37 protein-coding genes (1 of these 37 only partly in view) are annotated in these 44,753 nt (G+C 59.2%); 15 read left to right on the forward strand and 22 right to left on the reverse strand.

Features of this window, described 5'->3' with window-relative positions; translation table 11 throughout:
- The 4 genes in view from trpB to ACSV9I_RS14910 are tightly spaced (at most 40 nt apart) and all read left to right on the forward strand, a layout consistent with a single transcriptional unit that may run on beyond the window.
- A protein-coding gene (gene trpB, locus ACSV9I_RS14895; protein ID WP_054159232.1) for a tryptophan synthase subunit beta crosses the window boundary here: on the forward strand, nucleotides 1-956 show its 3' portion. 265 nt of this gene lie to the left of the window's left edge; 956 of the gene's 1,221 nt are visible here — the last part of the coding sequence; its start codon lies beyond the left edge, outside the window; its stop codon occupies nucleotides 954-956.
- A 2-nt stretch (nucleotides 957-958) separates the two neighbouring features.
- Nucleotides 959-1,798 (forward strand): tryptophan synthase subunit alpha, encoded by an 840-nt coding sequence (gene trpA / locus ACSV9I_RS14900; RefSeq protein ID WP_054159233.1) that lies wholly within the window; start codon nucleotides 959-961, stop codon nucleotides 1,796-1,798.
- A 38-nt stretch (nucleotides 1,799-1,836) separates the two neighbouring features.
- Nucleotides 1,837-2,739: an acetyl-CoA carboxylase, carboxyltransferase subunit beta gene (gene accD / locus ACSV9I_RS14905; RefSeq protein WP_054159234.1), complete on the forward strand. Its 903-nt coding sequence runs from the start codon at nucleotides 1,837-1,839 to the stop codon at nucleotides 2,737-2,739.
- Nucleotides 2,740-2,779: 40 nt separating this feature from the next.
- Nucleotides 2,780-4,120, forward strand: a complete 1,341-nt coding sequence (locus ACSV9I_RS14910) for a bifunctional folylpolyglutamate synthase/dihydrofolate synthase (RefSeq protein ID WP_438329622.1) — start codon at nucleotides 2,780-2,782, stop codon at nucleotides 4,118-4,120.
- A 49-nt stretch (nucleotides 4,121-4,169) separates the two neighbouring features.
- Here the strand turns inward: ACSV9I_RS14910 and trxA are convergent, their stop codons facing one another.
- From trxA to ACSV9I_RS14970, 12 genes are all read right to left on the reverse strand, one after another.
- Nucleotides 4,170-4,490: a thioredoxin gene (trxA, locus tag ACSV9I_RS14915; protein ID WP_054159235.1), complete on the reverse strand. Its 321-nt coding sequence runs from the start codon at nucleotides 4,488-4,490 to the stop codon at nucleotides 4,170-4,172.
- Between the two features lie 70 nt (nucleotides 4,491-4,560).
- The gene (gene addA / locus ACSV9I_RS14920; RefSeq protein WP_438329623.1) at nucleotides 4,561-8,124 is read right to left on the reverse strand and encodes a double-strand break repair helicase AddA; all 3,564 of its coding nucleotides are present in this window, start codon (nucleotides 8,122-8,124) and stop codon (nucleotides 4,561-4,563) included.
- Entirely contained in the window at nucleotides 8,114-11,305 is a 3,192-nt protein-coding gene (gene addB, locus ACSV9I_RS14925; RefSeq protein WP_438329624.1) for a double-strand break repair protein AddB, read from the reverse strand. The genes addA and addB overlap by 11 nt, the downstream gene beginning before the upstream one ends.
- Entirely contained in the window at nucleotides 11,302-12,036 is a 735-nt protein-coding gene (locus ACSV9I_RS14930; protein WP_438329626.1) for a nucleotidyltransferase family protein, read from the reverse strand. Before ACSV9I_RS14930 ends, addB begins: the two co-directional genes overlap by 4 nt.
- 5 nt (nucleotides 12,037-12,041) lie before the next feature.
- The gene (tsaE, locus tag ACSV9I_RS14935; RefSeq protein WP_438329627.1) at nucleotides 12,042-13,574 is read right to left on the reverse strand and encodes a tRNA (adenosine(37)-N6)-threonylcarbamoyltransferase complex ATPase subunit type 1 TsaE; all 1,533 of its coding nucleotides are present in this window, start codon (nucleotides 13,572-13,574) and stop codon (nucleotides 12,042-12,044) included.
- Nucleotides 13,571-16,123 carry an ATP-binding protein gene (locus ACSV9I_RS14940; RefSeq protein ID WP_438329675.1) on the reverse strand — a complete coding sequence of 851 codons (2,553 nt, stop codon included), beginning with the start codon at nucleotides 16,121-16,123 and terminating at the stop codon, nucleotides 13,571-13,573. Before ACSV9I_RS14940 ends, tsaE begins: the two co-directional genes overlap by 4 nt.
- Nucleotides 16,124-16,361: 238 nt before the next feature.
- A complete protein-coding gene (ahcY, locus tag ACSV9I_RS14945; protein WP_438329628.1) occupies nucleotides 16,362-17,759 on the reverse strand; it encodes an adenosylhomocysteinase in 1,398 nt (465 codons plus the stop codon).
- Nucleotides 17,760-17,908: 149 nt separating this feature from the next.
- Nucleotides 17,909-18,187 (reverse strand): HPr family phosphocarrier protein, encoded by a 279-nt coding sequence (locus tag ACSV9I_RS14950; protein WP_438329630.1) that lies wholly within the window; start codon nucleotides 18,185-18,187, stop codon nucleotides 17,909-17,911.
- A gap of 1 nt (nucleotide 18,188) precedes the next feature.
- Entirely contained in the window at nucleotides 18,189-18,590 is a 402-nt protein-coding gene (locus tag ACSV9I_RS14955; RefSeq protein WP_054159243.1) for a PTS sugar transporter subunit IIA, read from the reverse strand.
- Nucleotides 18,591-18,706: 116 nt separating this feature from the next.
- Nucleotides 18,707-19,165, reverse strand: a complete 459-nt coding sequence (locus ACSV9I_RS14960) for an HPr kinase/phosphorylase (RefSeq protein WP_438329631.1) — start codon at nucleotides 19,163-19,165, stop codon at nucleotides 18,707-18,709.
- A 2-nt stretch (nucleotides 19,166-19,167) separates the two neighbouring features.
- Entirely contained in the window at nucleotides 19,168-20,952 is a 1,785-nt protein-coding gene (locus tag ACSV9I_RS14965) for a sensor histidine kinase (RefSeq protein WP_054159244.1), read from the reverse strand.
- A gap of 69 nt (nucleotides 20,953-21,021) precedes the next feature.
- Nucleotides 21,022-21,747, reverse strand: a complete 726-nt coding sequence (locus ACSV9I_RS14970; protein WP_197278360.1) for a response regulator transcription factor — start codon at nucleotides 21,745-21,747, stop codon at nucleotides 21,022-21,024.
- A 344-nt stretch (nucleotides 21,748-22,091) separates the two neighbouring features.
- Here ACSV9I_RS14970 and ACSV9I_RS14975 point away from each other — a divergent pair, with 344 nt between their 5' ends.
- The 3 genes from ACSV9I_RS14975 (at nucleotide 22,092) to ACSV9I_RS14985 (ending at nucleotide 24,886) form a co-directional block, all read left to right on the forward strand.
- On the forward strand, nucleotides 22,092-23,702 hold the full coding sequence (locus tag ACSV9I_RS14975) for a phosphoenolpyruvate carboxykinase (RefSeq protein WP_438329633.1): 1,611 nt from the start codon (nucleotides 22,092-22,094) through the stop codon (nucleotides 23,700-23,702).
- 117 nt (nucleotides 23,703-23,819) lie between these two features.
- Nucleotides 23,820-24,254: an alternative ribosome rescue aminoacyl-tRNA hydrolase ArfB gene (gene arfB, locus ACSV9I_RS14980; RefSeq protein WP_054159247.1), complete on the forward strand. Its 435-nt coding sequence runs from the start codon at nucleotides 23,820-23,822 to the stop codon at nucleotides 24,252-24,254.
- A gap of 2 nt (nucleotides 24,255-24,256) precedes the next feature.
- Nucleotides 24,257-24,886: an alpha-ketoglutarate-dependent dioxygenase AlkB family protein gene (locus tag ACSV9I_RS14985; RefSeq protein ID WP_438329634.1), complete on the forward strand. Its 630-nt coding sequence runs from the start codon at nucleotides 24,257-24,259 to the stop codon at nucleotides 24,884-24,886.
- Between the two features lie 15 nt (nucleotides 24,887-24,901).
- Here ACSV9I_RS14985 and coaA read toward each other — a convergent pair whose 3' ends face one another.
- The 6 genes from coaA to hisB all read right to left on the reverse strand — a co-directional run bounded on the left by coaA (nucleotide 24,902) and on the right by hisB (nucleotide 29,108).
- Nucleotides 24,902-25,897, reverse strand: coding sequence for a type I pantothenate kinase (gene coaA, locus ACSV9I_RS14990; protein ID WP_054159249.1), 996 nt, complete (start codon nucleotides 25,895-25,897; stop codon nucleotides 24,902-24,904).
- Entirely contained in the window at nucleotides 25,894-26,217 is a 324-nt protein-coding gene (locus tag ACSV9I_RS14995; RefSeq protein ID WP_054159250.1) for a phosphoribosyl-ATP diphosphatase, read from the reverse strand. The genes coaA and ACSV9I_RS14995 overlap by 4 nt, the downstream gene beginning before the upstream one ends.
- Before the next feature lie 16 nt (nucleotides 26,218-26,233).
- Nucleotides 26,234-27,010: an imidazole glycerol phosphate synthase subunit HisF gene (gene hisF, locus ACSV9I_RS15000; RefSeq protein ID WP_054159251.1), complete on the reverse strand. Its 777-nt coding sequence runs from the start codon at nucleotides 27,008-27,010 to the stop codon at nucleotides 26,234-26,236.
- A gap of 10 nt (nucleotides 27,011-27,020) precedes the next feature.
- On the reverse strand, nucleotides 27,021-27,755 hold the full coding sequence (gene hisA, locus ACSV9I_RS15005; protein ID WP_438329635.1) for a 1-(5-phosphoribosyl)-5-[(5-phosphoribosylamino)methylideneamino]imidazole-4-carboxamide isomerase: 735 nt from the start codon (nucleotides 27,753-27,755) through the stop codon (nucleotides 27,021-27,023).
- A gap of 21 nt (nucleotides 27,756-27,776) precedes the next feature.
- A complete protein-coding gene (hisH, locus tag ACSV9I_RS15010) occupies nucleotides 27,777-28,427 on the reverse strand; it encodes an imidazole glycerol phosphate synthase subunit HisH (RefSeq protein ID WP_438329637.1) in 651 nt (216 codons plus the stop codon).
- Between the two features lie 84 nt (nucleotides 28,428-28,511).
- Nucleotides 28,512-29,108 (reverse strand): imidazoleglycerol-phosphate dehydratase HisB, encoded by a 597-nt coding sequence (gene hisB / locus ACSV9I_RS15015; RefSeq protein WP_054159254.1) that lies wholly within the window; start codon nucleotides 29,106-29,108, stop codon nucleotides 28,512-28,514.
- A gap of 202 nt (nucleotides 29,109-29,310) precedes the next feature.
- Here hisB and hslV point away from each other — a divergent pair, with 202 nt between their 5' ends.
- The 6 genes from hslV (at nucleotide 29,311) to ACSV9I_RS15045 (ending at nucleotide 38,141) form a co-directional block, all read left to right on the forward strand.
- Nucleotides 29,311-29,838, forward strand: coding sequence for an ATP-dependent protease subunit HslV (hslV, locus tag ACSV9I_RS15020; RefSeq protein ID WP_054159255.1), 528 nt, complete (start codon nucleotides 29,311-29,313; stop codon nucleotides 29,836-29,838).
- A 70-nt stretch (nucleotides 29,839-29,908) separates the two neighbouring features.
- Entirely contained in the window at nucleotides 29,909-31,216 is a 1,308-nt protein-coding gene (hslU, locus tag ACSV9I_RS15025; protein ID WP_054159256.1) for an ATP-dependent protease ATPase subunit HslU, read from the forward strand.
- Between the two features lie 83 nt (nucleotides 31,217-31,299).
- Nucleotides 31,300-32,328 (forward strand): DUF1402 family protein, encoded by a 1,029-nt coding sequence (locus ACSV9I_RS15030; protein ID WP_438329677.1) that lies wholly within the window; start codon nucleotides 31,300-31,302, stop codon nucleotides 32,326-32,328.
- A gap of 38 nt (nucleotides 32,329-32,366) precedes the next feature.
- Nucleotides 32,367-33,770 carry a cytochrome P450 gene (locus ACSV9I_RS15035; RefSeq protein ID WP_438329640.1) on the forward strand — a complete coding sequence of 468 codons (1,404 nt, stop codon included), beginning with the start codon at nucleotides 32,367-32,369 and terminating at the stop codon, nucleotides 33,768-33,770.
- Nucleotides 33,771-33,863: 93 nt separating this feature from the next.
- Nucleotides 33,864-35,870, forward strand: coding sequence for a hydantoinase/oxoprolinase N-terminal domain-containing protein (locus ACSV9I_RS15040; RefSeq protein ID WP_438329642.1), 2,007 nt, complete (start codon nucleotides 33,864-33,866; stop codon nucleotides 35,868-35,870).
- 99 nt (nucleotides 35,871-35,969) lie between these two features.
- Nucleotides 35,970-38,141, forward strand: a complete 2,172-nt coding sequence (locus ACSV9I_RS15045; protein ID WP_438329644.1) for a malate synthase G — start codon at nucleotides 35,970-35,972, stop codon at nucleotides 38,139-38,141.
- Between the two features lie 77 nt (nucleotides 38,142-38,218).
- Here the strand turns inward: ACSV9I_RS15045 and ACSV9I_RS15050 are convergent, their stop codons facing one another.
- Nucleotides 38,219-38,884 carry a L,D-transpeptidase gene (locus tag ACSV9I_RS15050; protein WP_438329646.1) on the reverse strand — a complete coding sequence of 222 codons (666 nt, stop codon included), beginning with the start codon at nucleotides 38,882-38,884 and terminating at the stop codon, nucleotides 38,219-38,221.
- Nucleotides 38,885-38,921: 37 nt separating this feature from the next.
- Here ACSV9I_RS15050 and ACSV9I_RS15055 point away from each other — a divergent pair, with 37 nt between their 5' ends.
- Nucleotides 38,922-39,065, forward strand: a complete 144-nt coding sequence (locus ACSV9I_RS15055; protein WP_156318606.1) for a hypothetical protein — start codon at nucleotides 38,922-38,924, stop codon at nucleotides 39,063-39,065.
- On the forward strand, nucleotides 39,062-39,538 hold the full coding sequence (locus ACSV9I_RS15060) for an MmcB family DNA repair protein (protein ID WP_438329647.1): 477 nt from the start codon (nucleotides 39,062-39,064) through the stop codon (nucleotides 39,536-39,538). Before ACSV9I_RS15055 ends, ACSV9I_RS15060 begins: the two co-directional genes overlap by 4 nt.
- Nucleotides 39,539-39,540: 2 nt before the next feature.
- Here the strand turns inward: ACSV9I_RS15060 and ACSV9I_RS15065 are convergent, their stop codons facing one another.
- The 3 genes from ACSV9I_RS15065 to hrpB all read right to left on the reverse strand — a co-directional run bounded on the left by ACSV9I_RS15065 (nucleotide 39,541) and on the right by hrpB (nucleotide 43,990).
- Nucleotides 39,541-40,119, reverse strand: a complete 579-nt coding sequence (locus tag ACSV9I_RS15065) for an ActR/PrrA/RegA family redox response regulator transcription factor (RefSeq protein WP_054159263.1) — start codon at nucleotides 40,117-40,119, stop codon at nucleotides 39,541-39,543.
- Nucleotides 40,120-40,191: 72 nt separating this feature from the next.
- A complete protein-coding gene (locus tag ACSV9I_RS15070) occupies nucleotides 40,192-41,493 on the reverse strand; it encodes an ActS/PrrB/RegB family redox-sensitive histidine kinase (protein WP_438329648.1) in 1,302 nt (433 codons plus the stop codon).
- 19 nt (nucleotides 41,494-41,512) lie between these two features.
- Nucleotides 41,513-43,990 (reverse strand): ATP-dependent helicase HrpB, encoded by a 2,478-nt coding sequence (gene hrpB / locus ACSV9I_RS15075; protein ID WP_438329679.1) that lies wholly within the window; start codon nucleotides 43,988-43,990, stop codon nucleotides 41,513-41,515.
- Nucleotides 43,991-44,753 lie beyond the last annotated feature (763 nt).

Genomic DNA, 44,753 nt, shown 5'->3' on the forward strand with positions numbered 1-44,753 from the left:
GCGACGAGCTCAATCACACCGGTTCGCACAAGATCAACAATTGCCTCGGTCAGATTTTGCTGGCCAAGCGTATGGGCAAGACCCGCATCATCGCGGAAACCGGCGCCGGCCAGCACGGCGTGGCATCTGCCACCGTGGCAGCGCGCTTTGGTATTCCTTGCGTCGTCTACATGGGCGCAACGGATGTGGAGCGTCAGGCTCCAAACGTTTTCCGCATGAAGCTTCTGGGCGCCGAAGTGAAGCCGGTGACCGCTGGTCACGGCACATTGAAGGACGCAATGAACGAGGCCCTGCGCGACTGGGTCACCAATGTCGATGACACCTATTACATGATTGGCACGGCGGCCGGCCCGCACCCCTATCCGGAAATGGTCCGCGACTTCCAGTCGGTTATCGGTCGCGAGACCCGCGAACAGATGCTGGCCGCAGAAGGTCGTCTTCCCGACATGCTGATCGCCGCCGTCGGCGGTGGCTCGAATGCTATCGGCCTCTTCCATCCCTTCCTCGATGACGACAGCGTCCGCATCGTGGGCGTCGAAGCGGGCGGCAAGGGCCTTGAGGGTGAAGAGCACTGCGCATCATTGACGGCTGGTTCGCCGGGCGTGCTGCATGGCAACCGCACCTATCTGCTTCAGGATTCGGACGGCCAGATCAAGGAAGGCCATTCCATCTCTGCGGGTCTCGACTATCCGGGTATTGGTCCCGAGCATTCCTGGCTGAAGGACATGGGCCGGGTCGAATATGTGCCGATCAAGGACGACGAGGCGCTCGCCGCCTTCCAGCTTCTAACCCGCACCGAAGGCATCATTCCCGCTCTTGAGCCGAGCCATGCTCTTGCGGAAGTCATCAAGCGTGCGCCGACAATGCGCAAGGACCAGATCATCGTGATGAATCTCTGCGGCCGCGGCGACAAGGATATCTTCACCGTCGGCAAAATTCTTGGAATGGGGCTCTGATCATGACAGCGCGCATGGACAAACGTTTTGCCGACTTGAAGGCTGAAGGCCGCCCGGCACTCGTTACCTATTTCATGGGTGGCGATCCGGATTATGCGACCTCTCTTGAGATCATGAAGGCGCTCCCGGCCGCGGGATCTGACGTGATCGAGCTGGGCATGCCCTTTTCCGATCCCATGGCTGATGGCCCTGCAATTCAGCTCGCCGGCCAGCGTGCCTTGAAGGCAGGCCAGACCTTGGCAAAGACGCTCGATCTGGCTCGCGAATTCCGTAAGGCAGATCAGGATACGCCAATCGTCCTTATGGGATATTACAATCCGATCTACATCTATGGCGTCGAGCGCTTCCTCGATGATGCCCTGGCCGCTGGGATCGATGGCCTGATCGTTGTCGATCTGCCGCCGGAAATGGATGATGAGTTGTGCATCCCGGCCCGCAGCCGCGACATCAATTTCGTCCGTCTGGCCACACCGACCACAGACGACAAGCGCTTGCCGAAGGTGCTCGAGAATACCTCCGGCTTCGTCTATTATGTTTCGATGAACGGGATTACAGGTTCGTCCTTGCCGGATCCGTCGCGTGTGGCCGGTGCCGTTCAGCGGATCAAGGCACATACAAATCTTCCGATCTGCGTTGGCTTTGGCGTGAAAACCGCCGAGCACGCCCGACTGATCGGCGCGAATGCTGACGGCGTTGTCGTCGGAACGGCAATCGTCAATCAGGTTGCCACAAATCTCACTGCTGATGGGAAGGCCAATGCAGACACGGTCCAGGCCGTTGTCACGCTGGTCCGCGGTTTGTCGAGCGGCGTTCGCAGCGCACGCCTTGCCGCCGCCGAATAAAATTCCCAAATAGGCTGAAAAAGTCAGGAGTACACCGCGTGAACTGGATCACCAACTATGTGCGCCCGCGCATCAATTCCATGCTGGGGCGTCGCGAAGTTCCGGAGAACCTCTGGATCAAGTGCCCTGAAACGGGTGAAATGGTCTTCCACAAGGACCTGGAAGAAAACAAATGGGTCATTCCCGCCTCCGGCTATCACATGAAGATGCCGGCTCGTGACCGCCTTGTCGATCTGTTCGACAACGGCCAGTTTGAATCCTTGCCGCAGCCCAAGGTGGCGCAAGATCCGCTGAAGTTCCGCGATTCAAAGAAATACACCGATCGTCTTCGCGACAGCCGTCTGAAGACCGAGCAGGAAGACACCATTCTGGCTGCCGTAGGATCGGTCCAGGGACTGAAGCTTGTCGCTGTGGTGCACGAGTTCAACTTCATGGGCGGATCGCTGGGCATCGCTGCCGGTGAGGCCATCGTGAAGGCGTTCGAACGCGCCATCAAGGAAAAATGCCCGCTGGTCATGTTCCCTGCCTCAGGTGGCGCGCGCATGCAGGAGGGCATCCTGTCTTTGATGCAGTTGCCGCGCACTACGGTTGCCGTCGACATGCTGAAAGAAGCGGGCCTTCCCTATATCGTCGTCCTGACCAACCCGACGACCGGTGGCGTAACCGCGTCCTATGCTATGCTGGGCGACCTACATATTGCCGAACCGGGCGCTGAAATCTGCTTCGCCGGCAAGCGCGTCATCGAACAGACCATTCGCGAAAAGCTGCCCGAGGGTTTCCAGACGTCGGAATACCTCCTCGAGCATGGCATGGTCGACATGGTGGTGAAGCGTCACGATATCCCCGACACGCTCGCGCGCGTCCTGAAGATCATGACGAAACGTCCGGCGGACACGCTCGCTGTGGCCGCGCCGGCCGCTGCCGTTGCGGTTTCAGCCTGATCGCTCCCGCACGCAGATCCTATTTCCGGTACCTATGACGATGACAGCCCCAATGGCGAGCCTGGCCGAGGCCGAGATCGAGAAGCTCCTGGGGCTGCATCCTAAGGGGTATGACCTGTCACTGGATCGGATCCGGCGGCTTCTGGCCGTTCTTGGCAATCCGCATCTGCGGTTGCCACCGGTTATCCATGTTGCCGGCACGAACGGCAAGGGTTCAGCGACAGCCTTTTGTCGTGCACTTCTCGAGGCTCAAGGCCTTGCCGTGCATGTGCACACCTCTCCCCATCTTGTCCGCTGGCACGAGCGCTATCGAATCGGGGTAAAGGGTGGGCAGGGCCAGATCGTCGAGGATGCCTTGTTTGCCGACGCCTTGCGTCGTGTTGCCGAAGCAAATGCCGGCCAGTCGATCACCGTCTTCGAGATTCTGACGGCGGTGACGTTCATTCTCTTTTCCGAACAGCCGGCTGATGTCGTTATTCTCGAGGTTGGTCTCGGTGGCCGGTTTGATGCCACCAATGTCATCGAGAATCCGGCCGTCTGCGTCATCCAGCCGATCTCACTCGATCACCAGGCTTATCTCGGGGATCGCGTGGAACTGATTGCTGCCGAAAAGGGTGGCATCATCAAGCGCAAGGCGCCGGTGGTCATTGGCCATCAGGAGTTTGATGGCGCCCGCGATGTTCTGATCTCAACAGCTGAGCGCCTGTCCTGTCCGACGGCCGTCTACGGACAGGATTTTCTGGCCTATGAAGAATTCGGCAGAATGGTCTACCAGGATGAGTTCGGGCTGATGGATCTCCCGTTGCCGCGTTTGCCCGGTCGCCATCAGATCGGCAATGCAGCGACGGCTATTCGTGCCGTGAAGGCGGCGGGCTTCCCCGTTACCGATCAGACAGCGACCCAGGCGATGCAAACCGTGGTCTGGCCCGGTCGTCTGCAGCGGCTGTCTGAAGGAGAAATCGTCGCAAAGGCTCCGGTCGGCAGTGAGATCTGGCTCGACGGCGGTCATAATCCGGGCGCTGGCGAAGTGCTTGCCGAGGCGATGGCGGCGATGGAAGAACGTCAACCGCGTCCTCTCTATCTCATCGCCGGGATGATCAACACCAAGGATCCAATCGGCTTCTTCCGTGCCTTCGTAGATATTGTGCAGGCTGTTTATACGGTGCCGATCGAAGGATCGGATGTCGGGCTAGACCCCGTCGCGCTTGCACAATCGGCCGCAGAAGCGGGCTTGAAGGCACGGCCAGCGAGCTCTGTCGTCGAGGCATTGTCAGCAATTGCCGCCGCGACGACAGACGGAAGACCCCCGAGGATCCTGATCGGTGGATCGCTTTATCTCGCAGGCAATGTTCTTGCCGAAAACGGCACCATCCCGACATGAAAAAGCCCGGCGAAAGCCGGGCTTCTCAATTCAGGATCAAAAGCTTTGATCAGGCAGCGCCGGCAATCCAGCTCGACAGAGCGGTCTTCGGTGCTGCACCCACCTTGATGTCGGCGACTTCACCACCCTTGAAGACGGCGAGCGTCGGGATTGAGCGGACGCCGAACTGAGCGGCCAGTTCAGGGTTTTCATCGATGTTGAGCTTGACGATCTTCACCTTGCCGGCGAGTTCGTTCGAGATTTCCTCAAGGCTCGGGGCGATCATCTTGCACGGACCGCACCACTCGGCCCAAAAATCCACAACGACAGGCTCGGATGCGTTGAGAACCTCGGCCTGGAAGTTGGAGTTATCGACTTTTACGGTAGCCATAGGGCTCTCCTTTGAATTGAACTTGGCACTTATGTGATGCCGGGCGGCATTCATTTCAATATGCCGTATCTCACGACACCGCGATCTCGGCAAGGGAACGGCTGAGCACCGCGTCATCAAGGCGGAGAAGGGTGCCCGTTTCGGTATAGACAAGCCAGCATTCGATCCTCTTTTGAGGATAGAGCGGTTTGAGAATGTCCCGGTAGATGGCGAGCTGCACGCGGTGGGAAAGGGGCGCCATATCCGCGCTGTCGGGTGGTTGCCGATTGGTCTTGTAGTCCGCGATGATAACGCGATCCGCCAGCACGGCCATTCGGTCAATCCGGCCCGACACAGCGCGAGGTTCACCGTTCAGGTCAATTGTGCCCATGACAGATACTTCGGGCTCGCTTGGGGCTGAAAAGAGTGGCGCAAGCGCGCTGTCTTCGAGCACTTTCATCACGGTCTCGACAAGACGAAACCTCTCTGCTGATGGCCAGTAACGTGCTGCGCGCTCAGCGTAGCGTTGCGCAGCCTCAAGGCGACCTTCGATCGCAACGCTGGGCAGGTTTTGCAGCATGCGGTGAACCAGCCGTCCTCTTTGCAGTGCAATGCCCGCCTTCTCTGTCTGGGTGAAAAGGGGGGAGCTGGTCAGAGGTTCGGGCGTGTCGTCGATAACAAGGCTGCCTGCGGTTGACGGACTGAGCGGCCTGGGAAGACGTGGCGGCGGCGGCAGCGGACGCCAGAGTGACGCAGGCAGGCTGCTCTCGACATCCTGCTCCGCGGTCTTCTCCTCAAGTGGTAAGTCCTTCTCGGTTTCATGAAGTGTCCACCGAAGGCCTGTCCAATTGCCGTCTGGGCCTTTAAACTCCACCGAGGTCGCACGGGACTCATCTGCTGCAAGTGCCTCGAAAATCATCCGATGCCAGATGTCGCCGGGATCCTGTACTCCTCGATACCCTGCAATGACGAGCTGATCGGCGGCTCTGGTCATCCCGACATAGAGCAGTCGGCGATATTCTTCCTCGGCCTGGCCGCGACGCCGGTCAGTATCAGCCTGAACGATGGAATTACCGAGAGATTTGGATGGCACCCATACGGGTGTGCCCGCATAGGCGCTGTCTTCCAGCAGCCGCAGCTTTGACAGGTGATTGGCGTTGAAGGGCTTGGAGCCACCATCAACAAGAAAGACAATCGGCGCTTCCAGACCCTTGGACGCGTGGACGGTCATGATCCGGACTTCGTTGCGCTCCTTGTCCTGCTCGCGCTTGACCTCCGGTGCTTCGATTTCCAGGGTCGATACGAAGGACTGGAAGCCGGGAAGGCCGCTTGTCTCGAAGGCGAGAGCGAAACCCAGGAACTCGTCGAGAATATCGCTGACTTCGGACCCAAGCCTCCCCAGATAGGCTTTTCGTCCGCCGTGCAGGCCCAGTACCCGCGCATAGAAATCATGCACGGAGTGCGTTCGGGATTGCTCGCGGAAGTGATCAAGCTTCTGAACCGAGGTTTTGAAGGGCGATCCCTCTTCCTCGGCCAGCGCCTTCATCCTGTCCCATAGCGACTGACCCTCTGGTCGCTCCGAGGCCAGCGCCATCAACTCGTCTTCACTGTGATTGAAGAGAGGGCTTTTTAACAGGGCAGCGAGAGAGAGGTCGTCGGACACCAGGAGAAGAAAGCGCCCAAGCGCCAGCATGTCCTGGACAGCGATATGGCTGGTCAGTTTCAGTCGGTCAGCGCCGGCAACCGGCACATTGTAGGGTCGCTTGAGGGCGCGGGTCAGCGCATTGACGAAACTGTCACGTTTACGGACGAGGACGAGGATATCACCCGGCCGAACAGTCCGTTTTCGCCCCTTCTCGATGATCGTCTCCCGGCCGACCATCTCAGAAATCCGGTGTGCGATACGGCGAGCAAGAATGGCCGAAGGCGCACTTTCGGGTATCGCATCGAACGGTGCAGTCCAGTCCTCGCTTTTCTCCTGCTTTTCCGCAGCAATCATGCTCCAGACATCGACGATACCCGGATGACCGACACGGCTGGATTGATGATCGATGGCCTCGCCTTCGGCGCTTAGACCCCGCCTGTTCTGCGGTAGCGCGAAGACGGCATCGACCGCGCCGAGCACCGCCCGCGTCGAACGAAAAGAAAGCGGCAGCCGGACGGTATTGAATTCCTGGCCACCATCGTGAACGGCCCGTTCGGTTTGGCGGGCTTCCTGCGAGAACTGCTCGGGTCGGGCGCCTTGGAAGGAATAGATCGACTGCTTCTCGTCACCCACGGCAAAGAAGGTGCGCAACACCGGCCGAGCTCCAAGACCGCTGAAGAAGTCCTGGCGTAGAGACCGGATCACCGACCACTGAACTGGACTGGTGTCCTGGGCTTCATCGACGAGGATGTGGTCTATGCCTTGGTCCAGCTTGTAGTGGACCCATGGCCCGACATCACCTCTCCCGAGAAGATCCGAGGTGCGGACAATTAGATCTTCGAAATCGAGCTGCGATCGGCGCTTCTTCAGCTCTTCATAGTCCCGGTCGAGCCGCGTCGCGAGCGTCAAGGCAGCCGAGGTTGCCTGATACATGCGAAAGATCCGCAATCTATCCCGCATGAGAAGCAAATGGTCACGAGCGAGGGTGATCGCATCCTTTAACTGCGGCGCCAGCTTGGCCATCCCAGCCGAGATCAGTGACGAATCGGCCTTGGGCGTTTCTGTTGCCGTCAGGAAGGCGCGGTCCGTCAATTGCGCCCGCATACGCGGATCGCGTTCCAGGAAGGCGCTTTCGAGTGCTTCTGCGGTCGCGCGAACCTTTTCGCCGCCTTTCTCGAGCGCCAATTCGAGATAATGAGGCAGGACGTCCGCTGATAGCCCGTTCAAAGGCCAGTAATCCTCGGCTCTTGAGATCTCCGTTTCCAAAGGCCCGATACCGAGCGCCTTGCGAAGCGAAGCATCCATACCGCCGCTGGCCGCCGCCTTACTCTCGAATTGTCGGAGCGCATGACGGTTCGAGACCACATCCGACAGCAGGCCTTCCAGCCCTGTTTCGTCGGCCGTGCTCAGGACTTGTGAGAAAGCGTCAGCAAGACGGACATCCCCCTCGCTGGAGGTTGCCGTCAGCAGCGTGCGGCGGGCTTCGGCGAGGAGACTTGTTGCTGCCCTGTCGTCGAGAACGCTGAAGTGCCCCGCCACATTGGCTTCCAGCGGAAACTGGTGGAGCAGGGCTTCGCAAAAGGCGTGGATGGTCTGGATCTTCAGACCGCCCGGCGTCTCCAAAGCCTTGGCAAACAATTGCCGGGCCTTCGCCAGCGTCGCCCGATCCGGCTCCCTTTGCTCGATCGCAGCCAGACGCTTTGCAAGCTCTGCATCGTCCAGAGTGGCCCATTCCGCCAGCCGCTCAAACACGCGGTTCGACATCTCCGATGCCGCTGCTTTTGTATAGGTCAGGCAGAGGATAGACGAAGCGCGGGCGCCCGCAAGAAGCAGGCGGATGACCCGTTGAGTGAGCACATGGGTCTTGCCGGAGCCGGCATTGGCGGACACCCAGGCAGACTGGCCGGGATGCGAGGCGCGCGCCTGCTGCAAAGTTGTCCAGTTGAGCCACTGCGCCGGATCGCCGTCTGCGGGCAGGCTGTCATGATCGCGATAGGTGTCAGTCGTCACCGGCGGCCTCCTCGGTTTCGGCCGTTGACCATTCCGCAACGCGTGCAAGGTGATCGTATTCGCCGCCGTAATTGTTCTGTTCGGCCGGGATCAACCGCGAGACATAGCCGCGCTCACCGCTCTGCAGGGCTTCAACAAACCGGCCGAGCTCATCCACCGCCTGCTGGGCGAGTTCGATCGCTGACTTCTTGTTGTCACCGCGGGTCGCCAGTTCATTGTTGACCTGATCGACGGAAAACCGATCTGCGGGACGCAGTCGGACATAGAGAAGGTTGTCAGGGATTGCTGCACCGACAGGTTTGAAGGCACCCTTGATCAATGCTGCCGCCTCGAGGGCGAGCTGTGGATCGAGCAGGCTCCGGGCCTGCGGAGCACTTGGACTGATGCCGGTCTTGTAATCGATGATATCGACACGGCCTGCAGCCTTGAGATCGATCCGGTCAGCAATCCCGCTGATCGTGATACCTACGGGTTCCAGCACCACGCTGCCCCGCAATTCCGTCAGGGAGCGGCGGATCTCCGGCTTGCGTTCCCGTTCCCAGGTCAGAAAGGCCTGGGCGACCTCATGAAACCGCTGCCGCCAGACAATATCGATGTGAAGCGGCAGCTTTTCGCGATCGAATTCCTCATTCGTCAGAGCCTTGAAAATCTCGCTGGCATCAAGGCGCGACGCATCATGTCCCTCGCGGACGAACCGTTCGACGATGCGGTGGTAGAGTGTGCCGCGCTCGGCAGCACCTGGATCCTGGTTGAATGGATCCACGGCATCAAGCTTGAGAATGCGCCGCGCATAAATCGCATATGGATCGCGTCGAAAGCGTCCCACTTCGGAAAAGCTGAAGGACCGTGGCTGAAGCTCGGCCCGTGGTCGCGGGGCAGGGCGCTGCGCCGCCGGCTGACTTTCGCCTTCATCGATGAGATCAGCATAGCGGCGATAGATATTGCCCCTGTGCCGCATGGCATTCTCAAGTGCATGCCCGCCAAGGGCCAGCAGTCTCTGAAGCCAGCGCGAAGCGACCGTTGGTGCAGATCCCTCGCGAAGCGAACGGGAAAAGATGAGTTTTTGCGTGCCGCAGGCCATCTGGAAGTCGTGTGCGACCTGGCCGACCTGGCGTTCAGGCGGTTCGAGCCCGATTTCGGTTTTCATGATTCGAGAGAGAAAGGGGTTGTTCTTGGTCTGGCCCGGCCAGCTTCCCTCGTTCATGCCGCCGATGACCATCATGTCGACATTTTGCAGCCGGGCTTCCAGCGTGCCGAAGATGAAGACCCGCGGATGTCGCATCGCCTGCGGCTTGACTGCCTGACCGGCCATCAGCGCGACGAGGATATCGGCCCATTCAGGTCCGTCGGCTTCAATCTGGCCTTCAGCTTCGAGCACCTGACCAAGCAGGCCGGCCAACACGTCGCCTGCCTGGCTGCCCCAGAGCCCCTGCAGGCTGCCATTCTCATCGATGGTGACCGCCTCCAGCACACGACCTGTCCGCTCTGCCCATTCCCGCAGTGTGAACCGGGTGGAGATCGGCCGCCCCGATGGGCTGCGGACAAGGGCGGACACGAGCGGTTCGACCGCTGCCGCGACCTTGTGTGCCAATGCGCGCGCGGCTTCCAGTGCTTCTGGAGAGGAACTCCGTCGCCATTGGGGTTGATGCCGATCAGCGAGATGCGCAACTAGTCCGTCTTCGAACAAAGTTTCCATCTCTGCGAGATCGAGCGGTTTGTTGCCGCCGCGCAAGGCGATCACTTCAAGCGTGTCGGCCGCCAGCTGCGCTGTCTGCGCATCGAAACCGAACCGCGCCAGCGGATGCTTGATCAGGGAGACTATGGAGACTGGATCCCCCGGGCGCAGACAGGCCTCTACGACCACTTGCGCCAACATTGCAGCCTGCGTGCCGGTCAAGGGCGTACCGGCCGAATCATCGGCCTCGATGTCAAAACGGGCAAGCTCTGCCATCACGCGTCGCGCCAAGGCACGATCTGGGGTGATCAGGGCCACCCGGCTGTCGGGATTGTCCGAAGCGCTTAGCCCGAGCCGCAGGGCGATGGCGATTGCGGTCGCCTCTTCGCGCTCATTCGCCGCTTCGATCAGGCTGACATCGGCAAATGCATCCAGCAGGCGTTCTGTCGAGAACGCCTCGCGCCACGCTTTCCAATTGTCGGTCGCTTCGGCCGGCGCCATGGCCCGCGACAGGATCTCTGCCCGATCTGCAAGCGCAGCTGGCGCCTGCTCAAGGGCTTCCACGTCTTCGCGCGCAATGCGCATGTGCCGGAGAAGATGCGCCAATCCATATTGTGGATGGCCGCGTAGCGCCGGGTCAGGCCTCTGGAGAAACAAACTTCTATCGTCAAGCTTCGCCCAGTCCGCCTCGGGCATGTCAAGATCGAGCCCAGGGAGGACAACGACGCCCTGTTCAAGCTCGGCGATTCCCGCAATCAATTCGGCAGCGGCCGGAATGGAGCCGGTCGAGCCTGCGACAATAACGGGACCAACGGATCCTGTCCGACGGATGCGATCGGCCTCAGCCCGCAACACGGCATCGCGATGACGTGCAGGGGACGAGCGGACCAGCTCTTCCAAGCGGGCCGGCCAGAAGGCCGTCGCGATCTTCAGGAAAGCGAGTGTCAGTTGCCACCAGGAGCCGAAATCAGCCGACTCCAATGTATCCAGATTGGCCCAGTCGCAGCCCTCTGTTTCAGCGGCTTCAACGAGCTCGGTCAGCGCGCGCGCCAGCCAGACGGCATCAGCGGGGCTTGCGGGGGCCACAAGCGGCGTGTCGGCATGGATGGAGCGGACGATCTCGGGCAACTGGTTTCGCCAGGCAAGGATCAGGCGTGCCAGTTCCAGCAGCATGACCGTTCCGCTGACGGGAGGCGCCAGGTCCATGACGGAAGGGGCTTCTGCATCGAAATAGCCGCTGTCATCATCCGTTTCGCCGAGCGGCCGGATGTTCGGCAAAATGGCGGATCTTGCGCCCAGCAGATCGACGAATTCGGACCGAAGGACACGCGCGGCACGGCGCGTCGGCACGAGGATCGTCACAGCTGCAAGTGACAGCGGATCTTCCGGATCATGGCGATAGCTGTCGACCAGCCGGCCATCGAGCACGGCCCGCGCCAGTGCGCTGAGAAACGGCCGCCCCGGCGGTATGGTGAAAAAACGGCCCCTTCGTGCGCCTGTATTCATGGCTTTTGTCGCTGGCGTGCGACGACAGTCTCTGCGGGCTCAATCGCATCAGGCGTGCCGACGGTCAGCCAGTGACCGTGAAGTTTTTGGCCGTAGAGGCGTCCGGCCTCGCTCGCCCGGTCGAAATAACGGTTGAGGTTGAAGGGCTCGCTTGGTGCGTCGGAGAGGAACGTGGGCAGCAAGGCCAGGGCCCCGGCATAAACAACAGGGTCTGATGCGCCGTCCTGATAGCGTGTGAGACGTCCGTCTATGGCCAGCGAAAAGTCGTTCTTCCCGTTATGGCCAGTGGTCCTGTCCGGATCGACGCAGAGCATGGCGATATCCATGCGGCTGCTGTCAAAGAAGCGCGAGAGCCGAGCAAGGTTGGAAGCTTCGCCTGAGGCGTCACCGACCCAGAACAGATCGGCATTCATCACCAGGCATGGCTGCTCGGCGTCGAGCAGCTTCAGCCCCTTGGCAAGGCCGCCGCCGGAATCCATCAGGCGATCGCGCTCGTCGGAAATCAGCACGCGCATGCCGGATGTTGTTGCGAGATGAGCCTCCATCTGCTCTGCATGATGATGCACATTGACCACGAGCGTATCGACGCCCGCTTCTCGCAGGGCGTCGATGGCATAGTCGATCATCGGGCGGCCACCGATCCGAACCAGGGGTTTTGGCAAAGTATCGGTAATGGGGCGCATCCGCGTACCCAGTCCGGCCGCGAGTATCATGGCTTGTGTGATGGTCATCTGTCTTACGTCGGTGATTCGGCTGGAGGGATTCCAGCCCTTGTGCACCAGTCGCGCAAGGGGGCGAGTGCCGGATGCTCGAAAGCCACCGAAAGATGCCAGAGTGTGCGGGGCAAGTGAGACATATAGCCGGGCTTGCCGTCACGCTTCTTCAGCCGTACCCAGAGCCCATTCAGCTTGCAGGCCCGCTGCGCAGCCATGATCGCGAAACTCTTCTTGAATAGTGCGCTATCGAATGTCGGCCGGATTGTTCGTGCCGCAACATAGTCATTGAGCAGCATGTCCATCAAGGGACGCTCCACCGTTACACGGGCATCTTGCAACAACGACACGACATCATAGGCGGCTGGACCGATCATGGCATCCTGGAAGTCGATCAGCCCGACGCGGGCGTGGCCCGTCTCCCCGGCTCGCCAGATGATGTTTGGGGAGTGGAAGTCGCGCAGCACGATGGAGCGCTCGCAGTCGGCGAGTTCGTCTATCAGTCCATCCCAGATAGCAAGATAGTCCGTCCGCTCTTCCGCAGTGGCTTCCGAGCCGCCGCGAATATGGGGGAGATACCAGTCGAGTAACAGTTCCACCTCGAATTTCATCGCCGCCCGATCGAAATCGGGGATCTGATGGACGTATCCGTCTTCGAGCTGGATGCGATGGTCGAAGTCTGTGTCATGGATGGCCGCAAGGCAGGCGACACTCGCACGATAGCGTTCCGCAATCGGCTTGCGCTCGGCATTAATGATGCCGTCTCCGCCGAGGTCTTCCAACAGCAGGATGCCTCGATCGTTGTCACCGGCGAGGATGGCGGGTGCCGAGAACCCCTTGTCTCGCAGCATGTGATCGATGGCAACGAAGGGACGCACATCTTCGGCAAGATGTACCAGTTGCGAATAAGGCTTGCCATCGCGGATCGGCGGGCCGTTTGGCCGTTTCGGTGCGTCCATCAGCACCAGGCGAGGCGCATCCGCAGCGGGATAGATATGCTCGTAAGAACGGCTCGAAGCGTCGCCGGTCAGATGGCGACGCTTCGCCGAGGTAAGATTATGTGTGTCGAGAAAGGACCGGATGTCGAGCACGCGTTGAAGGCGCGCGAGCTTCGGTTCCGGACCCGTAATCGTGATTGTCCGACCGCGCGTCGGAGGAAAGGCGAAGGTGATCGACAGGGCGCTTTTCGGCAGCGAGCGGCCAGCCTTTTCCGGCCATTCCACCAGGCAGATGCCATCGGTAAGGGCATCGTGAAATCCCAGTTCGTCCAATTCGCTTTCGTCGGACAAACGATAGAGATCGAAATGAGCGACCGGCAGGCGCAAATCGTAGTTCTGCACCAACGTGAATGTCGGGCTCGGCACTTCGAGTTCCGGGTCGTCTGCCAAGGCCCGGAGCAAGGCGCGGGCCGTCGTGGACTTTCCGGCGCCCAGATCTCCATCAAGGGCTATGCAGTCGCCCGCCCGCACTGCAAGAGCCAAATCCTCGCCGAATTGGATCGTGGCTGCCTCATTCGGCAGTTCGATCGTGATTTCTTGCACGTCGGCTTGGCTCATTCTGCAGCGGCGATTAGGTGCGGGATCGCTGCGGAAGGAACCCGGCAATGCACCGTCGTTCCGCTGCCCGGCGTGCTCTCGATCGACACCTTGCCGTGATGGAGGTTGACGAAGCTCTGAACAATCGACAGGCCAAGACCTGGTCCACTCCGTTTTCCGCCCCGAGAATTTGTCGAGAACCGGTCGAACACCGTCGACAGCATTTCAGGACTGATGCCGCATCCGCTATCGGCAACCGAGAACACGAAGTCGGACCCCTCACGCCAGCACTTCATTGCAACAATGCTGCCTTCTGGTGCGAAATTCACAGCGTTGGTCAGGATTTTGATGAGGATCTGCTTCAGCCGCTGCCGATCTGCAATCAGATGGCCGAGCTGCGACGAAGCGGCGATTTCCAGCGTCACCCCACCTTCCTGAAGGCGGTCCGTCATCTGCATCGATACATCGTCCAGCAGGTCGCTGAGGTCGATCTCGGAATAATCGAGCTGCATGATGCCCGCATCGACCGTGGCAAGGTCGAGGATGTCGTTGACGATCGTCAGTAGAACGGCGGAAGAGGTCGAGATGTGATCGACATATTCGGCCTGGCGTTCCGTGAGAGGACCTGTGGTCGAGGTCTTCAAAAGGTCCGTGAAGCCAATGATATTGGTCAGTGGCGAGCGCAGTTCGTAGGAGACGTGCTGAACGAAATCGTTCTTCAGCTCGTCGGCCTTGCGCAATGCGTCGTTCTTTTCCTTGAGCGCGCGTTCCGCACGCACGCTGTCGGTCATGTTGACGAAGGTCAGCATGGTCTGCGCGTTCGGCAAAGGTGTAACGGCGTAGTCGAGCACGAGACCCGAGAAGAGCTCGAGAGTTCCCTGGCTTGACGGCCGCTCATCTTCGAAGCTTGTGATCATCTTACCGAAGGCTTTCCAACCATCCGGACGATCATAGGAAGGCGCGCAGGCAGCCTCGATCAGTCTGATATGCGTGCCGACGGCGGTCTGTTCCTCGGTGACGCCCCAAAGTGCGCGGAAGGCCGGGTTAGACAGCTGGATCCGGCCATCAGGCCCGAAGACGGCCACACCTTCCGAAAGGTGATCGATGGTTTCCCCTTGCACGCGCAGCAGCGTGTTGTAGCGGGTTTCCAGATTGACCTGTTCGGTCAGATTCTCGAATACCCAGGTCGCGCCGCCCTGGGGATGTGCTGATGCAATCACGCGCAAGGTCTGACCGTTCGGAAGGTGCCAGATATCGGTTTGGGTCTCGATGGTGCGATAGACCGAAAGAGTGTTTTCCTTCCAGCTCTTCCAGCTCAATTCCTCAGGCAGTTTGTGGGCGGCGCGCAGCTTGTCGAGGAGCTCGCTGTGGTCAGGTCTAGACTCGAGGAACTTCGTATCCAGCTCCCAGAGCTGGCTGAACGCCTGGTTGAAGAACTGCAGGCGACGGTCACCATCAAAAATGGCAACAGGGGTACCCAGATGGTCAAGCGTCTCCGCATGGCTCTTGAGCGTTCGAGCCAATTCTTCACGCAGCCCTTCGGCTGACGAAACATCAACGGCCATGCCACAGGAACCGGCGGGACCGCGCACGTCTACAACGTCAAAAAACGCGCGCGCGCCGCGTACAGCCGTTGAAATCGTATCGTGGAACGGTGATTCCGCCGTTGCTGTCGCTTTGATTCGCTGCCGGGTCAGGGTTGGTAGGATCTCCCGACCTTCGCCCAGAACCTGATCCGGCGAATTGGCTTCTGCCGCTTCACAATAGGCCTGATTGACCCAGGTCAGTCGGCCTTCGCTATCACGCTGCCAGACGGGTTGTTCGATTGCATTCAGCAAGGATTCAAAAGTGGCGATGGAATTGCGCAGGCGGTTGCGTTCAATTTTCAGTTCCGCGAGTTCCGCGCGCAGATTGTTGAGAGCCAGGAAGTGGGCGAAAGCGCGACCGCCGGACAGACGGCCCTGCACTTCGATCACCTCACCGCGCAATGTCTCTACGATGAGGTCGAAACTGCGCGCATCAGTTCGCAAGGCTTCGATGGCTCGCTCAACTTCGGCAGCCGAATGCGGCTTCAGCCAGCGACCGAAGGCCAGAAAGTCGACATCGGCCTGAGGCGCTCCTGTTTCAGCGGGCAACTGGCCGAGAAATTCGGGCTTACCGGTATGGCCTTCCCAAATCACGATTCTGCGGTTCTTGTCGGCGATCAAAGCCTGGTACCGCGGGATCTTTTGCTGGCAATCCGACAAGGCGGAGCGCAGCTCCTGCCCTTCGGATTCCAGGCGATTGCGCTGGCGAAGAAGCCACAGCACAGAGACAAGCGCGGCAGAGAGGACGCCGGCCACAAGTGCGTATCCAGCCATGTCGGCGCTGTCGAAGCGCGTGATCGACGGCAAGGATTGCGCCTGCGCAAACGCGGGCAGGAAAAGTGACGTGAGTGCGCTGCCGCTGGCCAGAACGCGCCGCCAGGAGACGACTGAGCGCAGTCCTCTTGCCATCGAGCGGAAAGCGCCCGAAGTTGCCCGAACAGGCCCGACATTGCTATGCCAGAAGTTTGAAATACCGGCCGTCATAGCCGTTTCCCGCATCCACGGGGTGCGTTGATCTACCGACATTCTCGGTCTGTCTCCGTCTTATTATGTGCCGCATCGTCGACAAGACATCCGTGTTCGCGGGTGCCTCGGCATCCACGAATCAAGTCTCAAAACAATACCGCTGATGCCGGAGGTCTGGAAGGCCGGCGGCCAAAAAAGAAGGCGCAGCCTTTGTCAAGGCTGCGCCTACCACATGTAGTTATTATCCAGCTATTTATTAATAGCGATAGTGTTCAGCCTTGAATGGGCCGGTTACTGAAACGCCGATATAGCTCGCCTGCTCGTCAGACAGTTTCGTCAGCTTTGCGCCGAGCTTGTCGAGGTGCAGCTTGGCGACCTTTTCGTCGAGGTGCTTGGGGAGGACATAGACGCCCGGCTTGTATTCGTCTGTCTTGGCGAACAGTTCGATCTGGCCGAGAACCTGGTTCGTAAACGACGCAGACATGACAAAAGACGGGTGGCCCGTCGCATTTCCGAGGTTCAGCAGGCGGCCTTCCGAGAGCAGGATCATGCGGTTGCCCTTCGGGAACTCGATCATGTCAACCTGCGGCTTGATGTTGGTCCACTTCAAGTTACGCAGCGACGCAACCTGGATCTCATTGTCGAAGTGGCCGATATTGCCGACGATCGCCATGTCCTTCATTTCGCGCATGTGCTCGATGCGGATGACGTCCTTGTTGCCGGTGGTGGTGATGAAGATGTCAGCCGTGGAGACGACGTCTTCCAGAGTGACGACTTCAAAGCCATCCATAGCGGCCTGCAGGGCGCAGATCGGATCAACTTCCGTGACCTTAACGCGAGCGCCGGCGCCGCTCAGCGAGGCAGCAGAGCCCTTGCCCACATCACCGTAACCGCAGACGACGGCCACCTTGCCAGCCATCATGACGTCGGTGCCGCGGCGAATACCATCGACCAGCGATTCCTTGCAGCCATACTTGTTGTCGAACTTCGACTTGGTGACGCTGTCGTTCACATTGATGGCGGGGAAGGGCAGAAGGCCCTTTTTCGCCAGCTCGTACAGGCGATGCACGCCTGTCGTGGTTTCTTCGGTTACGCCCTTGATGGCGTCGCGCTGTTTGGTGAACCAGCCAGGCGAAGCCGCCAGACGCTTTTTGATCTGCGCGATCAGGATTTCTTCCTCTTCCGAGGTCGGATTGGACAGGACGTCTTCGCCCGCTTCGGCACGTGCACCAAGCAGGATATACATTGTCGCATCACCACCGTCGTCGAGGATCATGTTGGAAAAACCACCATCGGTCCACTGGAAGATCCGGTCGGTATAATCCCAATATTCAGTGAGGCTTTCACCCTTCACAGCGAAGACTGGAATACCGCGCTCGGCAATCGCTGCTGCCGCATGATCCTGCGTCGAGAAGATGTTGCATGACGCCCAACGAACTTCGGCGCCGAGGGCGACCAGCGTTTCAATCAGGACGGCCGTCTGGATCGTCATATGCAGTGAGCCAGTGATGCGAGCGCCCGTGAGCGGCTTGCTTACGCCGAATTCGTCGCGGCAGGCCATCAGGCCCGGCATTTCGGTCTCCGCAATGCTGATTTCCTTGCGCCCGAAATCGGCAAGACCGATATCGGCGATCACGTAGTCATGGTGGCTCATGAAACTCTCCGGCTGATTGCTGGCAACCTTTACAGGTGCAGACAAAATGTCCGCAGAGACGTCCGCGGATCCTGAACTGCTTTTATCAGGGAACCTTTGATGGTGCAATCGGACATAAAGAAGTCTTTATGTCTTTATGTCGAGATGCTTTACATCTCCTCGCCGAAGCGGTCGGCGACCAGCTGCGACAGGGCCTCCATGACCTCCTCGGCCTGCAGACCGGAGGCGGTCACCAAGATGGAACAGCCCGGGCTGGCGGCCAGCATCATCAGACCCATGATCGACGTTCCGCCCACTGTGGTGCCATCTTTCGATACACTCACCTTCGCATCATACCCATTGACCGTCTGAACGAACTTGGCCGATGCCCGCGCGTGAAGGCCTCGCTTGTTGATGATGAGAAGTTCGCGGGCGATCTGATCGGTCATCTTACTTTCCGCTGAGCACCCGGCTGGCGACATTGATGTACTTGCGTCCTGCATCCGACGCGTCAATCAGACATTTGTCCATATCATTACCGCCTCGGATCCCGGCCAGCTTGATCAGCATGGGGAGGTTGACTCCGGCAATGACTTCCACTTGCCCGCTGTTCATGATGGATATTGCAAGATTGGAGGGGGTGCCGCCGAACATGTCTGTCAGGATGATTACACCGTTCCCGTCATTGGCACGCTGAACGGCGTCCAGAATATCCTGACGGCGCTGGTCCATATCGTCTTCGGGGCCGATCGAGACGGTCTCGATGAATTGCTGGGGGCCAACGACGTGCACCACCGCATGAAGAAACTCTTCAGCCAGCTTGCCATGTGTGACAAGCACAAGTCCGATCATTCTCAATTGTCCCTTAGCGCAAACTTTTTGCCGGATAGCGCACGAAGCAGCCTGCGTCTACCGGCAGGTGGCCATCATGTCGATCAAAATGCGAAGTGCAAGCCAAAACCGTGTGTCTAGATGGCTGAGTCGGCGCTTTGGCGGTTGAAAGCAAGAATGAGGCTCAACGGAAAGCGTGTCCAGCTTGGCACGCGAACCAGGGGCAAGGCGATGTCGGCGGTGAGGGAATAGTGCTCGTTTTCGGGCGGCAGCCGTTCGACCTCGTTGCTTGCGACTGTGGTCGCGACCAAGTGCAGCGGTGCAGTTTCGATATGGGCCACCTTGATGATCCCGCTATAACGAAGCTCGATCATGCCGCGCATCGTGTCTGGAGCCCGCCCGATAACGGTGCTGCCGTCCTTGAAGACAAGAAGACGATCGTCGGAGATGAGGGCCGCCGAGAGTCCGAGAAGCTTTGCTTCCGAGAGGCAGTCAAAGGCCAGAGCTGACTTTCCGCTCCCGGACGGCCCGACGATTGCCAATCCTATACCGTCGACCACGATGGCGGATGCATGGATGTTGGTCGGGCCGGCCACGATCAAGGCGCCGGGTTGACGGGGAGGGACAAGATGAAGCGGGCTCCAGTCCTGCGGCCATCCTGGGGATCGATCATGTTCTCGGCCCGCAATGTGCCGCCATGGGCCTCTGCGATTTGCCGGCTGATCGACAGGCCGAGACCGGAGTTTTGTCCGAAGCTTTCACCTTCAGGGCGGTCCGTGTAGAAGCGCTCGAAGATCCGGTCGATATCCTCTGCTTGAATGCCGGGGCCATTATCCTCGATCTGGATCTTGCAGGCTGTTTTTGATCGGGACAGTCTGACGACGATCCGTCCCCCCGTCTCCGGCACGAAGGATCGGGCATTCTCGATGAGATTGGTGACGATCTGCCCAAGCCGGAGATCGTGCCCGTTGACCAGATAGCGTTGACGTGTCGCTCCCGGCTTCCTGTCGATCATATAGTCGATCTGGACGGCTTTCTTGCCGTTCCTGATTTCACGTGAAATATCGACAAGGCTTGAAAGTAGGACTTCAAGATCCACCGGTTTCGCGTCGGAACGTGCGAGTTCCGCGTCGAGACGCGAGGCATCAGAAATATCGCTGATCAGGCGGTCGAGGCGGCGCACGTCATGCTGGATGATGTCCATCAGGCGCTGCTTGGACTGATCTGTTTTTGCAAGTGGTAGTGTTTCGACAGCCGAGCGCAGCGATGTCAGCGGGTTCTTTAGTTCATGGCTGACATCGGCTGCAAAGCTTTCAATTGCGTCGATCCGGTCGTACAGCGCGGTGGTCATTTCCCGCAGCGCTATGGAAAGATTGCCGATTTCGTCCTGCCGGGCGGAAAAATCCGGAATTTCTTCGCGTTCCTTCGCTCCCCTTCGCACTCGGATCGCTGCAGCCGACAGGCGCCGCAACGGGTTTGCGATTGTCGAAGAGAGAAGCAGGGAAACAACGATGTTCACCAGCGTTGCCACGCCGAATACTCGAAGAATCGCGAGCCGTTCGGCATGTACGATCTTGTCGATATCGCCCGCCTGGGTGGAGAGCAGCAGGACCCCAAGCACCGCGCGTGAACGTTGAACAGGCACCGCGACCGATACGATCAGTTCCCCCTGGTCCGTCACGCGAACGACTGCGCCGCGAACGCCGGTCAGCGCATTCATCACTTCCGGATAAATCGATCCGTCGCCGCCAGGTGCTTCCCGGTAGACCGGCAGGTTGCCAGGCTGGAGGATCGTGTTGAACAGCCGCGTGATCCAGTCGGTGAAGCTGGTTGTGTCGTTATCAACCGGCGGCAGGTCAAAGCGTAGAACCTGCCCGCGGGAATAGAGATGTCGGGAATCCAGCAGGAGATTGGCGTCGGCATCAAAAAGCCGTGCGCGGATGCGCGTCGGCGAAATCAGCCGCCGAAGAACTGGTGCGACCCGTTCCGGATTGATCGGAAACTCCAGATCCTCGTCATTCGGAACCGGAGTGATGCTCTGGCCGGCCTGAAGCTCGAGCAGTTTCTCCGGATCGATGGTTATGGAATTGGTGTCGACCGAGGCGGATGCCGACACGGCAGCAGCAATGATCTCGCCTTGGGTCAGCAGGCTTTCCACTCGGGCGTCAATCAGGCCCTCGCGGAACTGGTTGAGGTACATAATTCCGCCGACCAGGACGATCAGCGCCGCGAGATTGAAGAACACGATACGGCGCGTCAGGCTGGAAAACAGCGCATGGCCGAAGATGCGGCGGATCAGGGTGAAGGGGTGGGCAAATGGCCGCCCGCGTTCGGAGGGGCCATCCAGCTCCTCGACGTTCCCTTCTTCAACCGGTGTGGCCAAGTCTCACCCTTTCAGCTGTCCTGTGGTCTTTTGCCGGCCTGGCGCACGGCAGGACCGGACGGACAAGCGTTATGCGGCTTCGCGGAAGCGGTAACCCACGCCATAGAGGGTTTCAATCATGTCGAAGTCATTATCGACCATCTTGAACTTTTTGCGCAGCCGCTTGATGTGGCTGTCGATCGTCCGGTCGTCAACATAGACCTGCTCATCATAAGCGGCATCCATCAGGGCGTCACGGCTCTTCACCACGCCCGGGCGTTGCGCCAGTGACTGAAGGATCAGGAACTCCGTGACAGTCAGTGTGACGGCATCACCCTTCCAGGTGCAGGTATGACGTTCCTGGTCCATGACCAGTTGTCCGCGCTCAAGTGTCCGTGCCTGCAATTCTCCGGCCGACTTCGGCGCGCTGCCCCCGGCTGCCAGATTTTCTCGGCTTGCCGCACGGCGCAGGATTGCCTTGACGCGTTCGACCAAAAGGCGCTGCGAGAAGGGCTTGGTGATGAAATCGTCAGCGCCCATCTTCAGCCCGAAGAGTTCATCGATTTCCTCGTCCTTGGAGGTCAGGAAGATCACCGGGAGATCCGATTTCTGACGGAGACGACGCAAGAGTTCCATCCCGTCCATGCGCGGCATCTTGATATCGAAGATGGCGAGTTGAGGTGGACGGGCGAGAAGGCCATCGAGCGCTGATGCTCCATCCGTATAGGTCTCGACTTTATAGCCTTCCGCCTCAAGGGCGATCGACACCGAAGTGAGGATATTACGGTCGTCGTCCACGAGCGCGATCGTCTGCATGTTGTAGGTCTCCATCATGTTCAAGGCGCTGCTCCTGGTTATCCCAGCCCCAGCCCGGGGTTCCATTGCCTCGCTTCTTGGGGGTAAAGGTGGAACAAATTGTGGCAAAGGGGAAGGGACAATCGGCTGACGAGGTTGAACGGCCACTCGGATACCGCCCAATATCGTCTAGGTGAGGGGAGAATAGAGTGCGAACTAAACGATTTAAAATAACGATTTCCATTTTAAATCGATTAAATAATTGATATTATTGACTTATTTGGAGCGACCTACTTGCTTTCCTCAGAGCCCGGCTTTAATTTCCGGTCATTGATTGTTATCGCCAGGCAAGAGGAAGGCGCATCATGGAGGAATTCGGCGTGAGGAACCCCGCTTCGGGGATCTCGGATATTGGGCTTCGGAATGCGTCCAGCGTCCGCTATAATTTCCTTGAAAGCGCACTTTACGAGGAGTCGATCCGCCGTGGCGAAGCTGAGCTGACGGCGCATGGTGCACTGCGCGCCTTGACTGGTCAGCACACCGGCCGATCTGCCAAGGACAAGTTCGTTGTTCGGGACGCTAAGACCGACGGCCAGATCTGGTGGGACAACAACAAGCCTCTGTCACCAGAGCATTTTGACGTCCTGCATCAGGACATGCTGGCACATGCCGAAGGCAAGGATCTCTTCGTGCAGGATCTGATTGGTGGTGCTGATCGGGACAATGCTCTTCCCACACGCGTGGTGACAGAGCTTGCCTGGCATTCCCTTTTTATCCGCAATCTTCTGATCCGTCCGGATCGCGAAGAACTGAAGACATTCCTTCCGCAGCTGACGATCATTGATCTGCCGAGCTTCCGAGCCGACCCGGCCCGTCATGGCTGCCGTAGCGAAACAGTTATCGCCTGTGACCTGACCAGAGGTACTGTCCTGATCGGCGGGACCTCTTACGCGGGCGAAATGAAGAAGTCTGTCTTCACCGTTCTCAACTACCTTCTGCCAGAGAAGGGAGTAATGCCAATGCATTGCTCCGCCAATGTCGGTCCGGCTGGTGACGCGGCTGTGTTCTTCGGCCTTTCCGGAACGGGAAAGACGACGCTGTCTGCTGATCCGAGCCGTACGCTGGTTGGCGACGACGAGCATGGTTGGGGGGAAAACGGCATCTTCAACTTCGAAGGCGGCTGCTATGCCAAGACCATCCGTCTTTCGGCGGAAGCAGAGCCTGAAATCCATTCAACGACGCAGCGTTTCGGCACTGTGCTGGAGAATGTCATTCTTGACGAGAACGGCGCACCCGATTTCAATGATGGTTCGCTGACGGAAAACACGCGCTGCGCCTATCCGCTGCATTTTATCCCGAATGCGTCGGAAACGGGCATTGCACCGCATCCGAAGACAATCATCATGCTGACCGCAGATGCTTTCGGTGTCCTTCCGCCGATTGCCAAGCTGACACCGGAGCAGGCCATGTACCACTTCCTGTCGGGTTACACCGCCAAGGTGGCCGGTACGGAAAAGGGCGTGACGGAACCGGAAGCAACCTTCTCGACCTGCTTCGGCGCACCCTTCATGCCAAGACATCCGAGCGAGTATGGTAATCTCTTGCGTGACCTGATTGCGCGTCACGAGGTGGATTGCTGGCTTGTCAACACCGGCTGGACCGGCGGCGCATACGGCGTTGGCAATCGCATGCCGATCAAGGCCACGCGCGCTCTGCTGACCGCGGCTCTGACCGGCGAGCTCAAGAAGTCTGAAATGCGGATTGATGCAAACTTCGGATTCGCCGTTCCCGTCGCCGTTGAGGGGGTCGATACCAAGATCCTCGATCCGCGCTCGACCTGGGCCGATGGCTTGGCCTACGACGCGCAGGCCAAAAAACTGGTCGGCATGTTCATCGACAACTTCGCCAAGTTCGAGGCGCATGTCGACGGCAAGGTTCGGGATGCGGCGCCTGGTATCCGCCTCGCAGCCGAGTGAAGAAGACAAGCACTGCCAAACCAAGGGGCCCGGTATCGTTTACCGGGCCTGTTTCTTTGTGCCTTGTCATTTCTCTCGGTTCTGCCGATATGAAGTCCGACCGAGAGAACAGACGACATGGCCAGCGAACCGCTTCACATCAACAACCGCATCACGATTGCAGGTTGGGAACTGACCGAGCAATTCGTGCTCGCAGGCGGTCCCGGTGGACAGAATGTCAACAAGGTGTCCACCGCCGTCCAGCTCTTCTTCAATCTTTTGGGATCGCCCGCGCTCAATGACAGGGTCAAGCAGAATGCGGTAAAGCTCGCCGGTCGGCGCATGTCCAAGGAAGGCGTGCTGATGATCGAGGCTAACCGGTTTCGAAGTCAGGAGCGCAACCGCGAAGATGCCCGCGAACGCCTGAAGGAATTGATCCTTGAGGCTGCCAAGCCGCCACCGCCGCCACGCAAGAAAACCAAACCGTCCAAGGGCTCGATTGAACGCCGCCTCAAGGAAAAATCAGGCAGGTCGGAGGTCAAGAAAATGCGCGGCAAGCCACCGGGAGATTGACCATGGCCGCGAAGCCAGCCGAGATTACCCTGCAATCCGGTCTTCGTTATATGCCAGGGCGGCTTGGCCGTGACGAGCAGGAAAAATTGGTGGGCACGATCCGGGATATTGTTGCCCGTGCTCCCCTCTATGTCCCTGTGATGCCGGGTTCCGGGCGTCCCATGTCCGTGCGGATGACCAATTGCGGTCCGCTTGGATGGGTAACCGACAAGGACCGTGGCTACCGATATCAAGCAAACCATCCGACAACCGGCGAGCCCTGGCCGGACATTCCCTCTGTCCTTCTCGATCTCTGGCGCGACTTGTCCGGCCACTCCAAGGATCCGGAAGCGTGTCTGGTGAACTTCTACGCCGATGAGGCCAAGATGGGCCTGCACCAGGATCGGGACGAGAAGGACCTCGCAGCGCCAGTACTCTCTATATCTCTGGGCAATACCTGCCTCTTCAGAATTGGTGGGCTCGAGCGGACCGACCGGACGAAATCGCTGAGACTGGAAAGCGGCGATATCTTCATTCTCGGCGGGGAAGGGCGTCTGTGCTACCACGGCGTCGACCGGATTTATCCGGGCACATCCACGTTGCTGAAGGCGGGCGGCCGCATCAATCTGACCCTCCGTCGGGTCAATCCATAGCCGGCAATCGATCGCTTACAGTTTTCTCAGGGCGACCGTTTCCACGAGATGGTTCTTGCCCTTGCGCAGGATCAGATCGGCTCGAGGCCGGCTCGGCAGGATGTTTTCCCGAAGGTTCTTCAGGTTGATGTTGGTCCAAAGACCCTCGGCGATCTCGATCGCCTCGGCTTCACTGATTGTCGCATAGCGATGGAAGTAGGAATTCGGATCTCGAAAGGCCGTCTGCCTCAGCTTCATGAAGCGGTCGACATACCACCGATGCGTCGCATTCTCGTCTGCGTCGATATAGATCGAGAAGTCGAAGAAGTCAGACACCATCGGCACGATCTTGCCGTCTGCCGGCAGATTGCGCGACTGCAGCACGTTGATGCCTTCGAAGATCAGGATGTCGGGACGGTCGATCACCCTGAATTCGTCGGGAAGAACGTCATAGGTCAAGTGTGAGTAGCTTGGCGCCTTGACGTTTGGCAGTCCGGCCTTGATCGCTGACAGGAAACGCAAAAGCGCGCCGATATCGTAGCTCTCTGGAAAGCCCTTGCGGTTCAGAATGCCATTCTTGATCAAATGCGCATTCGGATAGAGGAAGCCGTCTGTTGTAACCAGATCAACCTTTGGGCTCGACGGCCAACGGGCCAAGAGCTCCTTGAGGATGCGGGCGGTCGTCGACTTTCCCACGGCCACGGAACCTGCAATGCCGATCACGAACGGTGTCTTGGACACATCTGACATACTGAGAAAGCGATTGCGCTGCTCGAATAGCAGTTGTGAGGATTCCACGTGCGAGGAGAGGAGTCGCGACAGTGAGAGGTAGATCCGACGCACTTCGTCGAGATCGATCGGGTCGTCGATCGAGCGCAGCCTGTGCACTTCGTCGGCCGTCAGCGTCAGCGGGGTGTCGGCGCGGAAATGCGCCCACTCTTCCGAGTTGAAGAACAGATAGGGCGAGTAGCCGTTGGCCTGAAAATGGTCGAGGACTTCTGGCGTTTCGGATTCCCGCATAGCTATTGTCATGGATCCTGCCGATTGGCCTTCTCGTTCAGGCCCGTCTGGGCGGTCCGACGCTCCAGTTCCTGCATCACGTCTTGTAGAGGTATGCCGCCAATTTTCAATACGACCATCAGGTGATAGAGCAAGTCGGCGCTCTCGTAGACGAGGTTCTCACGGTCGCCCGTCACCGCTGCCATCACCGCTTCAATCGTTTCCTCGCCAAGCTTCTTCGCGGCCTTGCTCTGGCCACCGGCCACGAGTTTTGCCGTCCAGGATTCCGATGGGCTTGCATTCGCCCGCTCTGCGACGATTGCTTCGAGATCTGTCAGTGAGAAAGAGGTCATTCTGGTTTCCCTGAGATCAGTCAAGACGCATGGCGATGCCGGCAGCAGCCATATGCGCCTTCGCCTCGGCGATCGAATAGGTGCCGAAGTGGAAGATCGAGGCCGCCAGAACAGCCGTAGCGTGACCATCGCGAATGCCGGCGACCAGATCGTCAAGCGATCCTACACCTCCGGATGCGATCACCGGCACACGGACGCTGTCTGCGATCGTGCTGGTGAGCCCGATGTCGTAGCCGCTCTTGGTGCCGTCTCGATCCATCGACGTGACAAGCAACTCGCCGGCGCCACGTTCGACCATCTTGATCGCAAACTCTACAGCGTCGATGCCGGTGGACTGCCGGCCGCCATGGGTGAAAATCTCCCACCGAGGCACTTCGTTTTCACGTGAAACCTTCTTCGCATCGATCGAAACGACAATGCACTGGTTGCCGAACTTGTCTGCGGCTTCTGCCACGAAATCCGGGTTCTTGACCGCTGCCGAGTTGATCGAGACTTTGTCCGCACCGCAGAGTAGGAGCTTGCGGATGTCGGACACAGCACGCACGCCGCCGCCAACGGTGAGGGGCATGAAGCAGTGGTCTGCCGTCTGGGCCACGACGTCGAAGATTGTGTCGCGGTTGTCTGATGATGCCGTGATGTCGAGGAAGCACAGTTCGTCGGCCCCGGCTGCATCATAGGCTTTCGCAGCTTCGACCGGATCGCCGGCATCGATCAGATCAACGAAGTTTACGCCTTTCACGACGCGGCCGTCCTTGACGTCGAGGCAGGGAATGACTCGGGCCTTGAGTGTCATGATCTGGTCCTCAGCTTCTTACGGACTTGATAAGTGCCAACGCTTCCGCAGGATCGATACGACCATCATAGAGCGCGCGACCGGAAATCGCACCTTCCAGTTTACGGGCATCCGGCTCGATCATCCGGCGGATGTCGTCCATGGAGGCGAGGCCGCCCGACGCAATGACTGGGATCGACACTGCATTGGCCAGCTCGAGCGTCGAGCTCCAGTTGATGCCGGTCAGAATCCCGTCGCGGTCTATATCGGTATAAATGATGGCGGCCACCCCTGCGCCTTCGAAGCGCTGAGCGAGCTCGACCACGCCGAGTTCCGACGCTTCGGCCCAGCCCTCGACGGCGACCTTGCCGCCCTTGGCGTCGATGCCGACGGCGACCTTGCCGGGGAAGCGCTTACAGGCTTCGATGACGAGGCCCGGATCGCGAACGGCCACTGTCCCCAGGATTACACGGGACAGGCCTCGAGACAGCCAGTTCTCGATATGCTCCAGGGTCCGGATGCCGCCACCGAGCTGCACCGGGTTGCGGGTCGCTGCAAGGATCGCATCGACGGCAGCGCCATTGACGCTTTCGCCGGCAAAGGCACCGTTCAGATCGACCACATGCAGCCACTCGAAGCCCTGATCCTCGAATGCACGTGCCTGCGCACCCGGGTCGGGATTGTAAACGGTGGCCTGCTCCATATCGCCTAGCTTGAGGCGAACGCACTGGCCGTCCTTGAGATCGATGGCGGGGAAAAGGATCATGCTGCGTGTCCTTTGGGGGGATCAGGGCGCCCAGGTGAGGAAGTTGGCGATCAGCTTCAGGCCGAGTGCCTGGCTTTTCTCCGGGTGGAATTGCGCGCCGACCATGTTGTCTCGACCGACAAACGCCGTCATCGGGCCCCCATAGTCGGTCGTCGCAATCACCTCATCGGAATTCTGCGCCGCCAGGTGATAGGAATGCACAAAATAGGCATGCAGGCCGTTGGCACCCGTCTGGATGCCGTCAAACAGCGGATGTGGACGGTTGAGCGTCAGCGTATTCCACCCAATCTGCGGGATCTTCAGACTGGCATCCGAAGGCGTCATTTCCACGACATCGCCCTTGATCCAGCCGAACCCGTCCGTCACGGTCTTTTCCAAACCGCGTGACGACATCAGCTGCATGCCGACGCAAATTCCGAAAAAGGGGCGGGCCTTCACATCCACGACCTCGGAGATGGCCTCATGCATGCCGGGAACAGCATCCAGCCCTCGGCGGCAATCGGCATAGGCGCCGACGCCCGGAAGCACGATGCGGTCAGCCGAAGCGACGCGTTCCGCCTTGTCGGTCAGGTCAATCTCGGCGTCGACGCCGGCCTCGCGCGCCGCGCGTTCGAAGGCTTTGGTGGCAGAACGCAGATTGCCGGATCCGTAGTCGATAATGGCCACACGCATGTTTCTTATCCTTTCTGCTCGACGGCTGTCGGTCAAGGATTCAGCCGGAGCAAGGTGGCAGGTCTCCCGCAGGAGACGTCGCCCTTAAACCAGGGTACCCTTCGTCGAAGGGATACGGCTTGCCTGACGCGGATCAATTTCAGTTGCCACGCGCAAAGCCCGGGCCACTGCTTTGAAACACGTCTCGGCGATATGGTGGTTATTGGCACCATAATGGTTGAGCACATGCAGCGTGATACCGGCATTCTGGGCAAGCGCCTGAAAGAATTCACGCACCAGTTCCGTGTCGAACGTACCGATTTTCGGTGCGCTGAAATTGACGTTCCAGACGAGGAACGGCCGGCCCGAGACGTCGATCGCAGCCTTCGTCATGGTTTCATCCATGGCCAGATCGATCGAGGAATAGCGCGTAATGCCCTTGCGGTCGCCGAGAGCCTTGGAGATCGCCTGCCCGAGTGCAATACCGGTGTCCTCGACCGTGTGGTGGTCATCGATATGAAGGTCGCCCTTCACATTGATCGTCATGTCGATCAGGGAATGGCGGCAGAGTTGGTCGAGCATATGATCGAAAAAGCCCACACCTGTCGAAATCTCGGCCTTGCCGGTGCCGTCGATATCAACGGACACGGACACGGAGGTCTCGTTGGTTTTGCGGGAAATTTCGCCTTTACGCTCTGCCATCTGGCCGCTCCATCGCTCAATTGGCCCTCCCTTATCAGCCGTGCACAGAAATATCCAGAAGTTACATTGCGTTGTCGCAAGGCGGCGATGGGCAGTTTCGTGCCAGATTGCAATCGTTGAAAGCCAACTTACATAGGTTCCGACGAAAGGGCGCTTGGGTCGCCCAGCAGAGGGTCTGCAAGGGCAGGCGAACAGGTGACGAATGACGACGATTATTACAGTCCGCAAGGGTGGCAAGGTGGTGATGGCTGGTGACGGGCAGGTGAGCCTCGGCCAGACCGTAATGAAGGGGAATGCCCGCAAGGTTCGCCGGATCGGCAAGGGGGGCGACGTGATTGCTGGCTTTGCCGGGGCGACTGCCGATGCTTTCACGCTGCTCGACCGTCTTGAAAAGAAGCTCGAACAGTATCCGGGTCAGCTGATGCGGGCCGCTGTCGAGCTTGCCAAGGATTGGCGCACCGATAAATACCTGCGCAATCTCGAGGCCATGATGCTGGTGGCCGACAAGACGGTCACGCTGGCCATCACCGGTAATGGGGATGTCCTGGAGCCAGAACATGGAACCATCGCGATCGGCTCTGGCGGGAACTACGCCTATGCGGCGGCCCGCGCGCTGATGGATACCGACAAGTCTGCCGAGGACATTGCCACGCGTGCGCTGACGATTGCCGGCGAGATCTGCGTTTATACCAATACCAATATGGTGGTCGAAACCCTCGACGCGGCTTGATCGCCGAAACGAGGCAGGCATTCACATATCCGATGCGCGTATTCGCGACATCGCCAGGAGCAAGTCCCACATGACAAATTTTTCTCCGCGCGAGATCGTTTCCGAACTCGATCGCCACATCATCGGCCAACACGATGCCAAACGCGCGGTTGCGATCGCGCTCCGCAACCGCTGGCGTCGTCAGCAGTTGTCGGAGGACCTGCGTGATGAGGTGATGCCGAAGAACATCCTGATGATTGGCCCGACCGGTGTCGGCAAGACCGAAATCTCGCGGCGATTGGCCAAGCTCGCGGGCGCCCCCTTTATCAAGGTGGAGGCGACAAAGTTTACCGAGGTTGGTTATGTCGGCCGCGACGTAGAACAGATCATTCGCGATCTCGTTGAAATCGGCATCACTCTCGTGCGTGATCGCAAGCGTCAGGACGTGCAGGCCAAGGCCCATGCGCTCGCCGAGGAACGGGTCCTTGATGCTCTGGTTGGCGCTACGGCATCGCCAGCCACCCGCGACAGCTTCCGCAAAAAGCTGCGCGACGGGCAGCTCGACGACAAGGAAATCGATATCGAAGTTGCCGACAGTGCATCGGGCATGCCGGGCTTTGAACTTCCGGGCATGCAGGGCGGCAATGTCGGTATCCTCAACCTCTCCGAAATGTTCGGCAAGGCTATGGGAAACCGGACGAAGAAGGTACGCACCACCGTCAAGGCGTCCTACAGCGACCTAATCCGTGACGAGTCTGACAAGCTGATCGACAATGAAGTGATCCAGCGCGAAGCGCTTCGCTCGGTCGAGAATGATGGCATCGTTTTCCTCGACGAGATCGACAAGATCGCTGCCAGAGAAGGTGCAATGGGTGCCGGCGTCTCTCGCGAAGGTGTGCAGCGCGATCTACTGCCTCTCGTCGAAGGGACAACCGTTTCGACCAAGTATGGCCCGGTGAAGACGGATCACATCCTCTTCATCGCTTCCGGTGCCTTCCACGTTTCGAAGCCATCCGATCTGCTGCCGGAACTGCAGGGCCGACTACCGATCCGGGTGGAGTTGAAACCGCTCACAAAGGAGGATTTCCGCCGTATCCTGACCGAGACGGAGGCAAGCCTCATCCGGCAGTACAAGGCCTTGATGGCCACTGAGGAACTGGACCTCGATTTTACCGAAGACGCGATCGATGCGCTTGCAGATGTCGCCGTTCACCTTAACGAAACCGTCGAGAATATCGGTGCGCGCCGCCTCCAGACGGTCATGGAAAGAGTGCTGGACGAAGTATCATTTCATGCGCCCGACCGTGGCGGTCAGGTGGTCATGGTGGATTCGGCCTATGTGCAGGAGCATGTCGGAGATCTGGCCGCCGATACGGATCTCAGTCGCTATATCCTGTGATCTTTGTGCATCTACGGATCACTTTTGCGCCGCAAGTGCCATGAAAGTGAGAGGGGGCTGTGTCGACAATGCAGTCCCCGCTTATGTATGGAGTTGCCGTCGATCTACGGCCATCCGACACATCCAGATCTTTCAGATCGGCCGCGTTCAGGACAGTGCAAGTGCTACGCATTTCAAGGATCATCGTATTAGGCTTGGCTCTGCAAGGAGCCCTCTTTGCCCAGGCAAACGCTGCTCAACCGGTTCCCCCCGGTAACCGGCACGCAGAACAACCCGAAGTTCCCGGCGCTTCCGTGCGCAGAACTCGCGCCGGCAAGACCTCGTTTGATGATAAATACGAGAAGGTTCGCGAACTTCTGGCGACTGACTCTGCGCTTGTTGGAAAGATCAAGAAGACGGCGGCTGCTTACGGGATCGCGCCCATTCACATGGTCGGCGCGATTGTCGGCGAACACACCTATAATGTTGACGCCTATGACAGCCTCCAAAGCTATTACGTAAAGGCAGCATCCTACGCCGGTAACAGCTTCCGCTTCGCCTACAAGGACGAGGGCATTTCGGATTTTGTGGCGCGTCCCGAATTCGCTGAATGCGCGGCACTTTCCGACTCCTATCGTCTGTGGACATGCCGGGAGAATATTTGGGAAGCGCAGTTCCGCGGTAAGACAATTGACGGAAAATCCTATCCGAACAATCGCTTCAGTGCCGTCTTCTTCCAGCCCTTCTACGCTGGACAAACGTTTGGTCTTGGCCAGATTAATCCGCTGACGGCGTTGATGCTGTCGGATCTGGTCAGCCAGAAGTCGGGCTATAAAAAGCTAGACGCTGATGACGCAGCTGGCGTCTACAAGGCGATCATGGATCCCGACATTTCGCTCGCCTTCATGGCAGCGGTGATCCGCAAGTCGATCGATGACTACAAGACGATTGCCGACATCGATATCTCGACGAACCCTGGTGTTACGGCGACCCTTTTCAATATCGGTGGATCGCAACAGCGAGCCCGTACGCTTGCGAGTCGTCGGGCAAGCGGTGCGGCGAATTGGCCCGAAGAGAACTATTACGGCTGGCTGATCAATGATCGGCTGGACGAGCTGGAGCAGCTGCTCTAACTCCTCCGGAGTCATTCGGGCTCCGGGGAGACAATCTTATGGACGCAAAGCTTCGCAGCCCCGGTTTTGAACCGCCCGCGCCGATACCGCGTACGGTTCCGCCGAGCCGGCTTGAGATCATTCGAACGGTCTTGAGGAACCCTCTCGAGCTCTGGGGGCTCCCTTCCTACACCTGGCCCTGGATCGTCACCCGATTTTTCGGCCAGACGACGATTATCGCCAATGACCCCGGTCTGATCCGGCATGTGCTGGTCGACAATGCAGCAAACTATGAAATGTCCGAAGTCCGCCAGCTTGTGCTGCGGCCGATCCTGCGCGACGGATTGCTGACGGCTGAAGGCCCTGTGTGGAAGCGGTCGCGAAAAGCGATGGCGCCGGTTTTCACGCCTCGCCATGCCCGAGGCTTTGCCCTGCAGATGCGCGAACAGAGCGAACTGTTCATTTCGCGTTATGCGGCAGGCGAGGAAGGAGTCGTGCGCGACATTGCCGTGGACATGACGGAACTGACCTACGCCATCCTGTCTGAAACGCTGTTTTCTGGCGGCATCGTCTCCGAACAGGGCGATTTCGCCAGGGATGTCGACGACCTCTTGCACAGCATGGGGCGTATCGATCCTTTCGATCTTCTGCGCGCGCCCAAGTGGGTGCCGCGCCTGACCCGCATTCGCGGCATCGGCGTTTTGAAAAAGTTCCGCGCACTCGTGCGCCGCACGATGGACCGGCGGCGGCGTCTAATGTCGGAAGATCGAGCCACAGCCCCAGACGATTTTCTTACCCTGCTGCTTGAGCTTGAACGCCCCGATGGGCTGACCTCCGAGGAGATCGAGGACAATATACTGACCTTCATTGGCGCAGGTCACGAGACGACGGCGCGCGCTCTGGCTTGGACCTTCTATTGTGTAGCCCATTGCCCGGAAGTTCGTCAGGCTATGGAAGCTGAAATCGATACCGTTCTGGCTCAAGCGGTCGATCCCGTCGACTGGCTGGATCGCATGCCGCATGTGCGTGCCGCCTTCGAGGAGGCAATGCGCCTGTATCCGCCAGCGCCCTCGATCAATCGCGATGCGATTGCGGATGACCGCTATGTGGCATCAAACGGTGAGGTGGTTGAGATCGAGAAGGGGACGACCGTGCTGGTGATGCCCTGGACGCTGCATCGCCATGAACTTTACTGGGAAAGCCCTCGTACATTTGACCCCAGCCGATTTCTGCCTGAGAATCGCGAAAAGATTGGCCGTTTCCAGTACCTACCCTTCGGTGCCGGACCACGGGTCTGCATCGGTGCGACTTTTGCACTGCAGGAAGCCGTGATCGCGCTCGCCGTGCTGATGCATCGCTATCGTTTCGATGTCACCCCGGAGACCAAGCCCTGGCCGGTGCAAAAGCTGACAACCCAGCCCGCAGGCGGCTTACCGATGCGCGTCACGCCTCGCCACGGCTGATTGCGCCGCCGATCTGGCGCAGCTGCGCTGGAAAAGCGGGTATCTGCCGTGCAATAAGATCCGCTCGAAGGAAAAGCGGGATGAGGAGAGAGTGTGTCTGCAGATTTCATGCTCGGCATCGACACGGGCGGCACCTACACGGATGCTGTCATCTATAGCGATACATCGGGGCTCATCGCCAAGGCCAAGGCGCTGACATCTCGTCATGACCTTGCTGTTGGTATTGGAGAAGCGCTGGAAAACGTTCTTCAGACCTCCGGCATCACGCCGTCAACTATCGGACTGGTGTCCTTGTCGACAACGCTTGCGACCAATGCATTGGTTGAAGGGCAGGGCGGTCGCGCCGCCCTCGTCATGATTGGCTTTGGACCTGAAGACCTCAAACGTGACGGGCTTTTTGAGGCCCTTGGCTCGGACCCGGTCGTCTTCCTTGCGGGTGGCCACGATGTGCATGGGAATGAGACGCCTCTCGATCTCGACGCCCTGGAGGCGGTGCTCGACGATCTCTCGCAGACAGTGTCTTCCTTTGCTGTTGCGGGTTATTTCGCTGTTCGCAATCCAAGCCATGAGATCAGGGTTCGTGATCTCATTCGTGCCCGGTCAGGCTTGCCGGTCACCTGCAGCCACGAACTATCGTCCAAGCTTGGTGGCCCCCGCCGCGCCTTGACCACGCTTCTCAATGCCCGATTGGTCTCCATGATCGATCGCCTGATCGGTTCGGCCGAGCGCTATCTCAGGAACCGTGGCATCAAGGCCCCTTTGATGGTGGTGCGTGGTGATGGGGCACTGATTTCCTCGGATGAGGCGCGCCTTCGCCCGATCGAAACCATCCTGTCGGGCCCGGCCGCGAGCCTCGTCGGCGCGCGCCATCTGACCGGGCACGCCAATGCGGTCGTGTCCGATATCGGTGGCACGACCACGGATGTGGCCGTGATGGAGGATGGATTGCCGCGGCTTGATCGTGACGGTGCTGTTGTCGGTGGTTACCGCACCATGGTCGAGGCGGTCGCCATGCGGACCTTTGGTCTCGGCGGCGATTCGGAAGTGCGGTTCGATGATCGCGGACTGAAAGGTCGTATCGAACTTGGACCACGCCGACTTGTGCCCTTGAGCCTTGCAGCATCCCTCCATGAGACGTCAGTCCTGCCGCATCTGGAGCGGCAACTGCGCAACGCTCACAACGGTCGATATGACGGCCGATTTGCTGTGCGAACTGGCGTACCGGATTCCCTGGCGGCTGGCCTGCAGGTGCAGGAAGCAAGCCTGTTTGCCCGTCTCGGTGCAGAACCGCTACCGCTGGATCAGTTGATCACGGTTACCCAGCAGGTTGCGACCCTCGACCGCCTCGTTGCCCGCGGCCTCGTACACATTTGCGGCCTCACGCCTTCGGATGCCATGCATGTCTTGGGCCGACAGTCACAGTGGAGCCGCCAGGCAGCTGACTTGGGTCTGCAACTGGCCATCCGCCGCAAGGATGGGTCCGGCAGGCCGATCGCGTCCTCGGCCGAAGACCTGGCTGAAAGAATTGCCGACCGCCTGAGCCGCCAGTCGGTGGAGGTCATTCTGGCATCGACCTTGGCGGAAGACGGTCTATCGGACATTGATCCGGCGAAGTCGATTCTAATCGAGCAGGCGTTGAGCCGCAGCGAAGGCATCACCCGGTTTCGCCTCTCTCTGGATCGCCCCTTGATTGGTCTGGGAGCCTCTGCCGGCGTCTATTATCCGGCGATCGCCGCTATGCTGTCCGCCGAATGCAGTGTTCCAGCCGATGCCGATGTGGCCAATGCGATCGGCGCCGTGGTCGGCCAGGTGCGTTGCAGTGTCTCCTTGCTGGTGACGTCTCCCGAAGAAGGCCTCTATATTCTGTCGGGCGACGGTGCCACGCGGCGTTTTGCCGATGAGGGTCTGGCGCTCGACACAGCGCGAGCCCGAGCCCGCGAACTGGCAATAGAAAGGGCAGAGGCCAGCGGTGCCGTTGATCTTTCTCTATCCTTCTCGGAGCAGATGGAGGCACCGGAGATCGAAGGGCGCAAAAGGCTGATTGAGGCACGCATCTTCGCCACCGCCAGTGGTCGGCCCCGCCATGCACGCGAGAAGTGAATTTCTAAAATAGAAATAATATTTGTCATTTATGCCTGATTGACTATCAATTTGTCATGGGGATGACTGCTGTCACGCAAATATGGAGTGGGAACAGCGATGGTTTACGTCAAGGAAAACGGGCTCTCGATCGACGAGCGGCTTTATGACTTCGTCTGCAAGCATGCCATCCCGGGAACCGGCATTGATTCCAAGGCCTTCTTTGCTGGCCTGTCCGACATCATTCATGATCTCGCACCAAAGAATCGTGCCCTTCTCGCCAAACGTGACGAATTTCAGACTCAGATCGACGCATGGTACCGCGAAAATGGTGCACCGGTTGATCTTGCCGCTTATGAAAGTTTCCTCAGGCAGATCGGCTACCTTCTGCCGGAAGGCGAGGCATTCTCCATAGACACAGGCAATGTCGACGCCGAGATCGCGTCTATTGCCGGTCCACAGCTCGTGGTTCCCGTCATGAACGCCCGCTATGCCTTGAATGCCGCCAATGCGCGGTGGGGTTCGCTCTATGATGCGCTTTACGGCACCGATGCCATTTCGGAAGCGGATGGAGCGGAGAAGGGCAAGGGCTACAATCCCGTGCGCGGCCAGAAGGTCATCGACTGGGCGCGAGACTTCCTCGGCCGGTCCGCCCCGCTGGCAGCTGGCGATTGGTCAAGGGTCGCAGCGCTCTCGGTCGAAGGTGATTCCCTGTCGATTAAGCTTGCGGATGGCTCCATCACCGGCTTGGCTGATCCGGCGCAGTTTGCCGGCTATCGTGGGGAAGGATCCAAGCCTGAAGCCATTCTGCTCCGCAAGAACGGTCTGCATGTCGAGATCATGATCGACACCACGGGCGTAATTGGGCGATCAGACCCAGCGGGCATCAACGATGTCCGACTCGAATCGGCTATCACCACAATCATGGACTGCGAGGACTCCGTCGCCGCTGTTGATGCCGAAGACAAGGTCGTCGTCTACACGAATTGGCTGGGCTTGATGCGCGGCGATCTGACTGAAGAAGTCAGCAAGGCCGGTAAAACCTTCACGCGCGCCCTCAACGATGATGTCGACTATGTCGCCCCAGGTGGAGCGGCAGCGACGCTTCCCGGTCGCTCGCTGATGCTGGTCCGGAATGTCGGCCACCTGATGACCAATCCGGCGATCCTCGACAAGGATGGCAATGAAGTGCCCGAAGGTATCATGGATGCGGCGGTGACCGGCCTCATCGCACTGCACGACATCGGACCTTCTGGCCGGCGGAAAAACTCGCGCGCCGGCTCCATGTATGTCGTCAAACCCAAGATGCATGGCCCCGAAGAGGTTGCCTTCGCCTGCGAGGTCTTCGCGCGCGTCGAAGCCCTTGTTGGCATGGCGCCCAACACGATCAAGATGGGCATCATGGATGAGGAGCGCCGCACCACCGTGAACCTCAAGGAGTGCATCCGCGCTGCCCGCGAGCGTGTCGTCTTCATTAATACCGGCTTCCTCGATCGCACTGGCGATGAAATCCATACGTCGATGGAGGCCGGACCAATGATCCGCAAGGGCGACATGAAGCAGGCAGCCTGGATCGCGGCCTATGAAAACTGGAATGTCGATATCGGGCTGGAATGCGGTTTGTCGGGCCATGCCCAGATCGGCAAGGGCATGTGGGCCATGCCGGATCTGATGGTTGCCATGCTGGAGCAAAAGATCGGTCATCCAAAGGCCGGCGCAAACACGGCTTGGGTCCCGTCGCCGACAGCCGCGACGCTGCACGCGACGCACTATCACAGCATCAACGTTGCAGAGATCCAGCGCGCGTTGATGTCACGTCCACGTGCAGCCCTGTCCGATATCTTGTCCGTACCTGTCGCTGCCAGGCCGAACTGGACGGATGAGGAGATCCAGCGCGAACTCGACAACAATGCCCAGGGTATTCTGGGTTACGTGGTACGCTGGGTCGACCAAGGGATCGGATGTTCCAAGGTGCCGGACATCAACAATGTCGGCTTGATGGAAGACCGTGCGACATTGCGGATTTCGGCTCAACACATCGCCAACTGGCTGCACCATGGAATTGCCTCCGAGGCACAGGTCATCGAAACGATGAAGCGGATGGCGGTGGTGGTCGATGGCCAGAATGCCGGCGATGCCGCCTATAATCCGATGGCCGTTGACTATGATGGATCCATTGCCTTCCAGGCAGCCCTTGAGCTCGTTCTCAACGGGCGCAGTCAGCCAAACGGCTATACGGAGCCTGTCTTGCATCGGCGTCGTCTCCAGCTGAAGGCCGCGCAAGCCGCCTGACCCGCTGTTTCCCCGGAACAGAAAAAGCCGCCGGATCGCTCCGGCGGCTTTGTTTATTGAGCGTCTGGAAACAGCTCTTACTGCTGCACGATGACCTTGGCCATGCGGCCCGGCTTGACCCGGTTGTAAAGATCAATGACGTCCTGGTTCATCAGGCGGATGCAGCCAGACGAAGCTGCCGTGCCGATGGACTTCCATTCTGGCGTTCCATGCAGGCGGAACAGGGTGTCCTGGCCCTCGGCATTGAAGAGGTAGAGTGCGCGTGCACCGAGCGGGTTCGTCAGGCCGGGCTCCATGCCCTTCTCGACATACTTTGCGATTTCGGGTCTGCGCTCTGCCATTTCCTTTGGCGGATGCCAGGTCGGCCATGCCTGCTTCCAGGCGATATACGCTTCACCTTCCCAGGCAAATCCCTGTTTGCCGACGCCGATACCATAACGAACGGCCTTGCCGCGTGGCAGCACGTAATAGAGGAAGCGTTCGCGTGTATTGACGATGATAGTTCCCGCCTTTTCGGCAGTCTTGTATTCGACGATTTGTCGATGATACTTCTTGTCGAGCTTCTCAACGGGAATCGACGGAAGCGCAAAACCAGCGTCCGTGACGCCGCCGTAGGAATCGCTGAAGATTTCCACCTTGGTCGTATCAGCGACTTCTTTGGTGTCGCCTGATGTGGTGGTGCAGCCTGCGAGGCCGAGCGACAGTGCAAGGCCGATCGCGGTTGTAAATGTGCGGAAGCGCATGAGATAAGCTCTTGAGATGTGGCGGGGAGATGGTGCCGTGACCATCGTCGAATATGGTTTATTTTGGATTAATCTCGGTCAAGCAAGTGTCATCTGTCACCGGCGCCTGATGGGGACAGCAAAGTGGCCGGCCATTGCTTTTTTGCAACAAGGTCAGGGCCAAAAGAGACTTAATACATGACGATAGTGTCGATCGGAGTTAACAATCCCCTAATTGACGGGCGACAGTCCGAGCGCGCCATGCTGATTCGCCGGGGCGTTCAGGTGCTTTTGTCCGAGATGGGGCTTGCGCTTCTGCCCGAATTGACGCTCTCGAATGGGCGCCGTGCCGATCTTATCGCGCTGACCGACAAGGGCGAGATCTGGATCATAGAGATCAAGTCCTCAATCGAGGACTTTCGTGTCGACAGGAAGTGGCACGAATATCGAGGCTTTTGCGATCGCTTGTTCTTCGCTACGCATGCGGGTGTGCCAGCATCCATATTTCCCGAAGACTGCGGACTTCTGCTGTCAGATGGGTATGGTGGCCATATCCTGCGCGACGCACCCGAGCACCGCCTTGCGCCGGCCACCCGAAAAGCCGTCACGCTGAATTTTTCGCGGGCGGCAGCGCATCGCCTGATGCAGGCAGAATGGACGGCCCGTACACCTTGAGACTACTTGGGTGCGCGTTTGGCCAGGATGCGCTGCAAGGTACGCCGATGCATGTTCAGGCGGCGTGCCGTCTCGGAGACATTGCGCTCACAGCTTTCATACACGCGCTGGATATGCTCCCAGCGAACCCGATCGGCAGACATCGGATTTTCGGGAATTTCCGCCTTTTCGCCCGGCCGCTGGGTGAGGGCGAGATAGATATCGTCCGCATCCGCCGGCTTTGCGAGATAGTCGAGGGCGCCGAGTTTAACAGCTGTCACGGCCGTGGCGATGTTTCCATATCCGGTCAGCACAATGATACGTGTGTCGCTCCGGCGCTCCCGTATGGCTTCAATGACATCGAGCCCGTTGCCGTCACCGAGCCTGAGGTCGACCACGGCGAAGCTTGGGGGGGCCTCCTTGGCCCTGGCAACGCCTTCAGCGACGGATCCGGCGAGATCTACGACAAATCCCCGGCTTTCCATCGCCCGGGCAAGGCGCCGAAGAAAAGGAGCGTCATCATCAACGATCAGCAAAGTGGGGTTCGGCCCCAGTGCAGAACTGCCGGTAGAGTTCACGGTCTGCGATACGACATCGGTCATGAGTGACAACCTTGGAATTGTTCTAACGTGGTCCTGTGCGAGTATATGGTCCTCACACCCCGGAAGGTAAAGTCATAAAGCCGTATCGACTTCCATGTATTCGCGCGGCCATGTGACGATGACTCGCGCACCGGGTCGCGCCGGGGCACCGTTCTCGAAACGCAGGCTGGCGCCTGATCTCTCCAGGAGCGTTTTGGCGATGAATAGGCCCAAACCCAAACCGCCCGCCCGGGAGTCGCGCTGACGGCTGGTTACGTAGGGTTCGCCGATCCGTTGAAGGACCCCCGCTGAGAAACCATCACCGTCGTCTTCGATCGTCACCCGTACTTCCGAATTGCTGTATTCGGTCGTCACCGTGACCTTCGACTGTGCATAGTCGACGGCGTTTTCGAGCAGGTTGCCAAGGCCGTAAAGGATGGCGGGATTGCGGGCGCCGATCGGTTCATTCGCCCTGTCGCTTTTCTCAATGAGTTCGACAACGATGCCGAACTCTCGGTGCGGCGCGATTACTTCCTCGATCATCGAGGAAAGCGGCAATTGACGCATATGCGCCTCGCCATCCGAGGTCAGGGTCGTCAAACGACGCAGAATGTCCCGGCATCGCTCGCTCTGGCTCCGGAGCAACTGCACGTCCTCCCGATAGCGCTCGTCATTGCCCAACTCCCGCTCCATTTCCTTGGCGACCACGCTGATCGTCGCGAGCGGTGTCCCCAACTCATGGGCAGCTGCGGCAGCGAGTCCATCCAGCTGATGCAGATGCTTTTCCCGCTGGAGAATGAGCTCCGTCGCGGTCAGTGCGTCGGCGAGCAAGGTTGATTCCTGGGAGACGCGATAGGCGTAAAAGGCAGCGAACGCCGTCATCGACACGATTGAGCTCCACATGGCCAGCTGCAGGAGCGGATGAACTTCGAGCGCCTGCCCGTCGAACCAAGGCAGTGAATAGGGCGTGAACGCGAATAGAGTGATGAAGGCGAGCGCGGTGACGAAAAGCGCGATGGACTGCCGACTTGGCTGCGATGCGAACGAGATGATGACCGGAATACAAATCAGCGGCGCGAAGGGATTGCTCAAGCCGCCGGTGATGAACAGGAGCGCCCCCATCTGGAAAAGATCGAGCGCCAGGACAGCAAAGGCTGCAGCCGGTTCAAGACGATAGGTTGCAGGAAAGGCAATCGACAGGAAGGTATTGGCAGCAGCCAGCGCTCCGATCAATACGAAGCAGGCGGTGAGGGGCATGGAAAACTGGAACCAGAACGCCACCAGCACCACCGTCAGCAGCTGCCCGGCGACCGCAACCCAGCGCAATCTGACCAGTGTTTCAAGCCTGAGCCGTCGACTGGACGGGCCAAACTTTGCGGCAAGATCAATGTTCATCGGCAGTGTCCTTCTTCTGTCAGGTGCCGCGCGGCTTCACTCTGTTCGTCGGATCGGCCGATGCCGGATCCTCCGGCCAGGGATGCTTGGGATATCGTCCGCGCATATCCGCCCGGACATCTTTCCAGGAGCCCCTCCAGAAACCCGGTAGATCGCGCGTTGTCTGAATGGGACGGTGCGCCGGCGAGGTCAACTCGAGAAGCAGTGGCAATTTGCCGCCGCCGATCGCAGGATGGACTTTGAGCCCGAACAGTTCCTGCACGCGGATCTGCACCACCGGCTCGTCCCCATCATACCGGATCGGATGGGCTTGTCCGGTTGGTGCAAGGAAATGGGTGGGAACCAGCTTGTCCATGTCACGCTGAAGCCCGTGCGGTACGAGTGAAGCCAGGCCATCCTGCAGCGAACTGCCCGAAATCTCCGAGAATCCGCCGATGCCGGACTGGAACGGCACGAACCATACATCCAGTGCGTCAAGAAGGGCTTCGTCCCGAACATCCGGCCATGGGGCACCCAGCGTGCGATGCAGGAAACCGAGCCTCTGACGAAACTGTTGACTGGTCTTTGAAAACGGCAGGGGCTGGAGACCGAGAAGTTTCACGCCTTCCGCCAATGCGAGCGCCGCCGCTTCCCCCTTGGGTTTCGGCAGAGGCTGTTCTTCAAGCGTGATGGCGCCGATCCGCGTCACGCGTCGCGCCCGAACCTGGCGGCTGTCGCTGTCGAATCCGCTCTCATCTCCGCGCGAGATCAGCTCAGGCATATGTTCGACAATGTCCGTGACCCTGATTTCCGCTGCAGCAAGAACCCGCGCGCGCGCAGCCTTGCCCGTGAGGTCTGCCACAACCAGCATGTCGGCTCCGGCAAGCCGTTCTGTCTCGGAGATTTCTGCACCGCGACCATTGGCGAGCACGAACCGGCCACGTCCGCCCCGCTGGCGTGCGATGCGATCGGGGAAGGCATGCATCAGAAGTATGCCCGCAGAAGCGCTCGGTACTGCGGGATCGCGGTCTTTCCGCGTCTCAACTCCATTGATCAGACGCGCTGCCAGCTGCCGTGCGGCCTTCGCTCGCTCTCCACCTTCGCGTCGGAAACGTCGTAGCCGTTCGTCCAGATCGATGTCATTGCCACCCAGACCCTGCTCGGTCATGAGCACGGCGAGTTCTGCCGCCTGCTGTCCGTCACCTGTGTCAGACGCCGCAAGCACCATGGCTGCCAGCCGGACAGGCAGCCCCATGCCCCGCATCTGTCGTCCCCGCGGTGTCAGATGATGGGCATCGTCCAGCGCGCCGAGCCGGACCAGAAGACTTCTCGCTTCAGATAGACTTGATAACGGCGGTTTGTCGAGCAGAGGGAATGTCTCCAGATCCTGTACGCCCCACTGCGCAAGATCGATGACAAGCCCTGTCAGGTCCGACGCCAGGATCTCTGGCGGCGTATAGGCGGGCAGCGCGGCTGTCTGGCCTTGATGCCATAGCCGGATCGCCGTGCCCGGTTCCGTTCTGCCGGCACGCCCGGCACGTTGATCGGCCGAAGCGCGCGAAACACGAACGGTCTCTAGACGCGTGATCCCCGTCGAAGCTTCGAAAACGGGAAGCCGCTGCAAGCCACTATCGATAACAACCCTGACCCCGTCGATGGTGATCGAGGTCTCGGCAATGGACGTGGCGAGGACGACCTTGCGCCGACCGGGAGGGCAGGGCCGTATGGCTGCGTCCTGCTCGGCCTGGTCGAGATTGCCGTAAAGGGGTGAGATGTCTGTGCCGGCCGGCAAGCGGCCCTCGAGCCTTTCCGCCACACGCCTGATTTCGGCCTGTCCCGGAAGAAAGGCAAGGATTGACCCTTCTTCTTCCTGCAGGGCCTGCAATATGGTTGCAGTCATCACATCTTCGATACGCTCCGTGCCGCTGCGATCGCGGTAGCGAATTTCGACCGGGTGGCTGCGCCCTTCACTGGCAACGATCGGCGGATCTTCAAGAAGCGCGGCGACACGCGCGACGTCGAGCGTCGCCGACATGACCAGGATCCGCAGATCCGGCCTCAGCGCCGCCTGAGCCTCAAGGGCCAGAGCCAAGCCGAGATCGGCATCGAGTGAACGCTCGTGAAATTCGTCGAACAGAATAGCCGCAACACCGGAGAGTTCGGGATCGTCGAGGATCATGCGCACGAACACACCCTCTGTCACCACTTCTATCCGCGTCTTTGCGGAGATCCGATTGTCGAGCCGCATGCGATATCCGACAGTCTCCCCTAGTTTTTCCCCGAGGAGCGATGCCATTCTGGCTGCCGCCGCGCGGGCGGCGAGCCGCCTTGGCTCAAGCAGGATGATCCGGCCGTCATCGCGCCAGGAGGCCGACAGAAGTGAAAGCGGAACAAGCGTGGTCTTGCCGGCACCTGGTGGCGCGGACAGCACAAGGCGGGTCTGCGTCTCCAGATGCGTCTGGATCTCATCCAGTTTGCCGCTGATCGGAAGATCGGGAGAAAAAGCGTCTGCCATTATCAGTTCGTCACCACATTAAGACCGCAAGGGCGTAAGGACCGTAGACTTTTTTCATTGTCGCGATTGGGGCGACCCGCTGGGGGCAGGGGACGGACCCTTGTTGGAAACCATGGCTCGCGTTAGGTGCCAGAGTGCTGGATATGACGGCGACGCACCCGCGCGGGGATCGAGATTTAGCATAATGAAGCGGCCTCCGTATCTGCGCCCTATAGAGTGCATGTCTGAGCCTACTCAAGGGAGCCTCGCCCATGCAAGGAGACCACCGTGAACCCGGCATTCCCGGGACAGGTCGGCTCCGTCAGAAGGTTACAAATGACATCGATGCAGATGTATCTTCAAATAAACTCCATAATTTCAGATGGTTATAAGATTTTATCAAAAATATGAAACTCCACTGTTGACGGTATAGGGCTCGAGCCGTATAAGCCGCTTCACCGAACGAGAGGCGGCGGCGCGGAAGCGGCGACGGACTGGTTCAGAAAGAAATCTTCTAGAAATTGGCTGAATTGCTGATTTGTTGCCCGGCTTTAGGGTTGGGCGGAGCGAGATTTTGTGACGGGTATTTCTCGTCTGTTTTTTGACAATTGAATATGGAAGAAAGAGAAACGTGGGCGGCGGTCTTGTGTGGATCGGGTCGAAAGACCTGGTCTTAGAAGACAAGATGACGGTCACGTTTTGATATGAGAACACCGGGTTTGACCGTTGAGGTTGAACCCTAGTGAGTTCTCGTCGATTCAGAACATACAGTGATTAGTCTAGATTG

This window comes from Rhizobium sp. G187 (assembly GCF_051549525.1).
Lineage (GTDB): Bacteria > Pseudomonadota > Alphaproteobacteria > Rhizobiales > Rhizobiaceae > Allorhizobium.

Excerpts from the sequence above, each read along its gene's own strand:
- ACSV9I_RS14970 (WP_197278360.1), bottom strand. The coding sequence starts at position 21,747 with ATGCAGACGATCGCGCTCGTGGACGACGACCGTAATATCCTCACTTCG.
- hisF (WP_054159251.1), bottom strand. The coding sequence starts at position 27,010 with ATGACACTCAAGGCCCGAGTCATTCCCTGCCTCGACGTCAAGGACGGC.
- hisB (WP_054159254.1), bottom strand. The coding sequence starts at position 29,108 with ATGGCAGAGCGTAAAGGCGAAATTTCCCGCAAAACCAACGAGACCTCC.
- ACSV9I_RS14950 (WP_438329630.1), bottom strand. The coding sequence starts at position 18,187 with ATGACCGATCAGATCGCCCGCGAACTTCTCATCATCAACAAGCGAGGC.
- ACSV9I_RS15065 (WP_054159263.1), bottom strand. The coding sequence starts at position 40,119 with ATGACCGATGTCGTATCGCAGACCGTGAACTCTACCGGCAGTTCTGCA.
- ACSV9I_RS14975 (WP_438329633.1), top strand. The coding sequence starts at position 22,092 with ATGGAGGAATTCGGCGTGAGGAACCCCGCTTCGGGGATCTCGGATATT.
- hslV (WP_054159255.1), top strand. The coding sequence starts at position 29,311 with ATGACGACGATTATTACAGTCCGCAAGGGTGGCAAGGTGGTGATGGCT.
- ACSV9I_RS14995 (WP_054159250.1), bottom strand. The coding sequence starts at position 26,217 with ATGACCTCTTTCTCACTGACAGATCTCGAAGCAATCGTCGCAGAGCGG.
- trpA (WP_054159233.1), top strand. The coding sequence starts at position 959 with ATGACAGCGCGCATGGACAAACGTTTTGCCGACTTGAAGGCTGAAGGC.
- hslU (WP_054159256.1), top strand. The coding sequence starts at position 29,909 with ATGACAAATTTTTCTCCGCGCGAGATCGTTTCCGAACTCGATCGCCAC.
- ACSV9I_RS14930 (WP_438329626.1), bottom strand. The coding sequence starts at position 12,036 with ATGACCATCACACAAGCCATGATACTCGCGGCCGGACTGGGTACGCGG.
- ACSV9I_RS14940 (WP_438329675.1), bottom strand. The coding sequence starts at position 16,123 with ATGACGGCCGGTATTTCAAACTTCTGGCATAGCAATGTCGGGCCTGTT.
- ACSV9I_RS15060 (WP_438329647.1), top strand. The coding sequence starts at position 39,062 with ATGACGATAGTGTCGATCGGAGTTAACAATCCCCTAATTGACGGGCGA.
- tsaE (WP_438329627.1), bottom strand. The coding sequence starts at position 13,574 with ATGAGCCAAGCCGACGTGCAAGAAATCACGATCGAACTGCCGAATGAG.
- coaA (WP_054159249.1), bottom strand. The coding sequence starts at position 25,897 with ATGACAATAGCTATGCGGGAATCCGAAACGCCAGAAGTCCTCGACCAT.
- ACSV9I_RS14910 (WP_438329622.1), top strand. The coding sequence starts at position 2,780 with ATGACAGCCCCAATGGCGAGCCTGGCCGAGGCCGAGATCGAGAAGCTC.
- addB (WP_438329624.1), bottom strand. The coding sequence starts at position 11,305 with ATGAATACAGGCGCACGAAGGGGCCGTTTTTTCACCATACCGCCGGGG.
- arfB (WP_054159247.1), top strand. The coding sequence starts at position 23,820 with ATGGCCAGCGAACCGCTTCACATCAACAACCGCATCACGATTGCAGGT.
- ACSV9I_RS15045 (WP_438329644.1), top strand. The coding sequence starts at position 35,970 with ATGGTTTACGTCAAGGAAAACGGGCTCTCGATCGACGAGCGGCTTTAT.
- ACSV9I_RS15050 (WP_438329646.1), bottom strand. The coding sequence starts at position 38,884 with ATGCGCTTCCGCACATTTACAACCGCGATCGGCCTTGCACTGTCGCTC.
- ACSV9I_RS14985 (WP_438329634.1), top strand. The coding sequence starts at position 24,257 with ATGGCCGCGAAGCCAGCCGAGATTACCCTGCAATCCGGTCTTCGTTAT.
- ACSV9I_RS15030 (WP_438329677.1), top strand. The coding sequence starts at position 31,300 with ATGTATGGAGTTGCCGTCGATCTACGGCCATCCGACACATCCAGATCT.
- hisA (WP_438329635.1), bottom strand. The coding sequence starts at position 27,755 with ATGATCCTTTTCCCCGCCATCGATCTCAAGGACGGCCAGTGCGTTCGC.
- ACSV9I_RS14955 (WP_054159243.1), bottom strand. The coding sequence starts at position 18,590 with ATGATCGGACTTGTGCTTGTCACACATGGCAAGCTGGCTGAAGAGTTT.
- ahcY (WP_438329628.1), bottom strand. The coding sequence starts at position 17,759 with ATGAGCCACCATGACTACGTGATCGCCGATATCGGTCTTGCCGATTTC.
- ACSV9I_RS15070 (WP_438329648.1), bottom strand. The coding sequence starts at position 41,493 with ATGAACATTGATCTTGCCGCAAAGTTTGGCCCGTCCAGTCGACGGCTC.
- trxA (WP_054159235.1), bottom strand. The coding sequence starts at position 4,490 with ATGGCTACCGTAAAAGTCGATAACTCCAACTTCCAGGCCGAGGTTCTC.
- hisH (WP_438329637.1), bottom strand. The coding sequence starts at position 28,427 with ATGCGTGTGGCCATTATCGACTACGGATCCGGCAATCTGCGTTCTGCC.
- ACSV9I_RS15035 (WP_438329640.1), top strand. The coding sequence starts at position 32,367 with ATGGACGCAAAGCTTCGCAGCCCCGGTTTTGAACCGCCCGCGCCGATA.